The 55,727-nt window shown below is 71.2% G+C and carries 50 protein-coding genes (2 of these 50 cut by a window edge); 22 read left to right on the top strand and 28 right to left on the bottom strand.

The genetic code is table 11. The features are described 5' to 3' along the window. Nucleotides 1-1,217, bottom strand: partial view of a hypothetical protein gene (locus tag ACIQI8_RS36580; RefSeq protein ID WP_402360553.1) — the 5' portion only. 145 nt of this gene lie to the left of the window's left edge; the window shows 1,217 of its 1,362 coding nt (coding positions 1-1,217); it begins with the start codon at nt 1,215-1,217; its stop codon lies beyond the left edge, outside the window. Nucleotides 1,218-1,330: 113 nt separating this feature from the next. On the opposite strand from ACIQI8_RS36580, the gene ACIQI8_RS36575 reads away from it, so the two are divergent. Further along, on the top strand, nt 1,331-1,756 hold the full coding sequence (locus ACIQI8_RS36575; protein WP_402360550.1) for a hypothetical protein: 426 nt from the start codon (nt 1,331-1,333) through the stop codon (nt 1,754-1,756). Next, a complete protein-coding gene (locus ACIQI8_RS36570) occupies nt 1,753-1,944 on the top strand; it encodes a hypothetical protein (RefSeq protein ID WP_402360547.1) in 192 nt (63 codons plus the stop codon). Before ACIQI8_RS36575 ends, ACIQI8_RS36570 begins: the two co-directional genes overlap by 4 nt. Nucleotides 1,945-2,134: 190 nt before the next feature. Here ACIQI8_RS36570 and ACIQI8_RS36565 read toward each other — a convergent pair whose 3' ends face one another. After that, nucleotides 2,135-2,290, bottom strand: a complete 156-nt coding sequence (locus ACIQI8_RS36565) for a hypothetical protein (RefSeq protein WP_402360544.1) — start codon at nt 2,288-2,290, stop codon at nt 2,135-2,137. A gap of 434 nt (nt 2,291-2,724) precedes the next feature. Between ACIQI8_RS36565 and ACIQI8_RS36560 the strand changes: the two genes are divergently transcribed. Then, complete coding sequence (locus ACIQI8_RS36560; protein WP_402360541.1) at nt 2,725-2,925, top strand: DUF397 domain-containing protein; 201 nt, start codon at nt 2,725-2,727, stop codon at nt 2,923-2,925. 267 nt (nt 2,926-3,192) lie between these two features. Here the strand turns inward: ACIQI8_RS36560 and ACIQI8_RS36555 are convergent, their stop codons facing one another. Beyond that, nucleotides 3,193-3,675, bottom strand: a complete 483-nt coding sequence (locus ACIQI8_RS36555) for a hypothetical protein (RefSeq protein ID WP_402360538.1) — start codon at nt 3,673-3,675, stop codon at nt 3,193-3,195. A 35-nt stretch (nt 3,676-3,710) separates the two neighbouring features. Next, nucleotides 3,711-4,571: a helix-turn-helix domain-containing protein gene (locus ACIQI8_RS36550; protein WP_402360534.1), complete on the bottom strand. Its 861-nt coding sequence runs from the start codon at nt 4,569-4,571 to the stop codon at nt 3,711-3,713. Between the two features lie 1,237 nt (nt 4,572-5,808). On the opposite strand from ACIQI8_RS36550, the gene ACIQI8_RS36545 reads away from it, so the two are divergent. From ACIQI8_RS36545 to ACIQI8_RS36535, 3 genes are all read left to right on the top strand, one after another. Continuing rightward, nucleotides 5,809-5,931, top strand: coding sequence for a hypothetical protein (locus ACIQI8_RS36545; RefSeq protein ID WP_402360531.1), 123 nt, complete (start codon nt 5,809-5,811; stop codon nt 5,929-5,931). 730 nt (nt 5,932-6,661) lie between these two features. Then, complete coding sequence (locus ACIQI8_RS36540; RefSeq protein ID WP_402360528.1) at nt 6,662-6,934, top strand: hypothetical protein; 273 nt, start codon at nt 6,662-6,664, stop codon at nt 6,932-6,934. Further along, a complete protein-coding gene (locus tag ACIQI8_RS36535) occupies nt 6,924-7,838 on the top strand; it encodes a YihY/virulence factor BrkB family protein (RefSeq protein ID WP_402360525.1) in 915 nt (304 codons plus the stop codon). Before ACIQI8_RS36540 ends, ACIQI8_RS36535 begins: the two co-directional genes overlap by 11 nt. Before the next feature lie 101 nt (nt 7,839-7,939). Here ACIQI8_RS36535 and adh read toward each other — a convergent pair whose 3' ends face one another. From adh to xylB, 6 genes are all read right to left on the bottom strand, one after another. Next, the gene (gene adh / locus ACIQI8_RS36530; RefSeq protein ID WP_402360522.1) at nt 7,940-9,463 is read right to left on the bottom strand and encodes an aldehyde dehydrogenase; all 1,524 of its coding nucleotides are present in this window, start codon (nt 9,461-9,463) and stop codon (nt 7,940-7,942) included. Between the two features lie 175 nt (nt 9,464-9,638). Further along, a complete protein-coding gene (locus tag ACIQI8_RS36525) occupies nt 9,639-10,970 on the bottom strand; it encodes a GAF domain-containing protein (protein ID WP_402360519.1) in 1,332 nt (443 codons plus the stop codon). A gap of 71 nt (nt 10,971-11,041) precedes the next feature. Further along, nucleotides 11,042-11,641, bottom strand: coding sequence for an N-acetylmuramoyl-L-alanine amidase (locus ACIQI8_RS36520; RefSeq protein ID WP_402360515.1), 600 nt, complete (start codon nt 11,639-11,641; stop codon nt 11,042-11,044). A gap of 40 nt (nt 11,642-11,681) precedes the next feature. Continuing rightward, nucleotides 11,682-12,695 carry an acetamidase/formamidase family protein gene (locus ACIQI8_RS36515; RefSeq protein ID WP_402360512.1) on the bottom strand — a complete coding sequence of 338 codons (1,014 nt, stop codon included), beginning with the start codon at nt 12,693-12,695 and terminating at the stop codon, nt 11,682-11,684. 237 nt (nt 12,696-12,932) lie between these two features. Next, nucleotides 12,933-14,177 (bottom strand): ROK family protein, encoded by a 1,245-nt coding sequence (locus tag ACIQI8_RS36510; protein WP_402360509.1) that lies wholly within the window; start codon nt 14,175-14,177, stop codon nt 12,933-12,935. A 37-nt stretch (nt 14,178-14,214) separates the two neighbouring features. Then, nucleotides 14,215-15,654, bottom strand: coding sequence for a xylulokinase (gene xylB / locus ACIQI8_RS36505; RefSeq protein ID WP_402360506.1), 1,440 nt, complete (start codon nt 15,652-15,654; stop codon nt 14,215-14,217). Nucleotides 15,655-15,869: 215 nt separating this feature from the next. Between xylB and xylA the strand changes: the two genes are divergently transcribed. Further along, the gene (gene xylA / locus ACIQI8_RS36500; protein WP_402360503.1) at nt 15,870-17,036 is read left to right on the top strand and encodes a xylose isomerase; all 1,167 of its coding nucleotides are present in this window, start codon (nt 15,870-15,872) and stop codon (nt 17,034-17,036) included. Between the two features lie 188 nt (nt 17,037-17,224). After that, nucleotides 17,225-17,698, top strand: coding sequence for a hypothetical protein (locus tag ACIQI8_RS36495; protein ID WP_402360500.1), 474 nt, complete (start codon nt 17,225-17,227; stop codon nt 17,696-17,698). A gap of 7 nt (nt 17,699-17,705) precedes the next feature. On the opposite strand, the gene ACIQI8_RS36490 is transcribed toward ACIQI8_RS36495, so the two are convergent. The 3 genes from ACIQI8_RS36490 to ACIQI8_RS36480 all read right to left on the bottom strand — a co-directional run bounded on the left by ACIQI8_RS36490 (nt 17,706) and on the right by ACIQI8_RS36480 (nt 23,476). Beyond that, nucleotides 17,706-19,046, bottom strand: a complete 1,341-nt coding sequence (locus tag ACIQI8_RS36490; RefSeq protein WP_402360497.1) for an esterase-like activity of phytase family protein — start codon at nt 19,044-19,046, stop codon at nt 17,706-17,708. 192 nt (nt 19,047-19,238) lie between these two features. After that, on the bottom strand, nt 19,239-20,525 hold the full coding sequence (locus ACIQI8_RS36485) for an SWF or SNF family helicase (protein ID WP_402360494.1): 1,287 nt from the start codon (nt 20,523-20,525) through the stop codon (nt 19,239-19,241). Continuing rightward, nucleotides 20,522-23,476 carry an SNF2-related protein gene (locus tag ACIQI8_RS36480; protein ID WP_402360491.1) on the bottom strand — a complete coding sequence of 985 codons (2,955 nt, stop codon included), beginning with the start codon at nt 23,474-23,476 and terminating at the stop codon, nt 20,522-20,524. Before ACIQI8_RS36480 ends, ACIQI8_RS36485 begins: the two co-directional genes overlap by 4 nt. Before the next feature lie 182 nt (nt 23,477-23,658). Between ACIQI8_RS36480 and ACIQI8_RS36475 the strand changes: the two genes are divergently transcribed. Both ACIQI8_RS36475 and ACIQI8_RS36470 read left to right on the top strand, forming a co-directional pair. After that, nucleotides 23,659-23,841 carry a hypothetical protein gene (locus tag ACIQI8_RS36475; RefSeq protein WP_124000748.1) on the top strand — a complete coding sequence of 61 codons (183 nt, stop codon included), beginning with the start codon at nt 23,659-23,661 and terminating at the stop codon, nt 23,839-23,841. A gap of 245 nt (nt 23,842-24,086) precedes the next feature. After that, entirely contained in the window at nt 24,087-27,497 is a 3,411-nt protein-coding gene (locus ACIQI8_RS36470) for a hypothetical protein (protein ID WP_402360488.1), read from the top strand. A 122-nt stretch (nt 27,498-27,619) separates the two neighbouring features. Here ACIQI8_RS36470 and ACIQI8_RS36465 read toward each other — a convergent pair whose 3' ends face one another. The 3 genes from ACIQI8_RS36465 to ACIQI8_RS36455 all read right to left on the bottom strand — a co-directional run bounded on the left by ACIQI8_RS36465 (nt 27,620) and on the right by ACIQI8_RS36455 (nt 29,618). After that, nucleotides 27,620-28,474 carry a hypothetical protein gene (locus ACIQI8_RS36465; RefSeq protein ID WP_402360486.1) on the bottom strand — a complete coding sequence of 285 codons (855 nt, stop codon included), beginning with the start codon at nt 28,472-28,474 and terminating at the stop codon, nt 27,620-27,622. 135 nt (nt 28,475-28,609) lie between these two features. Then, nucleotides 28,610-28,906: a hypothetical protein gene (locus tag ACIQI8_RS36460; protein WP_402360483.1), complete on the bottom strand. Its 297-nt coding sequence runs from the start codon at nt 28,904-28,906 to the stop codon at nt 28,610-28,612. A gap of 112 nt (nt 28,907-29,018) precedes the next feature. Then, on the bottom strand, nt 29,019-29,618 hold the full coding sequence (locus tag ACIQI8_RS36455) for a class I SAM-dependent methyltransferase (RefSeq protein ID WP_402360480.1): 600 nt from the start codon (nt 29,616-29,618) through the stop codon (nt 29,019-29,021). 151 nt (nt 29,619-29,769) lie between these two features. On the opposite strand from ACIQI8_RS36455, the gene ACIQI8_RS36450 reads away from it, so the two are divergent. From ACIQI8_RS36450 to ACIQI8_RS36430, 5 genes are all read left to right on the top strand, one after another. Continuing rightward, entirely contained in the window at nt 29,770-30,543 is a 774-nt protein-coding gene (locus ACIQI8_RS36450; RefSeq protein WP_402360476.1) for an MHYT domain-containing protein, read from the top strand. Between the two features lie 109 nt (nt 30,544-30,652). After that, a complete protein-coding gene (locus ACIQI8_RS36445) occupies nt 30,653-33,184 on the top strand; it encodes a nitrate- and nitrite sensing domain-containing protein (RefSeq protein WP_402360473.1) in 2,532 nt (843 codons plus the stop codon). After that, on the top strand, nt 33,181-33,615 hold the full coding sequence (locus tag ACIQI8_RS36440; protein ID WP_402360470.1) for a roadblock/LC7 domain-containing protein: 435 nt from the start codon (nt 33,181-33,183) through the stop codon (nt 33,613-33,615). The genes ACIQI8_RS36445 and ACIQI8_RS36440 overlap by 4 nt, the downstream gene beginning before the upstream one ends. A gap of 20 nt (nt 33,616-33,635) precedes the next feature. Next, a complete protein-coding gene (locus tag ACIQI8_RS36435; RefSeq protein ID WP_402360467.1) occupies nt 33,636-34,049 on the top strand; it encodes a DUF742 domain-containing protein in 414 nt (137 codons plus the stop codon). 81 nt (nt 34,050-34,130) lie between these two features. Then, on the top strand, nt 34,131-34,736 hold the full coding sequence (locus tag ACIQI8_RS36430; RefSeq protein ID WP_280878897.1) for an ATP/GTP-binding protein: 606 nt from the start codon (nt 34,131-34,133) through the stop codon (nt 34,734-34,736). Nucleotides 34,737-34,760: 24 nt separating this feature from the next. On the opposite strand, the gene ACIQI8_RS36425 is transcribed toward ACIQI8_RS36430, so the two are convergent. Then, nucleotides 34,761-35,189, bottom strand: coding sequence for a PPOX class F420-dependent oxidoreductase (locus ACIQI8_RS36425; protein WP_402360463.1), 429 nt, complete (start codon nt 35,187-35,189; stop codon nt 34,761-34,763). Between the two features lie 92 nt (nt 35,190-35,281). Between ACIQI8_RS36425 and ACIQI8_RS36420 the strand changes: the two genes are divergently transcribed. Together ACIQI8_RS36420 and ACIQI8_RS36415 are read left to right on the top strand one after the other, a co-directional pair. Further along, entirely contained in the window at nt 35,282-35,695 is a 414-nt protein-coding gene (locus ACIQI8_RS36420) for a roadblock/LC7 domain-containing protein (protein ID WP_402360460.1), read from the top strand. Nucleotides 35,696-35,819: 124 nt separating this feature from the next. After that, a complete protein-coding gene (locus tag ACIQI8_RS36415; protein WP_402360457.1) occupies nt 35,820-36,707 on the top strand; it encodes a DUF6397 family protein in 888 nt (295 codons plus the stop codon). A gap of 1 nt (nt 36,708) precedes the next feature. Here the strand turns inward: ACIQI8_RS36415 and ACIQI8_RS36410 are convergent, their stop codons facing one another. Next, nucleotides 36,709-37,575 (bottom strand): acyl-CoA thioesterase II, encoded by an 867-nt coding sequence (locus tag ACIQI8_RS36410; RefSeq protein ID WP_124000761.1) that lies wholly within the window; start codon nt 37,573-37,575, stop codon nt 36,709-36,711. Nucleotides 37,576-37,612: 37 nt separating this feature from the next. Then, entirely contained in the window at nt 37,613-40,126 is a 2,514-nt protein-coding gene (locus ACIQI8_RS36405) for a DEAD/DEAH box helicase (protein WP_402360453.1), read from the bottom strand. 145 nt (nt 40,127-40,271) lie between these two features. Between ACIQI8_RS36405 and ACIQI8_RS36400 the strand changes: the two genes are divergently transcribed. Further along, nucleotides 40,272-41,066: a metal-dependent hydrolase gene (locus ACIQI8_RS36400; RefSeq protein WP_402360450.1), complete on the top strand. Its 795-nt coding sequence runs from the start codon at nt 40,272-40,274 to the stop codon at nt 41,064-41,066. A gap of 62 nt (nt 41,067-41,128) precedes the next feature. Here the strand turns inward: ACIQI8_RS36400 and ACIQI8_RS36395 are convergent, their stop codons facing one another. From ACIQI8_RS36395 to ACIQI8_RS36375, 5 genes are all read right to left on the bottom strand, one after another. Next, nucleotides 41,129-41,626: a carboxymuconolactone decarboxylase family protein gene (locus tag ACIQI8_RS36395; RefSeq protein ID WP_402360447.1), complete on the bottom strand. Its 498-nt coding sequence runs from the start codon at nt 41,624-41,626 to the stop codon at nt 41,129-41,131. Nucleotides 41,627-41,815: 189 nt separating this feature from the next. Further along, entirely contained in the window at nt 41,816-42,082 is a 267-nt protein-coding gene (locus ACIQI8_RS36390) for a type B 50S ribosomal protein L31 (protein ID WP_280878890.1), read from the bottom strand. A 33-nt stretch (nt 42,083-42,115) separates the two neighbouring features. After that, nucleotides 42,116-42,586: a DUF5709 domain-containing protein gene (locus ACIQI8_RS36385; protein WP_402360444.1), complete on the bottom strand. Its 471-nt coding sequence runs from the start codon at nt 42,584-42,586 to the stop codon at nt 42,116-42,118. A 204-nt stretch (nt 42,587-42,790) separates the two neighbouring features. Continuing rightward, nucleotides 42,791-44,572 carry an ABC transporter ATP-binding protein gene (locus tag ACIQI8_RS36380; protein WP_402360441.1) on the bottom strand — a complete coding sequence of 594 codons (1,782 nt, stop codon included), beginning with the start codon at nt 44,570-44,572 and terminating at the stop codon, nt 42,791-42,793. Beyond that, a complete protein-coding gene (locus ACIQI8_RS36375; RefSeq protein WP_402360438.1) occupies nt 44,569-46,392 on the bottom strand; it encodes an ABC transporter ATP-binding protein in 1,824 nt (607 codons plus the stop codon). The genes ACIQI8_RS36380 and ACIQI8_RS36375 overlap by 4 nt, the downstream gene beginning before the upstream one ends. A gap of 211 nt (nt 46,393-46,603) precedes the next feature. Here ACIQI8_RS36375 and ACIQI8_RS36370 point away from each other — a divergent pair, with 211 nt between their 5' ends. Together ACIQI8_RS36370 and ACIQI8_RS36365 are read left to right on the top strand one after the other, a co-directional pair. Further along, nucleotides 46,604-48,238, top strand: a complete 1,635-nt coding sequence (locus ACIQI8_RS36370; protein ID WP_402360434.1) for a peptide-N4-asparagine amidase — start codon at nt 46,604-46,606, stop codon at nt 48,236-48,238. Nucleotides 48,239-48,407: 169 nt separating this feature from the next. Further along, a complete protein-coding gene (locus ACIQI8_RS36365) occupies nt 48,408-49,784 on the top strand; it encodes a cation:dicarboxylate symporter family transporter (RefSeq protein ID WP_402360431.1) in 1,377 nt (458 codons plus the stop codon). Nucleotides 49,785-49,863: 79 nt separating this feature from the next. Here ACIQI8_RS36365 and ACIQI8_RS36360 read toward each other — a convergent pair whose 3' ends face one another. Continuing rightward, on the bottom strand, nt 49,864-50,313 hold the full coding sequence (locus ACIQI8_RS36360) for a MarR family winged helix-turn-helix transcriptional regulator (protein ID WP_402360428.1): 450 nt from the start codon (nt 50,311-50,313) through the stop codon (nt 49,864-49,866). A 93-nt stretch (nt 50,314-50,406) separates the two neighbouring features. Here ACIQI8_RS36360 and ACIQI8_RS36355 point away from each other — a divergent pair, with 93 nt between their 5' ends. Continuing rightward, nucleotides 50,407-52,209 carry an ABC transporter ATP-binding protein gene (locus tag ACIQI8_RS36355; protein ID WP_402360425.1) on the top strand — a complete coding sequence of 601 codons (1,803 nt, stop codon included), beginning with the start codon at nt 50,407-50,409 and terminating at the stop codon, nt 52,207-52,209. A 43-nt stretch (nt 52,210-52,252) separates the two neighbouring features. After that, nucleotides 52,253-53,110, top strand: coding sequence for an endolytic transglycosylase MltG (gene mltG, locus ACIQI8_RS36350; protein WP_402360421.1), 858 nt, complete (start codon nt 52,253-52,255; stop codon nt 53,108-53,110). A 12-nt stretch (nt 53,111-53,122) separates the two neighbouring features. On the opposite strand, the gene ACIQI8_RS36345 is transcribed toward mltG, so the two are convergent. The 3 genes from ACIQI8_RS36345 to ACIQI8_RS36335 all read right to left on the bottom strand — a co-directional run. After that, nucleotides 53,123-54,253: an NAD(P)-binding domain-containing protein gene (locus ACIQI8_RS36345; RefSeq protein ID WP_402360418.1), complete on the bottom strand. Its 1,131-nt coding sequence runs from the start codon at nt 54,251-54,253 to the stop codon at nt 53,123-53,125. A gap of 92 nt (nt 54,254-54,345) precedes the next feature. Continuing rightward, nucleotides 54,346-55,494: an LLM class flavin-dependent oxidoreductase gene (locus ACIQI8_RS36340; protein ID WP_402360415.1), complete on the bottom strand. Its 1,149-nt coding sequence runs from the start codon at nt 55,492-55,494 to the stop codon at nt 54,346-54,348. Between the two features lies 1 nt (nt 55,495). After that, on the bottom strand, nt 55,496-55,727 hold the final stretch of the coding sequence (locus ACIQI8_RS36335; RefSeq protein WP_402360412.1) for an ABC transporter substrate-binding protein. The gene runs 794 nt beyond the window's last position; only the last 232 of its 1,026 coding nucleotides appear in the window; the start codon falls outside the window, past its right edge; its stop codon occupies nt 55,496-55,498.

Genomic DNA, 55,727 nt, shown 5'->3' with positions numbered 1-55,727 from the left:
GCGTCGCGGACGTCGCGTCCGTGCAGCCGCACCCAGAGGCGCCGCATGTACGCGGTCCACGGAGTGCGCAGGTCCTGGGCGAGGGCGTTCAGCACACCGCCGTCCGGGTCGGGGCGGGGGGAGACGGTCATCCTGCGAGCCCGGAGGACCGAAGCCTCCCGCCGCCAGCGGTTGTTGACGATGCGGTGTGCCGCCGTCGACCCCGCCACGGAGGTCCCGGTGCCCAACGGATCGAGGCCCACCGCGAGTCGGCCACCGAGCACGACGGTGACGCGCAGGCTCTCGTCGTACAGGCCGAGCGGGGCGCAGCTGCGGCCGGTTTCTCGCCGGACGAGCTCGGGCACGGTCGGCAGTTGCTCCCGGTGGGCCGATGCCTGGAGCACGGTGAAGAGCCGTTCGAAGAGCGTGCGGTCGAACGGCGCGGGGAGCGTGGCGGTCGAGGCGCTCCGGCCGATCTCGGGGCGCGGGGGGACACGGTGTGCGGTCAGTCCGAGGTGCGGAGGTACGTCGGCGCGGTCCCAGACATCGGCCGGGTGCGCCGCCCACAGGGCTCGCCCGACCAGGCTGCCGTGCTCGGCGCGGACCATGGCGGCGAAGGCCGGTACATCAGCCCCCGCCGCACCGCAGGTCTCGAGAACCTCGGCCGCCAGGCCCGTATCGACGGCGCCCGGTACCGCTTCGCGTCCGTCCCACGCCGCTGCCAGATCGGCGTCGAGCCGGGCGCGCCGGGCGGTGTCCGCCAGATGCTCCCTCAGCGCCTCCACGGACCGTCCGCCGGAAGCGTCCACGACGTCTTCGAGTACCGCCCTCGCCACCGCGTCCGCGCCGGGCCCCGGCGCCCCGTGCTCGGTCGCCAGCTCGAAGCACCGCTGGAAATACAGGTCCTGGGGGTTGCCCGCCACGATCCCGAGTGCCCGGCGGGTCTTCTTCAGGAGCGTGAACCACCGTGCCGTCGCCTCCAGAACCGCAGCGGACTCCCGTATCAGCGCATCGAGTTGCTCCGCCTCCCGCGCGTCGAGGAAGTCGGTGGCGAGCTCCGGGCGCAGCGCGGGCCGGACGATCAGCGGCAGCACGATCAGCTTGACCGTCCGGGTCAGTGGCCCGCCACCGGGCCCGCTCAGCGCCTGCGGACCCGGCCCGAGGCCGCGCCAAGCACGGTCGATGACCATGGCGCGCGGACGGCGCTCGCCGGTCGACGGCTGGCTCGGGGACGGCATGGCCCGAGCGTACGTCCTGGGGGAACTGGTGGTCGAACCTGGGATCGGTAGGCGCTGCCCGCCTCCTAACGTCCATTCCACCAGGCAGAACAGACCGGAAGGGCAGGCACAGCATGGGAATCTTCGGCAAGGGCAGGAGCCGCGAGGAGAAGGCCGCCAAGATCGTGGAGCAGATGGCCGAGGGCAAGGGTTTCTATGGCCGGATCACGCGCGCGACGCTCGGCGGCGAGGACTATGCCAAGCTCCAGCAGTCGATCGGCGCGTACAACTCCGGTGCAACCGTGCGGCAGTTGCTCGCCATGGGTGTACCGACGACCCCCGCCGTCGTCGTGGCGATCAGCGACACCGGCAAGTTGGTCAACCACGATCCCGTCGTCGACCTGGTCCTCCAGCTGACCGCGGTCACCGCCGACCCGATCACGCTCCAGACCATCGTCTCGAAACTGCGCATCCCCCGCGCCGGTGATCAGGTACTTCTGATCGCGGACCCCGCCAACCCCGGCGGTTACCTCTACGCGGGAGACGGAGTGACACCGTGACGACACCGCCGTACGAAGCGCCGGCGAGCGACACTGTCCTGCCCACCTTCGACGGCCGGGTGCTGGAGTTGTCCGGCTTCGGCGACGCGCACCGCCGCTCCTTCCTCCACGACGCGGAGCGCCTCGACGCTCTGCGCGCCTTCGCGGAGCAGTTGGCGCGCGGTGTGGCCGAGAGACGGCGGCTCTGACGTGACGGACGGGGGAATGGTCCCGCGCCGACACAGGTGTCGAAGGCCGGTCCCTGGGCGGCCGCCAGGATGTACCTCCTTCTCGTGACGCTTGGGCCGCGAGCGGCTGCCCAGCCGGAAGGCCGCCACGGTTCCAACTGTCCCTGGACACCTGCGAACACCTCATCGATCACGGGCGTGGCGCCATGTTTCAGTCCGCGCCGCCGGAGAGCAGTTCCAGGAGCGCGTTGGCTTTTCCCATAACCTCCAGGGCCGCGTCCCGGCGGGACAAGTGGTGCTCCAGCCATGCGAGCCTCTTGTGCAGCCCCTCCAGCTCGGCCTGCTCCGCCGCCTTCTTCGGCTGCACTACGGAGGTCCTCCGGTCGACCCGGCACCATGGGGCGGGCCCTCGAAGGATGCCTCCCGTTCCGTCGCGGGGTGGGGCGCACTACAGCGCGAGGACGAGCACCGGCTGCACCGGCACCCGCCGCCCTCACCATCCCGGCCCGTCGCGCTTCTGGGCAGCGGGCAGCTTCACGGCAGTGTCAACTCTCCTGAGGGGGCGTGCTGTTGTGCGTACGCAATGCGGACGCACAGCGGTGTGGCACATCGGCCTGTTCCCGTATGGCGGTGGCGTTCAGACGACCGTAACCTTGCCTTTGGTAGCTGTGGGTAGCCTTATGCGCGCTGTTCGTCGTGGTCGGAGGGAGTAATCCGGCCGTTGCTCTGCGGCAGTGCACAACCGTCCACTAGAGTTGCTGCGCACCATCCGGGTAGATCGGGGGATCGGGAGGAGCTGAGGTGGTGCATGGGGGGAAACCCTTGTGGCGCAGGAGCAGCAAGTGCGGCAACGAGAGCGAGTGCGTGGAGGTCGCGGTGGAGCGTGACTGGGTCCTTGCCCGCGATTCGAAAGCTCTTGCCTGGCCTGCTGTGACGTTTACCGCTGGTGTCTGGTCTGTGTTTCTGGACGCCGTGAGGGCAGGGGAGTTAGAGAACCGGTGACGTTCTTAACCAGCCAGCGGCAAGGGGGAGGGGAGCGGATGGACGCCGGGGCGTCGGCCGTTCAGCGTCTGGGCCGCAAGGCCTGCAGCCGGTCTGCGGTGGTGGGCGGAGCGATCAGCTTCACGCTTGTAGTCGGTCTTTTCGCCACGTTGGCAGCGGCAACTGCGTCGATGCTGGTTGACAGCGTTGTCATCAAACGGGTGGTCTGGGTTTCCGTGGCCATGATCGTGGCGGTTAGTGTCGGCCTGTGGCGCGCGGGTGTGGCTCCTACGGTGCCCCCACCGGATTCTGATCGCCTTCCGTACGGCTCTCAGGCGGGTTCGCCGCACTAGTCCGTGCCGCACGCCTGCGTATGACCGCCCGTCTGACCCACCAGGCCACCGCACTCGACAGACCAGCACCGACGACGGTCAAGGCGCTGGTGCCGACCGGCGGCCAGGGCAGCTTGAGACGGGCGGCCTTGTCTATGACGAACAGCGCGGCCACCACCAGCACGGCCAGGGCGACCAGGCCTGCCGCTATGAGGCGGGTCACCAACTTCAGCTTCATCTCGCCGCGGGCGGTCTCCAGCCGGCGTGTGTTTTCGGCGCGGGCTCGCTCTATCTCGATCAGGTTCTTCACCTGGGCGGGATCCTGAATGGCCTGTGCTTTGAGGACCTCGTCGGTCATGTCGCCCGTCTGACCCGTGTCAGCGGGCATGTTCGTCTGCATCCACTCCAGCAGGCGCTGAAATACCGGCCTGGAGACCACGCTTCGGCCCTCCCCTGCCCTCGTCGCCTCGGCTGTTAACCGACGCCGAGATCCTGCTGGACGCGGCTGATCAGGTCGGCCGATTGTGACTCGTCGAGCGCCTTGTCGGTGATCGTGCGGAAACACTCCTGGTAACGGGCCAGCAGACGCAGGTCCTCGCCGCCGGTCATGCTGCCGGCCGCGTGCTCCAGATAGAGAAGATCGTCATCATCGGGGAAGCCGAGGAGGACGAAGCTGCCCAGGGTGCTGTAGTGGGCTCCCGCCTCGAAGGGCAGCACCCGGATGGAGACCTGGGGGCGGCGTGCCAGCTCCAGGAGGTGGCCCAGCTGCTGCCCGAGCACCTCCTTGCCTCCGATCTGGCGTCGTACGGCTGCCTCGTCCAGCACGAACTCGCAGGCAGGCCTGCCCGAGTCGTCGAACATCCGCTGCTTGCGTTCCATCCTCAGGTCCACCACCCGGCGGCACCTGTCCTCCTCCAGGTCGCGGGGAGCCAGAAGGGCTTCCGCGTAGGCGCGGGTCTGTAGGTGCCCCGGCACCACGATGGGGTGATACGTGTGCAGAGAATCCGCCGCGCCCTCATACCCCAGGTACTGGGCGAACTGCGGGGTGACCACCTCGTGGAAGCCGGACCACCAGCTTGGCCCCTTGCTGCCCCGCGCGGCCTGCTCCAGTTCCTCGACCTGCCCGGGGTCGGTCACGTCGTACAGCGCCAGCAACGCCCGGAGATCACTCACCGACACGCCGACCGTGCCGTTCTCGACCCGGATCAACTTCGACTGGGACCACTCGACCCGCTCGGCCGCCTCCCGCTGGCTCAGACCCGCCTGCTCACGCGCCCGGCGCAGCGTGAGGCGCAGCTTGCGTCGGTTCAGGCTGGGGTCAATCTGATGTGTCATCGCCGCTCCTCCTCCGCGCACGTACCCCGAACCTCATCGGCCATGCACAGAAAGTTCCTAGCTCATTGCCATGCTCATTATGCTCCGAGCATTCTGCATAGAGCCAAAACGGTGGATGAGTGGAGCGTCACACTCAGAGAGGGGGCACCCGCCTGACCTGCACGACAGGACCGTCTGTCTCACTCAACGTCACAGCGTGCGCCTTTGCTCCCGAAGGGCCCCTCTTTTTCGCACCGTTGACGCGCACGGGAGCGCGAAAGGGCGCGGGGACCAGTGGTACGCGGCAAGACGCCTCGCTTCCTGCGAGGATCTGCAGGTGCATGGCCTGCCCGGCGCTCAGGGAGCGTCATTGAACTGTTTGTCGTCCGGTCAAAACTCCCATCTCAGCTCTCGCTCATCGATGACGACTCCTTCGTAGCAGTCCAGGAGACCGCCGGTCTCGATCGCCGTAGCCGTCATGTCTAGTAGCTGGGGAAGAGAGGTCCACATCGGGTGGGTTTTGAAGTGCCAGTCAACCTCGTGGTCAGCAGCTCCGATCCGTCCACGCTGGCGGGTCGAACGCTGATCGATCACCAGCTGGTCGCCGGCGCCGAGTGCGGCGAACGGGATCCATTGCCGGTGCCACCATGGCCCGTACTCGCGCTCGGGATCGCCCGTCCATTCGGCGTCCGGCGGTTCCGGGCCATTTGATGTCGGTCCGACTCGTCCAGGCGTCGACGATGTGCTGTGTGCTCAGCCTCATCCAAACCGGTGGTGGAAGGACGCCGCCCGCTGTGCCGTCATGGCGAAGGAGTGACACTGCTGGCGAGTGGGGGAAGATCACGTCGATCGCCTCTTCTGCCATCGTGATCGCCACGCACTCGGCGAGGGCGCCAGCTCGGCGAACGTGCGCGGCGCGTTGTTCGCGAGCCACGTCTCGATGCGGATCCAGGACTCAGGTAATGAGTAAGTCACGCGGCGGATCCCGCCAGTTGGTACTGACATGCTCGGCTCTCGCCGTGTCCTCGTGCTGGCTGCGCAGGTTCTTCGCCCAGTTGGGACCAGGCCTCTTCCGGGCCAGTCGCCTGCCCATAAGGGTGATGATGTCCAGTTCAGATGGGCTTCGCTGCGCTGGGGAAGGTTCCGTAGACCCGGGCGTTGCGACGGGCATTCATGATCGAACCGGTGTGTGTTCGACACCCCATCGACGTGGGGGGACAACGAATCACTTGGCGGGGCGGCAGACGGACTTTAGGTGATGTGGAGGAAGTTCGTCCTTCCGCTGGCCTGTGACCGCCGGGCTGTCCTGCTCGACTCCACCGCCCGCGCCATCTACACGGCGTGGGTCGGGGCCTACACCGACAACCTCGCCACCGTCTAGGTCACCGCCGAGGACGTGGGTTGCGTGCAAGTGGGGGGCGGGGCGTTTAGGAAATGAGTTTCGCCTCCGTGTGGCTCCCGGAACGGCACCAGAGCAGGTCGGTCAGGTCTTTCCGAACCCGGCTCTGCTGAGTGCCGCCCTCGCCATGGTGGGTCATCTCGGCCGCCTCGTCGAGTGCACGAAAACCGCAGACGGAACCCCAGTTCGCTTCCCGTTACGGCACACAGGTGAAGGTCGGGACCGGGCGTCTCGCGAGACTGATGCCGGTTGTCATACGGTCATGACGCTCAATTCCTGACCCACCATCAGCCCATGCCCTCCCCCTCATGGCGCCGGGACGGGTACCGGGGTTCGTCCGTTGCCGGCCCCGCCCACTCCGTTTGCCGCGCCGCCTCGTCCACCCAACCATCAGACCGGCCGGTCTGCCGGTTGGGCCCGGCCCGGATCCGGTCTCGGTCGGCCGCGTGCGCAGGTTCCGGTTCGCGACCGCGGTGGGGGTGTGGACCGCCGTCGGGCATCTGATCACGACCGCTCCGGTGCCTCACCTGCAGTTCAGGGCAGTACGCCTGCCATGGCCCCGACGTTTCCCGGTCGCCGTGTCACAGGCGCGGCCGGGACGGGTCCAACCAAGTGAACGGGGCTGCGGAGCGCGTAACCGCACGTCGACGGGGCAGCCGTCGGGAGTGGATCCGGAGGATCCGGTGAGAGGCGGATGAGGGCAGGGATGGGGATGAGCACACGGTTCGTGGGGGCGATCCCGGACACGGCGTCGGCGTTCGCGGGGTTCTCCGGCGACGACGGGGTCCGGGAGGTGCGGGTCGGCGGCACACGGCCGGCCACCGAGGCCCGCCCCGGCGAGTCCAGGGCTCGTACGGCGAAAGCCTCCGCGTCCGTCCGCGAGGGAAGGTCGGAGATGTTCCGCGGACGAACACAGTCCGTCATGGCTCGCGGTATCCCCGAGACCCCTGACACTCAACGGAACGGCACACCTCATGTCGGCTGAGCCGTATGCCGCGGTCGCCCGCCGGCTCCTGCGTCCCCGGCTCCCGGCGAACTGGTGGCCGGCCCTACGGCGTACTCCGGTGGCTCTGTGGAACGACGACATGTCCGACTACGCGGCGGCCCTGACGTACTACGCGATCCTCGCCGTGCTGCCCGCGATGCTGGCCGCCGTCCTGGCGTTCGGGATGATCAGCCCGGACACCGCCCAGGAATTCGTCACCCATGTCACGGCCTACGCGCCGGCCGAGGCCGGGGCCGATCTTCACGCGGTGCTGACCCACGCGCTGCGCACGGACGGCACGACCTGGCCCCTGCTCGCGGTCGGCGTGGCCAGCGCCCTGTGGTCGGCGTCCAGTTACCTGGCCGTCTTCCGCCGTGCCCTGCATCGCATGCACCGCGTCGAGGACCGGCGCTCCCCCTGGCGCAAGGCACCCCGCATCATCCTCACCGCGCTCGGCCTGCTCGGGCTGCTCCTGTTCGGCTCGCTGACTCTCCTGCTGACCGGCCCGCTCGCCGAGACCCTGGGCCGCGCCTTCGGCCTGGACCACACGGCGGCCTGGGCATGGAGCCTGCTGCGCTGGCCGGTGCTGCTGTGCTTGGTCGCCCTGCTCGTGGTGGTCGTCTTCCACACCGGACCGCCCTCCGCCCGCCGGGGTCGGCACAGCCTGCCCGGCGGAGCGCTGGCCGCCGGGCTGTGGCTGACGGTCTCCGCGGGGTTCTCCTCGTACGCCGCCACCATCGGTGCCTACAGCAGGCTCTACGGCTCACTCGCCGGCGTCGTCGTCTTCCTGATCTGGCTGTGGCTGTCCAACCTCGCCCTGCTGACCGGCGCGCAGTTCGCCGCGGAACTCGCGGGCCGGCGGAAGGGAAGTGCCGGAGAGGAACAGGTCTCCTCGCGGCCCTAGTGGTCAACTCTCGGCCTTAGTGGTCGACGCGCGACCTTAGTGGTCGAGGCGAAGGGTGCCTGACGGGAGTTTTCCCAGTTCAGGCACCCTTTCGTTTGACCCTAGAAGAAGCCCAGCTTCTTCGGCGAGTACGACACCAGCAGGTTCTTCGTCTGCTGGTAGTGCTCCAGCATCATCTTGTGGTTCTCGCGTCCGATGCCGGACTGCTTGTAGCCGCCGAACGCCGCGTGCGCGGGGTAGGCGTGGTAGCAGTTCGTCCAGACGCGGCCCGCCTGGATCGAACGGCCCGCGCGGTAGGCCGTGTTGATGTCCCGCGTCCACACACCGGCGCCGAGGCCGTACAGCGTGTCGTTGGCGAGCTTGATGGCGTCGTCGAAGTCGTCGAACGACGTCACGGAGACGACCGGGCCGAAGATCTCCTCCTGGAAGATCCGCATCCGGTTGTCGCCCTCGAAGATGGTCGGCTGGACGTAGTAGCCGCCCTTCAACTCGCCGTCGTGGTCGAGGCGTTCGCCACCGGTGAGGACGCGCGCGCCCTCCTGCTTGCCGATGTCCAGGTAGGAGAGGATCTTCTCCAGCTGGTCGTTGGAGGCCTGGGCGCCGATCATCGTGTCGGTGTCCAGCGGGTGGCCCGGCTTGATCAGCTCGGTGCGGGCGACGGCCGCCTCCATGAACTCGGCGTAGTGGCCGCGCTGGACGAGCGCCCGGGAGGGGCACGTGCAGACCTCGCCCTGGTTGAGCGCGAACATCGTGAAGCCCTCGAGCGCCTTGTCGCGGAAGTCGTCGTTGTGCGCCCACACGTCGTCGAAGAAGATGTTCGGCGACTTGCCCCCGAGCTCCAGCGTGACCGGCTTGATGTTCTCCGAGGCGTACTGCATGATCAGCCGCCCCGTCGTGGTCTCACCCGTGAACGCCACCTTCGCCACCCGCGCGCTCGACGCGAGCGGCTTGCCCGCCTCGACACCGAAGCCGTTCACGATGTTCACCACACCCGGCGGCAGCAGGTCGGCGACCAGGCTCATCCAGTAGTGGATGGACGCCGGGGTCTGCTCGGCGGGCTTGATGACGACCGCGTTGCCCGCGGCGAGGGCCGGCGCCAGCTTCCACGTGGCCATCAGGATCGGGAAGTTCCACGGGATGATCTGCGCGACCACACCCAGCGGCTCGTGGAAGTGGTACGCCACCGTGTCGTCGTCGAGCTCGCCGACCGAGCCCTCCTGCGCGCGGATCGCGCCCGCGAAGTACCGGAAGTGGTCGATGGCCAGCGGGATGTCGGCCGCCAGCGTCTCGCGCACCGGCTTGCCGTTCTCCCAGCTCTCGGCGACCGCCAGCGCTTCGAGATTGGCCTCCATCCGGTCGGCGATCTTCAGCAGGATGTCCGCGCGCGCCGTCACCGACGTACGGCCCCAGCCCGGCGCGGCCGCGTGCGCCGCGTCCAGGGCCCGCTCCACGTCCTCGGCCGTGCCGCGCGCGATCTCGGTGAAGGACTCCCCGTTCACCGGTGACGGGTTCTCGAAGTACTGCCCCCGCGCGGGCGGCACGTACTCGCCGCCGATGAAGTGGTCGTAACGCGCCTGGTAGGAGACGATCGCGCCCTCGGTTCCGGGCGCCGCGTAACGGGTCATGCTGGTCGGCCTCCTTCAGCACCGCCGCCCGCCGTTGGGCAGCGTTCCCCGGAACGCTAGGAGCGAGGACGTTGCAACTACGTTGCCTGCCATGCCGCACGCCGACGAGCTCCTGTGGCACCACGCCTGGCACCACGCCCGATCGGCACTCCCTCCGTACGGTGCCGCGCATGTCCTACGGTGCCCAGCGGACCCGGCGCGGCGCGGGTGACGTCCAGGCGGCCGGCGCCGCCAACTCGGACTCCAGCGCCGCGAGCCGGGCCCGGACCGCCGCCGTCGGCCGGACCACGGAGAGCGCCCGCCACACGTCGAGGTCGTCCTCGCCCCACGGCGAGTGCGCCCAGTCGGCCAGCAGGTCGGGATCACGGCGGGCGATCAACGCCGTACGCAGTCCGTCGGCGAGGCGGTGCCTGAGCCGCACCACCGCCGGGGCCTGGGACCCGGGCAACAAGGGCCCGGCGTACGCCGTCGCGGCGGCGGTGACCGCCCCCGTCTCCAGCCGCCGCTCGACGACGGCGACATCACTCTCCACGGGCACGGTGAGCCGGTACGGCCGCGAATCGAGCAGCCCCGGGCCCAGGATCCGGCGCAACCGGGCCAGTTCGGCGCGCAGTGTCACCGGCTCCACCGACTCGTCCTCGTACAGCGCGCACAGCAACTCGTCGCCGGTCAGCCCCTCCGGATGCCGGGCGAGCAGCACGAGGATCTCGCTGTGCCGGCGGCTGAGCCTGATCGCGTGCCCGCCCGTGACCAGGTGCGCCTCGTCACGGCCCAGCGCCGTCAGCTCCAGCGTGTCCGCCGCCGGCCACTCCGGGGCGAGCAGCGCCAACTGGCTCTCCGCGGCCCGCGCGACCGCCTGCACGAAGCCCAGACTGTGCGGATGCGCGAGCCCGTCCCCGCCGGTGATGTCCACGGCACCGAGCACCCGCCCGGTGCGCGGATCGTGCACCGGAGCAGCCGCGCACGTCCAGGGCTGCACCCGCCGGGCGAAGTGCTCGGCGGCGAAGACCTGCACCGGCCGGTCGACCGCCACCGCCGTCCCCGGTGCGTTCGTCCCCATCGCCGTCTCCGCCCAACGGGCACCCGGCACGAAGTTCATCAGCCCGGCCTCGCGCCGGGTCGACGCGTGCCCCTCGACCCACAACAGCCTGCCCTGCGCGTCGCACACGGCGAGCAGATGCTCGCCGTCGGCCGCGAACGTTCCCATGAGCTCGCGGAACAGCGGCATCACCCGCGCCAGCGGATGCTCGGCCCGGTAGGCGCCGAGGTCACCGTCCGTGAGATCCACACTCGCCGTGCCGTCGGGCCCCACCCCGGCCCGCCTGGAACGCCGCCACGACTCGGCCACCACCGAACGCACCGGCCGGGGCACCGTGCCCCTCTCGGTGAACGTCTCGTGCGCGCGACGCAGCATCCGCGCGTGCTCGGCCGGGTCGGCCCCCGGTTCGAGGGCCACCCACGGATCGGTCAACTGGGCCTCCTCGAAGGGCGATGCGGATGGGGACATCGTCACTCCGGGTACGCGCGCGGACAACCTTTTCGACCGGGCTCACCGCAACGATGCGCGTCGGCCCGCCGTCAGGCGAAGTTGACCAGCCTCATGTACCGCGTCCAGTCCCAGTTGGGCCCGGGATCGGTGTGGTCCGTCCCCGGCACTTCGTAGTGCCCGAGGATGTGCGCCCGGTCCTTGGCGATGCCGTACTTCGCGCAGATCGCCGCCGTGAGCTTTGCGGACTGCTCGTACAGCGCGTCGGTGAACCAGGCCGGTTGATCAACCCACCCTTCGTGTTCGATGCCGATGCTGCGCGTGTTGTAGCTCCAGTTCCCCGCGTGCCAGGCGACGTTGGACTCCCGGACGCACTGCGCCACATGACCGTCGGCGGAGCGCACCAGGTAGTGCGCGGACACCTTCTTCTGCGGGTTCTTGAAGATGGCGAGCGTGTCCGTGTACGTCTCCTGCGTGACGTGGATGATCACGCGGTCGACCGAATAGGTCGTCGGGCGGTTCGACGCCGTGTAGTTGGAGGTGCTCGCCGCCTGCCATTCGGCGCCCGGGTAGTCGACGGCCATGGCCTGCGCTCCGGCCCGCGTGTCGGGGAGCAACGCGTACGGGACGGCGGCGAGTGCGGTGCCCTTGAGGAACCGTCGCCTGGTGGTGCTCGGTCTCGCTTGCTCCATCGAGCCGTGCCTTTCGGTCGTGGGGGGGGTGATGGGCCGCTCAGCCCAGCAGCGCGGCCGCGGTCTCCCGCAACTGCGCGTGCACTCCGCGGTGAGTCTCGCGCGCCGGCAGCCACTGCTTGCGGAGCTTGGCCACGCACGTGTAGTTCGTGTCGCACACGTTGGCCAACGGCGACTCCACGGCCTGGGTCGCGAACTGGTACGCGTCCAGCTCGCTGAACCCGTAGTCGCGCACCAGCCACTGCACCAGGTCGAGCTGCGATATCCGGAACGCGTCCTCCAACGGACGGGCCGAGCCCGTCGAGATGATGTGCGTGTCCGACTCGATGCGCGGCCACGGCGTGGCGATCCCCTTGAGCAGCTCGACGATGGCGACGGTGTTCATCGCACACTCGACGGCGACGCCGCAGGTCTCGCCCTCGCCCTGGCGGGCATGCCCGTCACCCAGGCTGAGCAGGGCGCCCTCCACGTTCACCCCGAGGTAGCAGGTCACACCCGCCCGCATCTCCGGTGTGTCCATGTTCCCGCCGTGCGCGTCGGGCACCAGGGCCGAGCGCACCTCCAGATTCGCGGGAGCCACGCCGACCGTGCCGTGCATGGGGTCCATCGGCAGCTCGGCCTCGAAGTCGCTGTCGTGCGCCCGGAACAGCGCCGTGCGCCGCGTCCGGTCCAACTGCCAGATCCAGACGGTCTCCGGCAACGGAGGCTGGAGCGTGGCCGTGGTGTGCGTGGAGGTCAGCGCGCCGAACAGCGGGACCGTGGTCGACGCCGCCCAGTCCCGGGCCGGCTCGATCGACACGAAGTGCACGGCGACCGTGTCGCCCGGCTCCGCGCCCTCGATGTGGAAAGGTCCGGTCTGCGGGTTGAGGAACGGGAACTCGCACACCTCGGACACCAGGTCCTTCTCGGACCGCACCCGCCCCGCGAAGCAGTCCTCGGTGTACAGGTCGAGAACCGTGCCGGGCGCGATCCGGGCGACGGGCGGCGCGCCGCCGAACGTCCAGGCGTACTCGCCCGGTTCGGGCCGTACGGTCAGGATCCGGGGGTCGTTCATCGCTGTGCTGCTCCGTTCTGCGGAAGGCCGCTCGGGGCGGGGCGTCGAGGTGGACACGGGCGGTCTCGGACATGTGCTCGGGAGCGGGACGGGTGGGCCCCACGTGAATCACGGTACGGCGCCCGTCGGTTGGGCAGAAGGGCACAGCGTGCTTCGGTGGACGACACCCCGGCTGTGGACAACTCGCTCACCCGCAGGAGTGAACAGCGTTGAATTTAGCGGGGATTGGGGCCGTGATCAGCCCCGTCCCGCCACCGCCGCCGGATCGTCGAGGACCGCCCGAACCACCGAGTGCGCGGCGCCCAGCAGCGGCCCCTGGGACCCCAGCCGCGACACCGACACCGGACAGGCGGGCCCCGCGGTGCGCCGGTCCAACTCGGCCTCCAGCGACGGCAGCAGCCAGGGCGCGAGCCCCGCAAGCGCGCCGCCGAGGACCACGCTTTGGGGGTCCAGCAGATTGACCGCCCCGGTCAGCGCGATGCCGAGCGCGGTGCCCGCGTCGCGCAGCGCCCGCCTTACGTCCTCGTCACCCTCGGCAGCCCGGTGCGCGAGCAGTCCGACCCGGTCCTCGCCCGGTTCCAGGCCCGCCGCGCGCAGCACCGCCTCCTCACCGGCGTACTGCTCCAGACAACCTCGCCCGCCGCACGCGCACCCCGGTCCGTCCGGCCACACCGGCACATGGCCCAACTCGCCCGCGAAGCCGCGCGTTCCGCGCAGCAGCCCGCCGGCCACGACGACCGCCGCGCCGATGCCGATCTCCGCCGACACGTGCAGGAAGTCCAGCGGAGTGTCCCGGCCGAGCCAGAGTTCGGCGAGCGCGCCGAAGTTGGCCTCGTTGTCGACGGTCAGCGGGAAGTCCGTGGGCAGCAGCGTGCCCAGGTCGGTGTCGTGCCAGTCGAGGTTCGGGGCTCGCACGACCGTGCGGGCGTCGCGCGCCACCAGGCCGGGGACGGCCACCGCGAGGCCCGCGGGCCACAGTCCCTCGCGTTCCGCCTCGGTGACGACCCGGCGTACCAGTTCGGTGAGTTCCTCGATCACGGGGCCGGGGGAGCGGCCGCGGTTGGCGCCGTGCCGCACGGCCCTCGCGCGCACCTGCCCGCGCAGATCGACCGCGCACACCGCGAGGTGGTCGACCCCGACCTCGGCGCCGATCCCGGCAGGACCGTGCCCGCTGACGGCGAGCGCGGAGCCGGGTCTGCCCACCCGTCCGGGCCGCTCGGGGCCCAGCTCCTCGAGCAGGCCCGAACGGATGAGCTCGTCGACGAGGGTCGACACGGCCGCCCGGGTCAGACCGATGCGCGAGGCCACGGCGGCCCGCGAGAGCGGTCCCTCGGCGCTGACGGCGTGCATGACCCGGGCGAGATTGCGGCGGCGCATGCCCTGCTGTGTGTCGGCCAGGGCCCGCGCGGTGCCGACCGGACGGGCCTCGTGCGACGGCCGCCCCGGGCCGTCGGGGTGGGCCTCGTGCAGCGGTGCGGTCATACCTGGGTCAGTCCTCGGTCGCCGTCCGTCGGGGAGTTCAGTCGGTCCCACGTTCGAGCAGCGGGGCCGCGTCGGAGAGTACCCCGGCGATCCTGGCCAGTGTCGCCTCGTCCCGCTCCACGGCGTCGAGCACCGGGCCCGCGGCGGTGTTCCAGCGCCGGGCGACCGCGGCCGGGTCCTCGCCGGTCAGGACGCCCGCCGCCTGCGCGGCGGCGCCGAGCGCCACCAACTCCTTTGCCTCGGGCACTTGGACGGCACGGCCCGAAAGCCGACGCACGGTCTGCTGCCAGGCAGCACCGCGGGCACCGCCGCCGATCAGCAGCAGCGGGGCCGAGCGGTCGGCGTCCTCGTCGAGGACCAGGTCCAGCGCTCCGAGCAGGGAGTGCACCGCGCCGTCGTAGGCGGCCTGCAGCACCTGGCCCCCGGTCGTGTCGTGACGCAGCCCGTGCAACAGGCCCGAGGCGTTCGGCAGGTTGGGGGTGCGTTCGCCGTCCAGGTAGGGCAGGAGCGTGACCCCGGTGACCGGCTCGACGGCCTCGCGGTCCAGGCCCAGCAGGGCGGCCACGCGGTCGACGGCGAGCGTGCAGTTCAGCGTGCAGGCCAGCGGCAGCCAGTCCCCGTGGGCGTCGGCGAAACCCGCCACCGTGCCCGTCGGGTCGGCGGGCCGCCGCCTGGAGACGGCGTACACCGTGCCCGACGTGCCCAGGCTCAGCACCGGCGTGCCGGGACGCAGCCCGAGGCCGAGCGCGGCGGCGGCGTTGTCACCGGTGCCCGGTGCCACCAACGTGCCCTTCGAGAACGGCAGTTCATGGCTGTCCCGCACGGTCCCCGCCACCTCGCCGGGCCGCACCACGCGCGGCAGCAGCGCGGGATCGAGGCCCACGTGCGCGAGGGTCTCCTGGTCGTACGACTCCGTCCCGGCCGCCCACCAGCCCGTACCGGAGGCGTCACCGCGGTCGGTCGCGCCCTGCCCCGTGAGGCGCTCGGTGAGGTAGTCGTGGGGCAGGCGCACCGCCTTCGTGGCACGGACCGCCGCCGGCTCGTGCTCGGCCAGCCAGGCCCACTTCGTGACCGTGAAGGACGCGCCCGGCACACTCCCGGTCCGCTCCGCCCACGCCTTCGGGCCGCCCAGCTCCTCGATCAGCCGGCGGGCCTGCGGCGCAGAACGCACGTCGTTCCACAGCAGGGCCGGGCGCACCGGCTCACCCCGCTCGTCCAGCGTCACCAGACCGTGCTGCTGACCGCCGATCGACACCGCCGCCGCCTCGTGCGCCGCGTCACCGCACTGGCGCAGCGCCTCGCACAGCGCGTCCCACCACTGACGGGGGTCGCTCTCGCGGCCCGCCCCGGAGGAGACGGTGTGCGGCGCCTGGCCGCTCGCGACGATCCGGCCGGTGGCCGCGTCGACGACGAGCGCCTTGGTGGACTGGGTGGACGTGTCCACGCCGACGACGAGCGGACCCTCGGCTGCTGACATCGGGCTCTCCCTTTTTCCGCGGCTCTGCGGGCTCTGACCTGCTGTTTCGAGGGTGCCAGGGCCTGGGCGACCCGGACCGCACCCCTTCGGGGACATCTTGTCCCTTCCCAGGGATGCGTCCGCATACTAATTTGTAAACCGCCATGACGAAATAGTCGCAAGCAAGCAGTCACCGGCAATCACTGAGCAGTCGCAAGCAATCAAGGAGCCGCGGCATGAGCTACCAGCCCACCCCCGACGACAGGTTCACCTTCGGGCTGTGGACCGTCGGCTGGCAGGGAAGGGACCCGTTCGGCGACGCCACCCGGCGGGCCCTCGACCCCGTCGAATCGGTGCAGCGCCTGGCCGAGCTGGGCGCCCACGGCGTCACCTTCCACGACGACGACCTCATTCCCTTCGGGTCCTCGGACAGCGAGCGCGAGTCGCACATCAAGCGCTTCCGCCAGGCCCTCGACGCCACCGGCATGAAGGTGCCGATGGCCACCACCAACCTCTTCACCCACCCGGTCTTCAAGGACGGCGCGTTCACCGCCAACGACCGCGACGTGCGCCGTTACGCGCTGCGCAAGACCATCCGCAACGTCGACCTGGCGGTCGAGCTCGGCGCGCAGACGTACGTCGCCTGGGGCGGCCGCGAGGGCGCCGAGTCCGGCGCCGCCAAGGACGTACGCGTGGCCCTCGACCGCATGAAGGAGGCCTTCGACCTCCTCGGCGAGTACGTGGTCTCCCAGGGTTACGACCTGAAGTTCGCGATCGAGCCCAAGCCGAACGAGCCGCGCGGTGACATCCTGCTGCCGACGGTCGGCCACGCCCTGGCCTTCATCGAGCGCCTGGAGCGCCCGGAGATGTACGGGGTCAACCCCGAGGTCGGCCACGAGCAGATGGCCGGGCTGAACTTCCCGCACGGCATCGCGCAGGCCCTGTGGGCGGGCAAGCTCTTCCACATCGACCTCAACGGCCAGTCCGGCATCAAGTACGACCAGGACCTGCGCTTCGGCGCCGGCGACCTGCGCGCCGCCTTCTGGCTGGTCGACCTCCTGGAGACCGCCGGTTACGCCGGTCCCCGCCACTTCGACTTCAAGCCGCCGCGGACCGAGGACCTCGACGGCGTGTGGGCCTCGGCGGCGGGCTGCATGCGCAACTACCTCATCCTCAAGGACCGCGCCGCCGCTTTCCGCGCCGACCCGGAAGTCCAGGAGGCTCTGAAGGCCTCGCGTCTGGACGAGCTGGCACAGCCGACCGCCGCGGACGGGCTGCAGGCGCTGCTCGCGGACCGTGGCGCCTTCGAGGAGTTCGACGTCGAGGCGACCGCCGCGCGCGGGATGGCGTTCGAGCACCTCGACCAGCTGGCCATGGACCACCTGCTGGGGGCTCGCGGCTGACGCCGTCGGCACGCGCACGCGTGTGTGGCTGACCCCGCTCGTACACGCACGCACGCGTGTGGGCTTGAGGCGACGCACACACGCGTGCGTGCGCGTTTGCCGCGGAATCGTGCGGTCCACGGCATGGGCCCGTATCAACTTCCGCGTGGGGGTCGCCTCATGTCCGTTCCGAGGCGACTCTGGTCGGTATGGCCATGCCGCCCGTACCGCCTCAGCCGCCCGGACCGCCGGGTGGACCGCCGCCTTCGGGCGGTGGCTTCGGACCGCCCTCGGACGACTTCGGCCCCGGCTACGGGGCTTATGGGAACGGAGGAGGTTACGAGCCGCCGACCCAGGTGAGTTGGCAGCCGCCGCAGGAGCCGCCCAGAAGGCGACGGAACCCGCTCGTCCTCCTCCTGGTCGGGATCGTCGCGGTCGGGGCCGTCGTCGCCGTCGTCCTGTGGATGGCCTCCGGCAGCGACGACTCGTCCGACAAGAAGTCACCCGCCGAGAGCAGCGCGAGCTCCAGCAGCTCGCCCTCGCCGTCCTTCAGCATCCCGACAGCCCTGCCGAGCGAGTTGCCCAGCGGGCTGCCTTCGGAGCTGCCCAGTGGCTTTCCGAGCGACCTTCCGAGCGGGATCGAATCGCTGATCCCGTCCCTGGGGGACATCGACCTGCCGTGACGACGGCTCAGATCCCGTGCGGCAACTGCACGTAGGTGACCCTCGTCTCGATCCCGCTGTCGACCAGCCGACCCTGTGAGTCGAAGGCCTCCGCGCCGTCCGTCATACCGAAGTCGTTGTCATTGATGAGGGCGATCGTGTCGCAGTCCACGCGCGCGACGCCCTCGATCTTCTGGGGCACGCCCGCGACCGTGCCCAGGTCGACGACCAGCTTCTTGGCGAGCACCGGGACTCCGGCGGCGGCCGGGTCGTCGAGCTCTTCCAAAGAAGGCGACGTCGAGTCGTCGTCGTAGGCGCCGCCCAGGATGTTCGCGCTCCGCCCGAGCTTGACCACCTGCAGTCGCGCGGCCTTGTCGGTGCGCTCCTCGACCAGCAGACGGTCGCCGTCCAGGGCGACGACGGAGGAGATCTTGAGCTCGGAGGTGTCGTCCTCGCTCGGGTCCACGACGTTCACCGGGTCGAAGCGGTACGCGTATTCGGCGGTGACCGCCTTCTTCTTGGGCGAGAAGCGCAGCAGGCGGGTGTTGAGCGACCCCTTCGCGGTGTCGTCGTCCGGCACCGACAGCGGGCTCTGCAGGGCGATCACCAGGTCGCCGCCGGGCAGTTGGGCGAGTCCTTCGAAGCCGCGGTTGATCTGCCGGTGCAGGTAGACGGCCGGCAGGGCCTCCACCACCGGGTAGTCGGCGCCGGTGAGGTGCAGCCCCTTGGGGACGTAACGCGTGAGCACCTTCCCGCGCGCGGAGACGTGGACGATCGAGGGTCCGTACTCGTCGACGAGCCAGAAGGTCCCGTCCGCGGCACGGACGATGCCCTCGGTGTCGAGTCCGTTCGGGTTGTACGACAGCGGGGTCTGGGCGTCGTAGGAGTACGGCGCCTCGTCGCGCCCCTCCTGGTTCGACAGCCCGGTGACGGCCCTGCCGGAGGACGTGGTGATCGGCAGCGCGTCGAGCACCTTCACGGAGCTGCCGGACACGCGGATCCTCACGATCGCCGGATCGAAGCCGGGCACCGGGAACGTACGGCGCTTCTTGCCGGACACCTTGATCTGCCCGTTCGGCCCGCGGTCCGTGACCGTCCAGAACTCGCTCTTGCGGCCCGCCGGGTAGATGTCGCTGCCGATGCCTCCGAGGTCGATGCCCCTGTCGTTGGCCACCGTGCCGGGCAGCAGGGAGTTGCTGAACGGTCCGAGCGGGATGTCGCCGAGCGTGGCCGTGTCGATGACGTGCGCGGTCCGCGCCGGGGTGCCGGCGGCCGGACCCGCAGCCACGAGGGCCGCGATCACGGCGAGCGGAACACCTGCCGCGACGGAACGTCTGAGGCGGTGCGGGCCGGTGGCGTGCGGGGACATCGGGCCTCCTGAGTGACAACTTCGTGGACAGCGGCCAGATTTCGGCCCTGTGGCGAACGCGCCGCTACCAAGAGGTGAACTGGGGGCGTCGGCTGCCCAAGCACACGGGCTGCCTGTATCGCCGCGGAGGGTGCCGACGGGCACGCCTCCGTGGTGAGGGTGGCGCCGCCGACGCGATCTGCGGCGCCCGTCTCAGGAGCCGGCCGCCTCCCCGGGCGTCGGCTCCAACGCGGCCAGAGCGGTCGCCGGATCCCTGGACGTGCCCGAGACGGGCACCCAGCGCCCCTGTTGCCTGCGATACGGCCACCAGCGGCCGTCCCGCCCCAGACGAAGTTGATTCGGCGAGCCGACGACCGTCCATCGGTTGCCCCGCATCCGAAGCGCCGGACGTTCGTCCTCGTCCCAGGCCGACTCAAGAGCCGCACGCGCGCGTGTGAGCGTTTCGCCGGAGACGGACCACTCCTCCTCCAGTACGGTCAGCGACGCGACACCACCCAGGCGCCAGGCCTCTGCGGCCATCACCAATTCCCCCTGTCCGCGCCCCGATCCGACGGCGAGCCGGTCCACAACCGCCTCGTCCCGGGCGTCCACGGCCAACCGGGCGGCATCCTGAGCAACCGTCAACTCCGGCTCGACGCCTCGCTGTTCCGATCCGGTGCGGAGAGCCTCGGCGAGCAGCCGACGTGCCTCCACCGCCGTCCGGGCGATCAGGTGGCGCAGCGCGGCCGGATCGATGCCCGGCCCGGGCGGCACCTCGGTGTCCAGCGAGGGCGGCACGCCGGGCGACGCGGGCAGCTCGGGAGGGGCGGGCAGGGGCGGCAGGATGTCGCCGGCTGCGTAGGCCTCGACGGCGTCCACTCCCGCCGCCCCGGCAGGAGCCTCGGCAGGGCCGGCGCTGCGGGCCTGGAGGTCTTCCAGCAGGGCGCGTTCGGCCCGTCCGCGTATCAGCAGCAGGACGAAGGGGTCCTCGTCCAACAGCCGCGCCAACTGGTAGCAGAGGGCTGCCGTGTGCCCGCAGTGGTCCCAGGCGCCGCAGTCGCACTCCGGTTCCAACTCGCCCATGCCCGGCAGCAGTTCGACGCCGGCGGCCGAGGCGTCCTCGACCAGGTGCGGCGGCATCTCCCGGTCGAGGAGCGCCGCCACGTGCCCGGCCCGCTCGACGGTCATCTCCAGCAGGCGGTCCCACTGTTCCCCGGAGAGCTCCGCCAACAGGACGTCGGCCCGGTGAGCCGTGCCGTCCCGGCCCTGTACCACGGCCGTGATCCGCCCCGGACGCACGGACACGGCACCCACCGCTCCCGCGCGCGCGAGCCTGCGGCCCGTCCTGAGTTGCTGCGAGTCCAGCGCGGTGTCCTCCAGCGCCTTCAGCCACGCCTGGCCCCACCAGGTCCGTGCGAAGCCGCGCCCCTGCGCGGGCGGCAGCGCGGCGAACGTCCGCTCCGTGTCACCGTCGTGGGCATCACCGTCGTACGTGCTCATCGCCCGCTCCCTCGCAGTTCGACCAGAGCGGCCAGCTCCGTGTCCGTCAGTTCGGTGAGCGCCGCCTCGCCGGAGCCCAGCACGGCGTCGGCCAGTTCTCTCTTGCGGTCCAGCATCTCGGCGATGCGGTCCTCGATGGTTCCCTCCGCGGTCAGGCGGTGCACCTGCACGGGTCTGGTCTGGCCGATGCGGTACGCGCGATCCGTCGCCTGCGCCTCGACGGCGGGGTTCCACCAGCGGTCGTAGTGCACGACGTGCTCGGCCCGGGTGAGGTTCAGCCCGGTGCCCGCGGCCTTCAACGACAGCAGGAAGACCGGCACTTCACCGTCCTGGAAGCGCCGTACCATCGACTCTCGCTCGGTGACGGGCGTCCCGCCGTGCAGGAACTGGGTGCCGACGCCACGGCCCGCCAGATGCCGCTCCAGGAGACGTGCCATGCGCACGTACTGGGTGAACACGAGAACCGACGCCCCCTCGGAGAGGATGGTGTCGAGCAACTCGTCGAGCAGCTCCAGCTTTCCGGAGCGCCCGACGATCTTCGGCCGCTCCTCCTTGAGGAATTGCGCCGGGTGGTTGCAGATCTGCTTCAGCCCGGTCAGCAGCTTCACCACCAGGCCGCGCCGGACCATGCTGTCGGCGGCCGCGATCTCCGCGAGCGTCTCGCGCACCACCGCCTCGTACAGACCGGCCTGTTCCGTGGTCAGCGACACGGCACGGTCGGTCTCGGTCTTCGGCGGCAGTTCGGGGGCGATCCCGGGATCCGACTTGCGGCGCCGCAGCAGGAACGGCTGGACGAGGCGCGCGAGCCGCTCGCCGGCCGCCGGATCGTGGCCGCCCTCGACCGCCTGCGCGTACCGGGCGCGGAAGGTCCCGAGTCGGCCCAGCAGCCCCGGTGTCGTCCAGTCGAGGATCGCCCACAGCTCCGACAGGTTGTTCTCGACGGGGGTGCCGGTGAGCGCCACGCGTGCGTGTGCGCCGATGGAACGCAGCTGCCGTGCGGTCGACGAGTACGGGTTCTTCACGTGCTGTGCCTCGTCCGCCACGACCATGCCCCACGGCACCTCGGCGAGCCGGGCCGTGTCCAGACGCATCGTCCCGTACGTGGTGAGCACGAACTCCCCGTCGGCCAGCGCCTCCAGGCTGCGCCGGGCCCCGTGGAAGCGACGCACGGGTGTGCCCGGCGCGAATCTCTCGATCTCGCGCTGCCAGTTGCCCAGCAGGGACGTCGGGCACACCACGAGCGTGGGGCCGGCCGACGGCTCTTCCGTCTGCCGGTGCAGATGGAGCGCGATCAGGGTGATCGTCTTGCCGAGCCCCATGTCGTCCGCCAGACAGCAGCCGAGCCCCAGGGACGTCATGCGGGCCAGCCAGCTCAGCCCCCGCCGCTGGTAGTCGCGCAGCGTGGCCGCGAGCGCGGCGGGCTGCGCCACGGGCTCCTGCGCCTCGGGATCCGCGAGCCGCTCCCGCAGGGCTGCCAGCCACCCCGTGGGCTGTACGTCGACCAACTCGCCGTCCGCCTCCGCGGAGCCCGTCAGCGCGGCGCCCAGCGCCTCCACGGGCGTGATCTTGCGCTCCTGCCGACTGTGGGCGCGACGGACCTCACGCGGGTCCACGAGCACCCACTGATCGCGCAGCCGCACGACGGGACGGTTGGCCTCGGCGAGTCGGTCCAGCTCCTCACGCGTGAGGAGCTGATCGCCCAGCGCGAACGACCAGTCGAAGGCGAGCAGCGCGTCGGCGGACAGGAACGACGGCGTGTCCGAGGCCGGCCGCCCGGTCCTCGGCGCGTCGTCCGGCGGACCGATCACGGCACGGGTGGTCAGCTCGCGGGCCAACTCTCTCGGCCAGTGCACGTCGACACCGGCCGCGGCGAGGGCTTGAGCGCCCGCTCCGAGGAGCTCGGTGACCTCCTCGTCGGCGAGCTCGACCGCGTCCGGCACACTCGCCGACAGCAGCGGTGCGAGCGGCGGCCAGGCCCGCGCCGCACGACGGAGCGCGAGCAGGGCGTCCATACGCGCGCGTGGACCGAAGACACCGGACCCGCCCCACACCTCGGTGGCGTCGGCCACGAGACCCGGGTCGGTCACGCCGTGCACCTGGGGAACGGCCCGGAAGGACAGCGTCCCCTCGTCCAGGGCAGGGTCCGCGAGGCCGTGCACCTCGATCCGCAGCGAGATCCGTACGCCGGCGTCATGGCCGGCGGAGACATCGGCGGCCCAGGCGCGCTGTTCGGGCATGTGCCGCGGCTCGCGCGCCGCGTAGGCGGGCCCGCCCGTCACGAGCGGGGCGGCGGGGGAGCGGGGCAGCGTGTCGGCCACCGCGTCGAGGAAGGCACGCAGCAGCGCTTCCGGTTCGGGCAGCCGTGGCGGCACCGTGCCGTCGACCGGAACGGCGTGGGCCTGGACCGGTGGGGCTTGGGCCGCAACCGGAACGGCGTGGGCTTCAGGCGGCATCGTGGCGGCCAGCCGACGGACGCGGTCGACGTCCTCCGTCGACAGCGGGCCCACCCGCCACGCGTCGTGGTCCCTGGGGGAGAGGCCGGGCAGCAGCAACCCCCGTGCCACGAACTGCAGGGCCAGCACGGAGGCCGCGCCCCAGAACACGCTTCCTCGGTGTCCGTTCGCGTCGGCACGCGCACGCGTGAGCACCGGCAGCGCGGCCCGCACGGGCAGGACGACGGCGGGCACGCTCACCGGCCCGACACCGTCGTCGCCCGGCACCACGACCGTCAGTTCCTCGGCGGACCCGGCCGTGACGAGGGGCGGAGCGCTGCCGTCGGGCCGCCAGAAGGCGACGCTGCCGGTACGGGCCGGATCACCCGGGACGAAGACGGCGCAGCAGCGGGCCAGTTCGGAGATCTCGGACGGTGTTGCCGCAGGGACGCTCTGCACAGCGATACCGCACTCCTCAAATTTGACTACCAGGCGCTGAGGTCGCCGAGGGTACAGCATGGGAACGATCCACCGGAGCGGCCGACCCGTGACCTGGCCGAGTCCGGGATTGGGTAGGAGGCTCTCAGGGACGAGTAGGGGTCGCGACTCAGGGATGTCTCAGGGTCGCCGTTCGGAACTGTGCGCGGCGCGGACCCGTTTTCAGGAAGAGAGCGGCCCCGGCCGCGAAGGAGGCGACGTACATGTCGAAGAAGGCGAAGATCGCCGCAGGGGGTGTGGCGGTCGGGCTCATCCTGTTGATCTGGCTGCCGTGGTGGGCGGCGCTCCTGATCGTCCTGGGAGTCCCGACCGCCGCATACCTCACGTTGGACCCTTCCCAGCGGCGCAGGCTGCGCCGCGTCAGCCGCAAGGAGCTCGGTCGCTGACCGCACCGACACGGAGACACACCGACACGCCGGGGTGCTTGGGACGGCGAGCCCGGTATGGGCGCAGGAAGAGCCCGGCCTGGGCACAGGAGCTGGGCACTTTGCCGTCCGCGGACCGTGCGACGTACGGCCCGCGGACGGCGAGGACCTCGTTCCCAAAACCGTTTGCGTGCCCCACGGTCGGCACCCCACCATGACCGCATGAAGCATGGAAAGGAGGCCCAGCGACTCCTCGGTGAGCGCTGATGGCCCGATACGAGGCGTCCCGGACGCCGTCCGAGCAGCCCCAGAACCACACACCGCCGGCGCCCCTGACGCCGGCTTGGCTCAGGGCCCACTTCGACCCCCTGCCGTTCCCGGCACGTATGAGCGCTCTGGCGCGCTATGCCCGCACGCTCACTCCACACGCGTACGACACCCTGCATCACGCCCTCGACACCGGAGACGGGGACGAGCGGCACACCGCCCTCTTCCTGGCCGTCGTCCGCCGCGATCTGCAGCGGGTGAGCGAGGCCCTCGCAGACCCGCTGCTGGGCCGCCGCGCGCGTGCGGCGGCCGTCCGGCTCCCTATACCCGAACAGGCCTTGGCACGACTGGCGTCGAGCGACATCAGGGCCACCCGCCTGGACACCTACCGGCTGCTCAGGCGCAGCCGTCGCCACGCCCTGGCCGCCGGCCTGCTGCCCGGGGTCTTCGACCGCAACGGCCCTCGGGAAGCGGCCGAGTTGCTGCCCGCATGTCCTCCGCAGACCGTGGCGGCTTGGCTGCCCCGGGTCGAACCGTCCATCGGCACGCTCAACTCCCTGGCGCGCACGGCACCTCAGGCCCTCGCCGCGTATCTGGCGGCGCAGAGCGACCAGCAGACACGCGGGGAGTCGTTCGCGTTCCACCGGAGCCATCGCGAGGCCGCGACGGTCGCTGCACGCCGTGACCCGGACGCGGCACTCCTGCTCCTGGAGCGGGCTCCCGACCTGCTCACCGAACGTGGAGTCCTCGCCGCGTTGTACCGGCCCGCGCAGGCGGCGGCCGTCCTGCGAGCGGCTCCACCCTGCGAGGACCGCGGTCATCACGAACGGCCCGTGCCCGGCGGACCGTTGCCGCCATCCCTGCGACGGATCCTCGCCGAGTCGCCCCCGGCGGACCTCCTTGTGCTCGCCGAGCACTGTCCCGCCTCCGGCAGCCGGTACGCGGGGCCCGGCCGCCAAGAGGTCGCTCCCGACGCGCTGTTGCTGCTCCTCCCGTCCGTCGAACGGCGACGGATCGCGGAGCGCCGCACCGCGCGCATCCGATTGAGTGCCGCCTTGGCCCCGGCACTCGCCGCGCTCGACCCCGCCGACCGCTCAGCGTTGATCAAGCCCCGGCTGAAGCAGTCGCGCAGGCCCCGGTACTCGGCCCGTTGGGCGATGACCCTGCCCCTGGCCGACGGCGAACCGCTGCTGCGTGAACTCGCCGAGAACCACCGAGTCCACCATCGCACCCAGGCCTGGCCCGCCCTGCTGGCCTGCGCGGAACTCCAGGGCGACCCCGCGGAGTTCGCCCGAGTCGCCGCCGGCTGCGAACGTGCCTGGCACGACCGGGACGAGGTGCGCCGCCCGGCCCTGCAGCAACTCGCCGGCTCCGCACCCCACCTGCTCGCCGCCCTGCCCGAACAGGTGCTGTGCGATGCCGTCCGCACCACGGTCCAGTCACGCGACTCGACGGCCGGCACCCTCGACGCGGCCCGAACCCTGCTGCATCGCGTCGTCGAACGCGCCGCGGCGGTCGGTGACATCGAACGCGCGGCCCTCGCCGTCGCCCTCCTGGGCGAGGTCGTCTCCGCGCCCCGGCACACCGGCCCGCTGACCCCGGTGCGCGTCGACGAGGCGGCCGCCCGCGCCATCTGGGCGACCACGGCTCGCAGCACACCGCAGCGGTCCGAGACGGGCACGGCCTTCGCCGAACTCCTCAGGACGCACCTGACCGAGCTGCCCGACCTCGACGCGCAGGTGCGGCACATCGCTGTCGAGTGCGACGACCCGGCACTCGCGGCCCGCGCCGCGGCCGCCTGGGTGTGGCCGCCACGGCTGCGGGAACAGCGCTGCGCCGAACTGATCGCCCTGGACGCCACCTTCGCCACCGTGCCCCTCGTCCTGCGAACCGTCGCGGCACGCCGGACGACCCTCCTGGATCCCGTCCTGGCAGCCGCCGGCGGGGAGTTCAAGGGCCGTCTGCGCGCCCGTGCCACGCCTTGGACACCACGGTTGCGCCCCGGGGTGACCGGGCGGTGGCTGTCACGGCAGCGGGAGGCGTGGAGCGAGCATCACGCGCGCGTGGCCGCCGACGAGTCGGCTCCCCTGCACGTCCGCACGGACGCGACCCGACTCCTCGGAGATCCGGCGAGGTTGACCGCGCTCGCCGAGCGGGCGCCGCAGCCCGTGGCAGCCGCGGCGCTCACCGCATTGGGCGAACTCGCCGGACGGGCGCCCGCGGACGCACCCGAGGCGTCCACTCTCCGCGACCTCCTGCTGCGGCACGCGGCGACCGGCGGTGTGCGGGGGCGTGCCGCCATGGCCGCGATGCGGCGACTCCTCGCGCACCTGCCCGACGAGGAGACGGTGCGCCTGCTCGCCCCGGTGGCCCGCGCGGCCGACGCCCCGGTGGGCACCCGCAAGGAGGCCGCCCGAGCGCTGGGTTCCCTGCCGGGCGACGACTCCTTCGAGGCGCTCGTGGAAGCCTGGGACCAGCCTGGCGGGCACCCCGATGTCCGCGCGGTGCTGGCCCGCGCGCTGCTGCCCGCCGTCGACCGGCCCGGTGTGGCCGACCGTCTCCTCGGCGCGGTCCACGAACCCGCCGTACGCGAAGCCGTCGTGCACGCACGCGTACGTGCGGTCCCCACCTCGAAGAGGCTGCCGTACACGGCCTTCCTGGTGCGGATCGTCGAGGAGGGTGACGACGAATCGGCGGCGGCCACGTGCGAGGCTCTGCCGTCCTGGCTCGGGGCGGACACGCCGGACGGGATCCGCGTGCTCGCGGACACCGTGGCGGACCCGGAGCGATCCAGCCGGCTGTGGCACGCCGCTGCCCGTCACCTGCTGCGCCTGCCACCCGTACCGGACTCGGAAGTCGCCGTCCGCCGCGCTTTCGACCAGTTGGAGGAGCGGGCCCGCGCGCGGGACCCCCTGGTGCGTACCGACGCCCTGCGCAGGCTGCACGCCATTGCGGGCGACGTTCGGCCGGGTGTCGGCGGCCCGCGGGCGCTGCGCCTTCTGGACGCGCTGATCGACACCCTGGAGGCGGTCGGCCTGTCGACCGACGCGGCGCACCTGAACTGGGACGCGGCCATGCACGACATGAGCCGCGGCAGAGATGGGACCGACCGCTGGGCCCGGCTGGCGCGGCTGTGCGAGGCCGCACCGACCCGTCTGCCGGTGCCCGCGTACCTGCCGGTGGACTTCGGGCGGGCACGCGTGCGTGAGGCCGCCCTCGCCGCGGCACGCGTACTGGGCGCCCACGGCACGGCTCTCTCGGGTCAGTTGGCGCTCGCGTTCGTCCGTGGAGGCGGGGGTGCCGCGCAGTGGGAGGAACCCTGGAAGGGTGAACTCGAAACGCTGCGGGCCCACCAGGATCCGGACACGGCGATGGGCGCGCTCCTCGTCGATCCGGACGCGGGACGTTGAGCCGCGGCAGGCCGCACGCGCGCGTGAGCGTGGCGCCAACGCGTCGCACGACGGCATGCGCCAGGCAGTGGACCTCTCACGTGCGTGAGGGTGGGAGTTGCCCGGGCGCATGACGCCGGCGTTCAACTGGGGCGTACGGCCATCTTGTCGAGCGCCTCCAGGAGACCCGGCAGCTCCGGGCCGCGGCCCACCGGCAGGACCTCGCCCGGTTCGTCGTCGAGCAGTACGAACGCGATGTCGTCGGTCCTGGCCACGAGCGACCAGCCGGGACCGTCGGCACGCAGTGTCCGCGCCTCGCCCGGGGCGAAGGACGACCGCACGCGGCCGAGCGGCGGCGGGGAGTCCACGTATCCCCGTGCCTCCGAGAGGACGCGCCGGATGCCGGCGTGGCCGGGCTTCTGCTCGGTGCCCTCCTCGGCGCTCCGATCGGCTTTCTCGGCCCCGTCCGCGTCCGTGGTGGTCTCCGGGACCCGGAAGTCGGCGTCGTCGATCTGCTCGCGCCACACGGCCCACTGGAGGGCGATCTCGTCGGCGCCCAGCCGCCGTTGGGCCGGCCCCCACGTCGTCGTGTCCGGAGGCGACAGCGTGGGACCGTCCACGACGTCGGGGCCCGGGTCGTGCGGCTCCGGCACGCCGGGCGCCGCGACGGCGACCGCCAGGGGCCAGCCGGGCAGGGCGGCGACGACCGTGCGCTCGGTGGGCGAGAGGTCGTACTCCATGCCGCAGTCCCAGGACGCGATGGCCACGGCGACCAGGGAGACGTCGTCGACGACGACGGTCCACCGGGCGCCGTCGCCGTCCTGGCCCAGCACCAGGCCGTATCCGTCGGCGAGCGGCGCGAGGCCGAGCGCCGCGCAGGCCTCCGGATAGTCGTCGCCCAGCACGCTCGGGAACTTCGCCGGCGTCAGCAGTACCGCCGTGAGCACATAGAGCGCGTCGTCCTCGGCGGCGACGGCGTCCTCGTCCGTCCCGGCCATCCCAGCCTCCCCATCGGTTCGTCCAACGGCGCGCACCCTAATGCGACCGGAAGCAGCTTGTCACGACTGCCCAGCGACGCGGACCTGCAGTTTTCCGGGTGCACGGGGCGAATCGACCGCGCAATGCCCCGCGCGTCAGTCCGCGGGGAGCCCGAGGAGCGCGCGGGCCACGTTCTGCGGGGACTCGTCGCGCTCCCGCGCGAGCGCGACGACGGCCCTGCACGCGAGCTCGCTGACACCGAAGGACAGCGCCTCCGGCGACACCCAGCCGGCCGCCTCGTCGAGCCGGTCCTGGTCGTCCACCGCGCGGGCCGAGACATATGTCGCCGCCGCCTCGAAAAGATTGTGCGGATGTTTGTCCCGGCCAGGATCCACCTCCACGCGCAACGCGTCGCGGACTCTGGAACCGGACCTGCGCACCCTGCCCCACATGCGAACCACCTTCCCCCTACGTGGTCGACGTTCGCGGAACGTTCATCTCCTGCTACTCACCGTAGAGTTGGAGTACCCGCAGAAGAAGGGTCCATGGCGATCCGTCGTGACGTCAGCCTTCCCGCGAGGCCAGTGCCAGGAACCGGGCTTCCTCGTCGACGTACGAGGTCATGCGCCAGCCCGAACCGGCCAGCAGGGAGCGAAGGTTGGGTTCGGCGCGCAGGTCCTCCGGAGTGATCTGCCGGCCCTGACGCGCCGCCAGCGCCGCCCGCCCGATCGGATGGAACAGCGCGAGCGTGCCGCCGGAGCGCACGACGCGTGCCAACTCCCGCAGATTCTCGGTCGGATGCGGCAGGTGAGCGATGAGCCCGGCCGCGAACACCGCGTCGAGCGACCCCGACCGCACCGGCAGCGCGGACACGTCGGCGAGCAGCAACCGCCCCTGAAGGTCCCGGCCGGCGGCCACGGCGGCCTGGAGCATGGCAGGCGTCAGATCGGCGCCCACGACCACTCCGGAGGGCCCCACGGCCGTGCGCAGCGGCGGCAGAGCCCGCCCCGTGCCGCAGCCCGCGTCCAGCACGCGGTCGCCCGCGCGCAGCCCCAGCTCGGCGACCGCCGCCGCGTAGGCGGGACCGTCGCCGGGGAACCGGCGGTCCCAGCCCGCGGCGCGCGCGGTGAAGAACTCCCGGACATGCGTGTGGTCGTCGCTCATGTTCCGCATGATCCCTCACCGACACGGATGACGCCTCAGCGCGCACGTTCGAGCGGGACGCGATCGTTCAGGGTTACCGCTGTGTCATATTTCAATACCTTTCGAAATGCGCCCTCGTTGCGCGCCCCTGTCCTCCTAGCGTCCCGGGGTCATGGGACACCTGGACCACGCAACCTTCGGTTGGCTGACCCCCGCGCTGTCGTACGTGATGGCCTGCATCGGCTCCGCCCTCGGGCTGCGCTGCACCGTCCGCGCGCTCGGCGCCACCGGCCGGTCGCGACGCAACTGGCTCATCACCGCGGCCTCCGCGATCGGCACCGGCATCTGGACCATGCACTTCGTGGCCATGCTCGGATTCGGCGTCAGCGGCACCGACATCCGCTACGACGTACCGCTCACCATCGCCAGCCTGCTCGTCGCCATGATCGTCGTCTGCGCCGGCGTCTTCGCCGTCGGCTACGGCAAGGACCGCACCCGCGCGCTCCTCCTCGGCGGCCTCACCACCGGCCTCGGGGTCGCGAGCATGCACTACCTGGGAATGGCGGCGGTACGGCTGCACGGCGCCGTGCACTACGACCCGGCGCTCGTCGGCCTGTCCGTCCTGATCGCCGTCGTCGCCGCGACGGCGGCCCTGTGGGCGGGTCTCAACATCAAGTCGCCCGTCGCCGTCTTCGGCGCCTCGCTCATCATGGGGGCCGCGGTCGCCAGCATGCACTACACCGGCATGTTCGCGGTGAGCGTCGACGTCACCCCTTCCGGCACGGCCCTGCCCGGGGCCACGGCGATGCAGTTCATCTTCCCCCTCGCCGTAGGCCTCGGGTCCTACCTGTTCCTGACCTCGGCCTTCGTCGCCCTGTCGCCGACCAGCGGGGAGCGCGAGGCATCCGCCTCCGCCCAGCGGCCGGTCGAGAGCGCCTTCGGCTAGCCACCACCGGATTGACGGCACGCCCCGAGGCACCGTCGCGAGCGCGTCGCCGACCCCGGCGGCCGCGGCCCGACGGCCCGCCCCCGACCCACTTCCGAGCGAGGAGGCCATGCGTACACCCCGTAGGACGCCCGCACTTGGCGCCGAGACGCCGAACACATCTCCCGCGCGCGGTCGTCGCGCGCACGCAGGACCACCGGCCGACGAACGCCCGGCGGACCCCGCGGGCGCGCTGCCGGACGAGGCACCCGAGCGTGGCGGCGGCTGGCGAATAAGGCCACGGACCGTCCGGGCCAAGATCGTCTGTCTGCTGATGGTCCCGGTCGTCTCGCTGCTGGCCCTGTGGGCCTTCGCCACCGTCAGCACCGCTCAGGACATCGCCAGGCTGCGGCAGTTGCAGCGCGTGGACTCCGAGATCCGCACCCCCGTCGCGACCGCCGTCACCGCCCTCCAGGCCGAGCGCACGGCCGCCGTGCGGTACGCCACCCACCCGACGGCCGCAGCGAGCGGCGACTACAAGAGGCTCGCGGACCGCACCGACCGGGCCGTGGCCGAACTCCGGCTCGGCGACGACAACACCGTCGCCGACAGCGAGGAGCTGCCCCAAGGAGTGGCCCGGCGTCTCGACACGTTCGTCACCGGCGCCGAACGACTGCGCACGCTGCGCACCGCGGTGCTCGACCGGCGCACGGGCTGGGACCAGACCTACGGCCAGTACACCGGCACCATCGCCACCGCCTTCGCGGTGGGCGGCGCGCTCACCAGCATCCAGGACGCCGACCTCGGCTCCGACGCACGCGTACTGCTCGAATTCTCCCGCGCGGGAGAGGCGTTGGCCCAGGAGGACGCACTGGTGACCAGCGCGCGCCTCGCCGGCGGCCTGCACGGCGAGCGACTGCGGCTGTTCACCGGCGCCGTCGACACGCGCCGCGCGCTCACCGACTCCGCCGTCGCCGATCTGCGCGGCCCGGAACGCAGCGCCTGGCGTCACCTGGCCGCAGGCAGCGCCTACGCGGCCCTGGGCACCGCGGAGGACAAGGCCGTCGCCGGCACCCCCGGCCCGCTCACCGCGGCACCCTCCAACAGCTGGGACACGCCCCACGCACGCGTGCAGAGCGGCATGCGGACGATCGAGGACCGGGCGGGGCAGGACGTCGCGGACCGGGCCGACCCCTTCACCCGCGGTCTGCTCACCCCGGCCGGTGCCGCGGTCCTGTTCGGCCTCGCCGCCGTCGCCGCGTCGCTCGTCATCTCCGTACGCATCGGACGCGGCCTCGTCGTCGAACTGGTCGGGCTGCGCAACAGCGCCCTGGACATCGCCCGGCGCAAGCTCCCCGAGGCGATGCGGCGGCTGCGCGCGGGCGAGGAGATCGACGTCCATGTCGAGGCCCCGCCGGGACCGCCCGCCGAGGACGAGGCGGGCCAGGTCGCCGAGGCCCTCGGCACCGTGCACCGCGCCGCCCTGCGGGCCGCCGTCGAACGCGCCGAACTCGCCAGCGGCATCTCCGGGGTGTTCGTCAACCTCGCCCGCCGCAGTCAGGTCCTCGTGCACCGCCAACTGAGCCTGCTGGACAGCATGGAACGCCGCTCCGACGACCCGAACGAACTGAGCGACCTGTTCCGGCTCGACCACCTCACCACCCGTATGCGGCGCCACGCCGAGAGCCTCATCATCCTCTCCGGGGCCGCGCCCGGCCGCGCCTGGCGCGTGCCGGTCTCGCTGACCAATGTGGTGCGCGCGGCCGTCTCCGAGGTCGAGGACTACGCACGCGTGGAGGTACGACAGCTCCCCGAGGCGTCGGTCCTCGGCACGGCCGTCGCCGACCTCACCCACCTCCTCGCCGAGATCGTCGAGAACGCCGCCCAGTTCTCGCCGCCCCACACACGCGTGCGTGTCAGCGGTGAACCCGTCGGCAACGGCTACGCGATCGAGGTCGAGGACCGCGGCCTCGGCATGGGCAGCGAGACGCTCGCCGAGGCCAACCGCCGCATCGAGCAGTCCGAGGCACTGGACCTCTTCGACAGCGACCGGCTCGGCCTCTTCGTCGTCAGCAGGCTCGCCGCCCGGCACGACATCAAGGTGCATCTGCGCACCTCGCCCTATGGCGGCACCACCGCGGTCGTCCTGCTGCCCACCCCGCTGCTGCACGGTGGCGCGGCGGAACGCTCGGCGGCGGAACGTTCACCCGAGAAGGCCGCCGACCGGGAACGGTTCGCGGAACGCGAGTACGCGCGCGTGCCGGGCGCCGCCTCCCACCAGGAGTCCGTCCCGGCGCCGGCCGAACGGCCCGCGCTGGTGCACACCGCGCCGCCCGCGGTGGAGGAGACGGTGCCCGAAAACCCACCACCCGGAGTCACCACCTTGCGCCTGCACCGTCCCCCGGACGACGTCGAGGAGTCCGACGACCTGCCCCGCCGCGTACGCCAGGCGAACCTCGCCCCGCAACTGCGCAGGCAGCGCCCCGAAGAGCCCGACCGGGCCGCCGCGCCCCACCACGACGACGGGCGCACCCCCGAAGTCGTACGGGAACGCATGGCGGCGTACCGCGACGGCTGGGCCCGCGGCGGCGGCAGGCAGCCCGGGCGCGGCGCCACTCCCGATTCCACAGCGCGCAGGGACAGTGAAGGAGATCCCGCATGATCAAGGACCCGAGCATGAGGGCCCCGCAGTCGGGCGAACTCGACTGGCTGCTGGACGACATGGTGATGCGCGTGAGCGAGGTACGGCACGCCGTGGTGCTGTCCAACGACGGCCTCGCCGTGGGCGCCTCGACCGATCTGCACCGCGAGGACGCCGAACACCTCGCCGCGGTGGCCTCCGGCTTCCACAGCCTGGCCAAGGGAGCGGGCCGGCACTTCGGCGCCGGAGGCGTGCGCCAGACGATGGTGGAGATGGACGACGGCTTCCTGTTCGTGGCCGCCGCCGGCGACGGCTCCTGCCTCGCCCTCATCACCGACGTGACCGCCGACATCGGCCTGGTGGCCTATGAGATGGCACGGCTGGTCAAGCGCGTCGGCGAGCACCTATACACGGCACCGCGCGTCGCCGCGCGGCCCCCGGCCGCCGGATAGGCCGAGGACGGTTCGCGCACATGAACCTGGACAGGACAGGCGCCCCGCACGAGCCGGGCAGCCAGTGGTACGACGGTGAGGCCGGGCCGCTGGTCCGTCCGTACGCCATGACGGGCGGGCGCACCAGGTCAGGACCCGCGGGGGTCCGCTTCGACCTGATCGCGCTCGTCACCCTGGACGCGAGTGCCCGCGGCGTCGACGACGACCCCGCGCTCGGGCCGGAACACCGGGCCCTGATCGACCTGTGCCGCACGGAGACGCAGTCGGTCGCGGAACTCGGCGCGGGCGCCGATCTGCCCGTCGGCGTGGTCAGGGTGCTCCTGGGCGACCTGCTGGAGCGCGGCTGCGTCACCGTCAGCCGCCCGGTGCCTCCGGCGCAGCTTCCTGACGAACGGATTCTGCGCGAGGTGATCGAAGGGCTGCGGGCGCTGTAGCCGAAGTTCACGACCATCCGACGGTGAGCTCGCCGCCATCCGACCTTGCCGGTACTCCCGTACTCCCGAGAGAAGTGATCAATGGACTCCGAGCACTCCGATGCCGCGGGCGGCGAGACGACCGCCCTGGCGCTGAAGATTCTGGTCGCCGGCGGATTCGGCGTGGGCAAGACCACCCTGGTGGGCGCCGTCAGCGAGATCAAGCCGCTGCGCACCGAGGAACTGCTCAGCGAGGCGGGCCAGTTGGTGGACGACACCGACGGCGTCGACCAGAAGGTCACGACCACCGTCGCCATGGACTTCGGCCGCATCACCATCCGGTCCGGCCTGTCCCTCTACCTCTTCGGCACCCCCGGCCAGGACCGCTTCTGGTTCCTGTGGGACGAACTGTCACAGGGAGCCCTCGGCGCGGTCGTCCTGGCGGACACCAGGCGGCTTGAGGACTGCTTCCCCGCAGTGGACTACTTCGAGCACCGGCACATCCCGTTCGTGGTCGCCGTCAACTGCTTCATGGGCTCCCGCAGGTACGGCCCCCAGGACGTCTCGCGCGCCCTCGACCTCGACCGGGGAACTCCGGTGGTGCTCTGCGACGCCCGTGACCGCGACTCCGGGAAGGAGGTGCTGATCCGGCTGGTCGAGTACGCCGGGCGGATGCACACCGCCCGGCTGCTCGACTCGGTCGGCTGACGCGGCCGCCGGGCGGCCGTGAAGTCAGCTCGCGACGGCCTTTTCCGCCAGGATCTTGTCGACCGCGATCCGGACGAGGAGTTCTCCGGGCACGCCGTTGCGCTCCCCGAACTCCGCGGCGCGCTCCTCACCCATGTACCGCGCGCCGATACGGCCGGCCCAGTGCCGCAACTCGTCGAGATCCTCCGAGATCCGGGCGCGGCCCTGCAGCACGACGTAGTCGAACGGCGGACGATCGTCGTCCACACACAGCGCGGCCCGTCCGTCACGGGCCAGGTTCCGGCCCTTCACACTGGTCTTCGCGGTGTTGAACACGATGTCGTCCCCGTCGAGCAGGAACCAGATCGGCGTCACGTGCGGGCTGCCGTCGGCCCGGACGGTGGAGAGTTTCGCGGTGCGGGTGCCCTGCGAGACGAAGGCCCGCCATTCCTCATCGGTCATCTTCTGTGCCATGCGCCCATCCTCCTTGCTCGGACGCCGGTGGTGGGGAAGGCTGGCGAGGGATCCTCCCACGAGGGGGAGTCGGCACACGGGGAGTCGTAGACATGGGGCACAACGAGGGACTCGGCTGGCTGCTGGACGAGCTCACCGAGCGGGTCGAGCACGTACGCCACGCGTTGGTCCTGTCCAACGACGGACTGGTGACGGGCGCGAGCACGGGACTGCGCCGCGAGGACGCGGAGCATCTCGCCGCCGTGTCGTCCGGACTGCACAGCCTCGCCAAGGGCTCGGGCCGCCACTTCAGCGCGGGCGGGGTACGCCAGACCATGGTCGAGTTCGACGACGCGGTGCTCTTCGTCACCGCGGCCGGCTCCGGCAGCTGCCTGTGCGTGCTCAGCGGGGCCGACGCCGACATCGGCCAGATCGCGTACGAGATGACCCTGCTCGTCAATCGAGTGGGCGAGCATCTCGGCGTGGAGGTCAGGCAACCCGAGCGATCACGGGTGACAGAGGCCTGACCTGGGCATTCGTCCTTTCCGGCGGAGTTATCCACAGGCTTGCCACGCGATTCGCCGAATTGGCTACGGTTTTTCCGAGGCCACGCGGACGGCGCGGGCCCCGCACTCCACGGGGGAGACGAGCATGTCAGGCAACACCGTCACGAAACCGCAGTCCCTGTCCTTCGCGCCGAGTCGCGCGGCCAGGGAACTGGAGCTCAAGCGAGGAGAGTTCGACCTCGCGGTACACCTCGGCTGCGTCAGGACCGTGCCCGACGAAGGGGGCGGAGGCCGGCGGGTATCCCGCACCGAGATCGAGCGGCTGCGCAGCGAGGAGGGCTATCCCGAGGCGCTGCGGAAGCGCGTCGAAACGGTGGGCACGAAGCAGGGGGCGGACCTGCTGGAGGTGACACCCGCCAGGTTCACCCGACTGGCCAGGCTGGGCGTGGTCGTGCCGGTGACCTTCTATCTCAACCGCTACCGGGCCGTGGTCTGGCTGTATCTGGCCGAGGAACTGCGGCAGTTCGCCGACGACGCGGCTAGCACGGGTCTGCTCACCGGGACGACGCCGTCCGGGCTGCGCGAGCAGTTGGAGGCGGGGCTGGATCTGCGGGCCCGGAACTGGCGGGGACGGCACCTCGGCTTCCTGCTCCGGCAGGCCGACGGCCACCCGTGGGCCCGCGCGGCGGCCGTGGCGTCCCTGCTCGATCCCGTCCAGGTCGCGGAGATCGTCCAGGATCCCTACGAGCGCTCCCATCTGGGCCGCTTCCGGCCCCGGCCGGTGGCGCACGGCGCACCCGGCTCGCCCTCGGCACAGCTCGCGGAGAGGATCATGACGGCGGACCATCCGGACGAGATCGGCTGGCTGCGCGCCGATCTCGCACAGGCGGTGAGCGAGGCCCGCCTGGACCACCCGGCACCGCGACCGGCATCGAGTCCGACGGGAGTGCGGGCGGCGCCGAATAACCCCGCTGACCAGGAGCCGGAGCGATCCCGTGGCCTGCTGAACCGCTTGCTGCGCAGAAACCCGTGAACTACAGCGCCCTGAACAGCCCTTCCTGGACCACGGACACCAACAGCCGCCCCTCGGTGTCGTAGATCCGCCCACGGGCCAGACCCCGTCCACCCGTGGCGATCGGCGACTCCTGGTCGTACAGGAACCACTCGTCCGCGCGGAACGGCCGGTGGAACCACATGGCGTGGTCCAGCGACGCCATGTCGAAGCTCCGTGGCCCCCACAGGGGTTCGACCGGGATGCGGACGGCGTCCAGGAGGGTCATGTCACTGGCGTAGGTGAGCGCGCAGGTGTGCACGAGCGGGTCGTCGCCCAGCGGCCCGACCGCGCGCATCCACACGGCGCTGCGCGCTTCTGCGCCCTTCAGGTCCTCGGCGCTCCAGCGCAGTCGGTCCACATAGCGGATGTCGAAGGGCTGGCGGCGCGCCATCCGCTCCAACTGCTCGGGCAGCGCGCCCAGATGGGCCCGTACCTCCTCCGCGACGGTCGGCAGGGACTCCGGGTCCGGGACCTTGCGGGCGGGCGGCAGCTGGTGCTCGAAGGGTCCTTCCTCAGGCTTGTGAAAGGAGGCGGTGAGATTGAAGATCGTGCGGCCCTGCTGCACGGCGGTGACCCGGCGGGTCGTGAACGACCTGCCGTCCCGCACCCGTTCGACCTCGTACACGATCGGCACGCCCGGCCGGCCCGGGCGCAGGAAGTACGCGTGCAGTGAGTGCACCGGACGGTCTCCGTCCGTGGTGCGGCCGGCGGCGACCATCGCCTGGCCCGCCACCTGGCCGCCGAAGACCCGCTGCAGGGACTCCTGTGGGCTGCGGCCACGGAAGATGTTGACCTCGATCTGCTCCAGGTCGAGCAGGTCGACCAGTCTCTCGGCCGGGTTCGTCATGCGGGGAGTTCTCCTTGGCTCACGGCTGTCCGACGGCTCACAGCTGACCGACGTCGGTGACACGGACGACCGCTTGGCCCTCCGCGTCGGAGGCCGCGAGGTCGATCTCCGCGCTGATGCCCCAGTCGTGGTCGTCGTTCGGGTCGTCGAAGATCTGGCGGACGCGCCAGAGGCCGTTCTGCGGCTCCTCCTTGATCACGAGGAGCTTGGGGCCGCGTGCGTCGGGACCGGTGCCGAGGTCGTCGTACTCGTCCCAGTACTTGTCCATCGCCTCGCCCCAGGCGTCCGCGTCCCAGCCGTGGTCGCCGTCCAACTCGCCCAGTTCGTCGACGTGGTCGAGGGCGGCGAGCTCAACGCGGCGGAACATGGCGTTGCGGACCAGGACGCGGAAGGCGCGCGCGTTGGCCGTGACGGGCTTGACCTCGTCGGCCTTCTCCTGGGCCTCCTCCGCGGTCATCACTTCCGGATTGGCGAGCTGCTCCCACTCGTCGAGCAGGCTGGAGTCGACCTGGCGGACCATCTCGCCGAGCCACTCGATCAGGTCCTGCAGATCCTCGGACTTGAGGTCGTCCGGGATGTTGTGGTCCAGCGCCTTGTACGCGCTCGCGAGGTAGCGCAGCACGATGCCCTCGGTGCGGGCCAGCTCGTAGTGGGACACCAACTCCGTGAAGGACATGGCCCGTTCGTACATGTCACGGATGACGGACTTCGGCGACAGCGGATGATCGCCCACCCACGGGTGACTCTTGCGGTAGGTGTCGTAGGCGTGGAAGAGCAGCTCCTCCAGAGGCTTCGGGTACGAGATGTCCTGGAGCCGCTCCATGCGCTCCTCGTACTCGACGCCGTCCGCCTTCATCAAGGCGACGGCCTCGCCCTTCGCCTTGTTCTGCTGGGCGGCGAGGATCTGCCGCGGGTCGTCCAGGGTGGACTCGACGACGGACACCATGTCCAGGGCGTAGGACGGCGATTCCGGGTCCAGGAGCTCGAACGCGGCGAGCGCGAACGTGGACAGCGGCTGGTTGAGGGCGAAGTCCTGCTGGAGGTCCACGGTGAGGCGGACGATGCGGCCGGAGGCGTCCGGCTTGTCGAGCTTCTCGACGATGCCGCCGTCCAGCAGCGAACGGTAGATGGCGATCGCGCGCCGGATGTGCCGCAGTTGCTGCTTGCGCGGCTCGTGGTTGTCCTCCAGCAGATGGCGCATCGCGTCGAAGGCGTTGCCCGGACGGGCGATCACCGACAGCAGCATCGTGTGCGTCACCCGGAAGCGGGAGGTCAGCGGCTCCGGCTCGGAGGTGATGAGCTTCTCGAAGGTGCTCTCCGTCCACCCGACGAAGCCCTCGGGCGCCTTCTTGCGGACCACCTTGCGGCGCTTCTTCGGGTCGTCGCCCGCCTTGGCGAGCGCCTTCTCGTTCTCGATGACGTGCTCGGGAGCCTGTGCGACGACGAAGCCCGCCGTGTCGAAGCCGGCCCGACCGGCACGACCCGCGATCTGGTGGAACTCACGGGCGCGCAGGGTGCGGACGCGATTGCCGTCGTACTTGGCCAGGGCGGTGAACAGCACTGTGCGGATGGGGACGTTCACGCCCACGCCGAGTGTGTCCGTACCGCAGATGACCTTGAGGAGACCCGCCTGCGCGAGCTTCTCCACCAGGCGCCGGTACTTGGGCAGCATGCCGGCGTGGTGGACGCCGATGCCGTGCCGGACGTAGCGGGAGAGGTTGCGGCCGAACTTGGTGGTGAAGCGGAAGTTGCCGATCAGCTCGGCGATCTGGTCCTTCTCCTCGCGCGTGCACATGTTGATGCTCATCAGCGCCTGCGCCCGCTCCACGGCCTGCGCCTGGGTGAAGTGGACGATGTAGACCGGGGCCTGCCTGGTCTCCAGGAGTTCGGTGAGGGTGTCGGTGAGCGGGGTGAGGCGGTACTCGTAGGACAGCGGCACGGGCCGGGTCGCCGAGCGGACCACCGAGGTCGGGCGGCCGGTGCGCCGGGTGAGGTCCTCCTCGAACATCGAGACGTCGCCGAGCGTGGCGGACATCAGGATGAACTGCGCCTGGGGCAGCTCCAGGATCGGGATCTGCCAGGCCCAGCCGCGGTCCCCCTCCGCGTAGAAGTGGAACTCGTCCATGACGACCTGGCCGACGTCCGCGCCCTTGCCGTCGCGCAGCGCGATCGAGGCGAGCACCTCGGCGGTGCAGCAGATGACGGGCGCGTCGGCGTTGACGGAGGCGTCGCCGGTCAGCATGCCGACGTTCTCGGTGCCGAACATCTTGCACAGCTCGAAGAACTTCTCCGAGACGAGCGCCTTGATCGGAGCCGTGTAGAAGGTGACCTCGTCCCGGGCCAGCGCGGCGAAGTGCGCGCCCGCCGCGATCATGCTCTTGCCGGAGCCGGTCGGCGTCGACACGATCACGTTCGCACCGGAGACCACCTCGATCAGCGCCTCCTCCTGATGGGAGTAGAGCGTGATACCGCGTTCCTGGGCCCACGACTCGAAGGCTTCGTAGAGGGCGTCGGGGTCGGCGGTCGCAGGGAGCTGATCGATGAGGGTCACGGACCCATCTTGCCTGGCCTCCTCCCTCAGGGGGGAATCGGATGTCCGCCCGAAGATCACGACCTATACGCTGTGTCGCCGACGGAGCGTCAGCGAACTCGGTCAACTGGACAGCGGTACACGAGGAATGGGGCGGGCAGCGGCCATGATGGGACCAGCACACTCACTGTCGGGCGCCGCGGCCTGGCTCGGCGTCGGAGCCGCGGCCGCCGCGGCCGGACACACGATGCCCTGGCCGGTCCTCCTGGTCGGCGCCCTGATCTGCGCCGGCGCCGCGCTCGCCCCCGACCTGGACCACAAGGCCGCGACCATCTCCCGAGCTTTCGGTCCCATCTCGCGCGGGCTGTGCGGGATCGTGGACAAGCTCTCCTACGCCGTCTACAAGGCGACCAGGAAACAGGGCGACCCGCGCCGCTCCGGCGGCCACCGCACCCTCACGCACACCTGGCTGTGGGCGGTTGCCATCGGGGCGGGAGCGTCGGGCCTGGCCATCGTGGGTGGCCGCTGGGCCGTCCTCGCCCTCCTCTTCGTCCACATGGTGCTGGCCATCGAAGGTCTGCTGTGGCGGGCGGCCCGGGGCTCCAGCAGCGACGTCCTGGTCTGGCTGCTCGCGGCGACCAGTGCGTGGATCCTGGCCGGTGTCCTGGACAAGCCGGGCAACGGCGCGGACTGGCTCTTCACGGCTCCCGGCCAGGAGTACCTGTGGCTCGGGCTGCCGATCGTGCTGGGCGCGCTCGTGCACGACATCGGCGACGCGCTGACGGTCTCCGGTTGCCCGGTCCTGTGGCCGATCCCGATCGGTCGCAAGCGCTGGTACCCGATCGGCCCGCCGAAGATCATGCGCTTCCGGGCCGGCAGCTGGGTCGAGCTGAAGGTGCTCATGCCGGTGTTCATGCTGCTCGGCGGAGTGGGCTGCGCGGCGGCGCTGAACTTCATCTGAGGGGCGGGCCCCTCCGGGCGGGGCACGGCGGTCGTGCCCTCACCCCTGAAGGTCCCCGGCCGTCAGTCCCGCCACTGCTCGCTGGGCGCCACCCCGGGCAGCGGCCGGCCGATAGTGGCGAGGGGGAGGAAGAACAGCCCCTGGCCGATCGCGAACGTCAACGTGGTCAGGGCCTTCTCGTCGTAGTGCTCGGACACCCGCGCGTAGAGGTCCGCGGAGACACGCTCACCGTGCGGGTTCGGAGTGAGGACGGCCTCGATCAGCGCGAGCGCGGCACGCTCGGCGTCCGTGAAATACGGCGCGTCGTGCCAGGACGACACGGCCGTGATCCGCTCCTCGGACTCGCCGGCCCTGCGCAGGGCGCCGGTGTGCATGACGGTCAGGTAGGTGTTGCCGACCAGCTGGCCCAGGCGCAGATGGATCAGGCTGACCGTGGTCTGCGGCACCGAGCCGTTGCCGACGGCCTTGAACAGGGCTTCGGCGACCGGTGCCAGCTCCGGGACGGTCTTGAGCGGGTTGGGCAGGCGCGACTCGGTGGTCAGGGTGTTCTGTGTGGTCATGGCGTTCGGTTCTCCGGATCCTCGACATCTTCGGTACGGGCGGAAGCAGCTTCGGTGGGTGCGAAGTGCTTCTGTCGTACTGACGGATGCCGAGGCCCGGGTGTGACCGCCGAACGCCATGGATCTCCGGTCGGCCGTGCGGCGGCGCCGCGGGCCGGTGCAGGCGGTGGAACCTCAGCCGCTCGAACCTCAGCCGGTGGAACCCTGGCCGGTTCCGCCGCCGTAGCGCCGCTCGAACTGGGCGATGCGGCCCTCGGTGTCCACGGTCCGCGCCTTGCCCGTGTAGAACGGGTGGCTCTCGGAGGAGATTTCCACGTCCACGACCGGGTAGGTCTCGCCGTCGTCCCACTCGATGGTCTGCTCGCTGGTCGCGGTGGAGCGGGTGAGGAAGGCGTAGCCGGCGGCGCGGTCGCGGAAGACGACCGGGTGGTAGTCGGGCTGCTTGTCGTTCTGCATGCGTGCTCCTCGGCAGGTCGGCCAGGCGACAGTTCAGCCGGACAGGGTGTCCTCGTCGACGATGTGCATGGCGGCTTCCTCGGCGGAGGCCGCGGCGCCGTCGATCCCCACGTCCGTGGCGATCAGCGCGCTCTCCTCGTCCTCGTGCGCGCCTTCGTCGGGCGCCACGAGGCGGCCGGAGCGGAAGTCGCCGACCTCGTTGTCCAGGAGTTCCCCGTCCGAGTCGTCGGAGTCGCCGAGGCCGTCGCCGTCGTAGGCGCCGAGGTCGGGGATCTCCTCGGCGAGCCGCTGGTCCAGCGTCTCCCCGCGCTGTCCCTCGGCCGCCGTCACACCCTCGTGCTCCACCGCCCACGGCCGCTCCGGCGGGGACCAGCCGCGGTCGAGCGGGTCGTCGACACCGTCGCTGTCCAGGGTGTCCTCCGGGTCGAGCAGGCCCGAGTCCTCCTGGATCTCGGATCCGAGGGGCTGGTAGACGTCGTCTCCCCATCCGTCGGCGCTGGTCACGGGTACCTCCAGGTGATGGGGACAGGCCCGCGGTGGGCTGCGGGTCGCCGGTACGCGGCGCGAACCGGTACCGGTGCCCAGCCTTCCACCCCCTTTCGGGAGCGCGCAACGGCACAGGGCGACGAGGCCGCCGGACTGCGGGCCCGACCGGGGTCCGGGATCGGGTCCCGGCTCACGAGTTCACCCCCGCCTCAGCCCGTCACCTCACCCGTGCCAGGACCGCCACAGCGCCGCGTACGCACCATCCGCGGCGACCAGCTCGTCATGGCTGCCGAGCTCGCTGATCCGGCCGTCCTCCACCACAGCGATGACGTCCGCGTCGTGGGCGGTGTGCAGCCGGTGGGCGATGGCGACGACGGTGCGACCGTCCAGGACGCGGGCCAGAGACCGCTCCAGGTGGCGGGCCGCACGCGGGTCGAGCAGGGACGTCGCCTCGTCCAGGACCAGCGTGTGCGGATCGGCGAGCACCAGTCGGGCCAGCGCGATCTGCTGCGCCTGGGCCGGCGTGAGCGTGAGCCCGCCCGAGCCGACCTCCGTGTCCAGTCCCTCGTCCAGCGCCCCTGCCCAGGCGTCCGCGTCGACGGCGCCGAGCGCCGCCCACAGCTCGGCGTCCTCGGCGCCGGTCCGGGCGAGCAGCAGGTTGTCGCGCAGGGAGCCCACGAAGACGTGGTGCTCCTGGTTGACGAGGGCCACGTGCGAGCGGACCCGCTCGGCCGGCATCCGGGAGAGCTCGGCGCCGCCGAGGGTGACGTGACCTTCCCGGGGCGCGTAGATGCCGGCGAGCAGCCTGCCCAGCGTGGACTTGCCCGCGCCCGACGGCCCGACCAGCGCGAGGCGGGTGCCGGGCGCGACCTCCAGGGACACCTTGCGCAGGACGTCCACGCCCTCGCGGTAGCCGAAGTGCACCCGGTCCGCGTGCACGTCACGCCCGTCCGGCGCCGGCGAATCCTCACCGGCGTCCGGCTCGACCTCTCGCACGCCGACGAGGCGGGCCAGCGACACCTGAGCCACCTGGAGCTCGTCGTACCAGCGCAGGATCAGGTTCACCGGGTCCACGAGCATCTGCGCGATGAGCGCCCCCGTGGTCAACTGGCCGACGTCGATCCAGCCGTGCAGGACGAACACGCCGCCGATCATCAGGACCGAGGCGAGCACCGTCACATGGGTGAGGTTGATGACAGGGAAGAGCACCGACCGCAGCCACAGCGTGTAGCGCTCCCACGCCGTCCACTCCTGGACCCGGCGCTCGGACAGTTCGACGCGACGGGCGCCGAGGCGCTGGGCCTCGACGGTGCGTCCTGCGTCGACCGTCTCGGCGAGGGCGGCGGCCACGGCCGCGTACCCCGCGGCCTCCGAGCGGTAGCCGGACGGCGCCCGCTTGAAGTACCAGCGGCAGCCGATCACCAGCAGCGGTACGGCGATCAGCACGGCGGGCGCGAGCGGCGGCACCGTGACGACGAGCCCGCCGATCAGCAGCACCACCCACACCACACCGATCGACAGCTGCGGCACGGCCTCGCGCATCGCGTTGGCCAGCCGGTCCACGTCCGTCGTGATCCGGGACAGCAGGTCGCCCGTTCCCGCTCGCTCCAGGACACCCGGCGGCAGCCCGACCGACCGCACCAGGAAGTCCTCGCGCAGGTCGGCCAGCATCCGCTCGCCGAGCATCGCCCCGCGCAGCCGCACCTCGCGCACGAACACGGCCTGGACGACCAGCGCGAGCACGAACAGCGTGACGGTGAACGGCATATGGAGCTCCCGCGCACCGTCCGACACGCGCTGTACGAGATCGCCGAGCAGCCAGGGGCCGACCAACGAGGCGATCACGGACACCGTGTTGACCGTGATCAGGATCAGGAAGGCACGGCGGTGCCGTCGGAACAGTTCGGCCACGTAGGCGCGTACGGTCGCGGGGGCGCCGACCGGCAGGGTGTTCGCCGTGGTCGGGGCCGCCGGGTCGTAGGCCGGTGGCGCCACGCCGATCATGCTGTCTCCTCGATTTCTTCCAGTTCCTTCAGCACCCCGGTCAGGGCGGCCGCTCCCTCTTCATCGAGCACGCCGGTCAGGGCGGCCTCTTCCTCGGTCTCCCGGGTCACCACCGCCCGGTACCGCGGCTCGGTGTGCACCAGGTCGCGGTGGACGCCGACCGCGGCGACCTCGCCCTCGTGCACCAGCACGACCCGGTCCGCGTGGTCCAGGAGCAGCGGCGACGAGGTGAACACCACCGTCGTCCGCCCCGCCCGCAGTCCACGCAGCCCCTCGGCGATCCGCGCCTCGGTGTGCGAGTCGACGGCCGAGGTCGGCTCGTCCAGGACGAGCACTTCTGGGTCGGTGATCAGCGACCGGGCCAGGGCGAGCCGCTGCCGTTGCCCGCCGGACAGCGACCGCCCGCGTTCGGTGATCCGCGTGTCCATCGGATCCTGCGCGTCCAGCGACCCCTGGGCGAGGGCCTCAAGCACGTCCCCGCACTGGGCGGCGGTCAGCGCGTCGGCCGCGGTGACAGCACCGGACGCCGGCACGTCGAGCAGCTCGCGCAGCGAACCGGACAGCAGCACCGGGTCCTTGTCCTGGACGAGCACGGCGGTCCGGGCGGTGGTCAGAGGCAGCTCGTCGAGGGGGACACCGCCCAGCAGGACGGACGTGCCCTCCTCGGCGGGGTGTCCGCCCAGCCGCTCGGCGAGCAGGCCGGCCGCGTCCGGGTCGCCGCACACCACGGCGGTGAGCCGGCCGGTGGGGGCCAGCAGACCGGTGGCCGGGTCGTACAGATCGCCGGCCGGCGGGTCCGCCTCGCGTACGCCGTCGGCGTCCGTGGTCCGTTCCAGCGACAGCACGCGCGCGGCCCGCTTGGCGGAGGGACGCGAGAAGGAGTACGCCATGGCGATCTCGTGAAAGTGCTGGAGCGGGTAGCTCAGGACCATCACCGAGCTGTAGACGGTGACCAGTTCGCCGATGGTGATCCGGCCCTGGCGGGCCAGATGGACGCCGTACCAGACGACCGCGATCATCAGCGCGCCCGGCAGCAGCACCTGGATCGCGGCGATCAGGGACCACATACGGGCACTGCGCACGGCGGCCCGGCGGACCTCCTGGGAGGCGCGGCGGTAGCGGTCGAGAAACAGGTTCTCGCCGCCGATGCCGCGCAGCACGCGCAGTCCGGCGACGGTGTCGGAGGCGAGTTCGGTGGCCCGGCCCGCCTTCTCGCGCTGGAAGTCGGCCCGGCGGGTGGCCCGTGGCAGCAGCGGCAGGACCGCCAGTGCCACCACCGGCAGACCGGCGGCGACGAGCACTCCCAGCGCCGGCTGGTAGACGACCAGGGCGACACAGACCAGGACGGCGGTGAGGGCCGCCGCGGTGAACCGGGAGACGGCCTCCACGAACCAGCCGATCTTCTCGACGTCACCGGTCGACACGGCCACCACCTCGCCGGCCGCGACCCGCCGGGTCAGTGCCGAGCCCAGCTGGGAGGCCTTGCGGGCGAGGAGCTGCTGGACGCGGGCGGCAGCGGTGATCCAGTTGGTGACGGCGGTCCGGTGCAGGAAGGTGTCGCCGAGCGCGACGCCGATCCCGCACAGCGCCAACAACCCGCCCGCCAGCGCCAGGTGGGTGCCGGAGCGGTCCACCACGGCCTGAATGGAGAGGCCCACGCAGAACGGCAGCGCGGAGACGCACATGAAGTGCAACAGCCCCCAGGCAAGGGCCTTGAACTGTCCGCCCAGCTGATTCCGGCCCAGCCACCACAGGAATCGGGGGCCCGAGCGCGCGTCCGGCGTGCCCGGGTCGGCATAGGGAAGGTCTTGGATCTGCATGACGGATGAGGTCCCAGTGGCTCGTGTCAGGGAGGGGAGAGGGGGCCGCGAGCGGCGACAGCAAACCGTGAAAGGTTCGCGTCACTGCGTGGTCGTAGGCAACCGGTTTTCCACGTAGCCCACACAGAACCGGCGCCTTCCGGCCTGCCCTGTATCTCCTCGCCGGAGGCGTCATTGCCAGATAGTGCCGACTCCCCGTAGAACACCGGCCATGAAGAGACGGATCATCATGTCCATGCTCGCCGGAGCGACCCTCGTGGCGAGCGCCCTGCTCGGGGCGGCGCCCGCTCAATCGGCCCAGACCCAGGGCCGGTCCACCGAAGCGCGCTCCCAACCCGTGGACGTTCCCGCGGAGTTCGGCTCCGACTGGCACGACCCGGTCACCGCGGTCCCGCCCATCGAGAAGCCTTCCGGCACGTCCTGCCAAGTCACCCTCGCCGAGGCGCAGTTCCGCGACTTCACCCCCTACCGGGGCACCTACACACCGCCCGCCGGCTGCGGCGACCGCTGGAGCAAGGTGGTGCTGCGCCTGGACGGCAAGGTCGCCGGACGGCAGTACGACCGGCTCGGCTATGTGCACGTCGGCGGGGTCGAGGTGCTCCGTACGTCGACCCCCGAGCCCTCGCCCGACGGCATCACGTGGTCCGTGGAGAAGGACGTCACGCGCTACAGCGACACCTTCCGTCGCGCCCAGGACGTCGAGATGCTCATCGGGAACGTCGTCGACGACACGTACACCGGCGTCCTCGACGTCAAGGTCACCCTCACCTTCTACGCGGGCCGCCCCGCCACGACCCCCGACAAGGTCCTCACCCTCGGCGAGGGCAACACCCTCACCACCCCGCGCAACAGCGAGCGCATCCTCGCCGAGGTGTACGCCACCGGATCGGGCGGCGGCTGCGAGGAGTTCTGGTACCTCAGCGTGCCCGGCTCCGCCCCCTACTCCTGCCAGGCCGACGGCGGTCCATACCGCGAGGTGCAGATCAAGGTGGACGGCCAACTCGCCGGAATCGCCGCCCCGTTCCCGACCGTGTGGACCGGCGGCTGGTCGAATCCCTTCCTCTGGTACGTCGTTCCGGGCCCGCGCGCCTTCGACGTCAAGCCGATCGAATACGACCTGACGCCCTACGCCGGTCTCCTCAACGACGGCCGCCCGCACCGCGTCGAGGTCTCCGTCGTCGGCGTACCGGAAGGGCAGAGTGGCTGGAGCACGCCCGTCAACGTCCTCGTCTGGCAGGACGCCAAGCGCGCGCACGTCACCGGCAAGGTCACCACGCACCAAGTCGGTGACCTCGCCAACTCCTCGACGTACACGCCCGGTTCACCGCAGCGCGTGGACACCGACGGCGGCCACCGGCTGACCGTCGCCGGCTACGTCGACACCTCGCACGGCCGCGTCACGACCACCGTCCGACGCACCCTCGCCAACACCTCCGCGCATCACTGGACCGACGGCGAGAACGTCGACGGCCTCGACGCGACCTGGTCCGACGACGAGTCGGTCACCGTCGACGGGCGCGGGCCGGCCCGCACGACGCACACGCGACGGACGTACACGATGAACGGCACGACCAGCGTCGGAGACGACGCCCGGCTGCGGACCGTGCTCACCATGGGTGACCGCGCCTCGGTGGTCGAGTCGCGGGGTGGCCGGCGTACCGCGTGGTCGCGGTTCGACGACACCTACACCGGCGACGCCACCTATCTCACGGGCGTGCCCCGTGACCAGCGGCACGCGGTCGGCACGACGAGCGAGCGCTACCGGCTGTACGGATCCGACGGCTGCTACGACCGCTCGCTGACCACCGTGCAGGGGGTGCTCACGGAGGAACGCGACCGCTGCTGAGGGCAGTTGTGTGCGACGCGTCACACGGGACGTGATTTACGTGTCTGCAACACGGAGGTTTCCGGCGGGATCTACGAAACCCTGAAGGTGATCGTCACGGAAGCCGCTTTCCGTATCGCAGAAGTCGCCCCGGACTTCTGCGGGCAGACGTCCCCCACAAGGAGTGCCCGTGCCGCCGTCCGTCCCGTCCCTGCCGCGACGCGTCGCACGCATATTGCGTACCTCTCTTTTCGCGCAGGTCGCCTGCGCGCTCGTACTCGGCATCACCGTCGGGAAGTTGTGGCCCGACGTGGCCACGGATCTCCAGCCGCTCGGCGACGGCTTCACTCGGCTGATCAAGACGATCATCTCGCCGCTGGTGTTCTGCGTGGTCGTCGTCGGCATCGCCAAGGCCGGTGACCTGAAGGCGTTCGGGCGGATCGGGCTCAAGGCCCTGATCTGGTTCGAGGTCGCGAGCACGCTCGCCCTGATCATCGGGCTGGTCGCCGCCAACGTCGTCCAGCCCGGCTCGGGGATGCACGTCGACCCCTCGACGCTGGACGCCTCGGCGGTCGACGCGAAGACGGGCGGGGGCTCGCTGCCCTCCACGACCGAGTTCGTGCTGAACGCCCTGCCCACCAGTTTCATCGGCGCCTTCGCCGAGAACTCCCTCCTCCAAGTCCTCGTCCTGGCCTGCCTCGTGGGCGCCGCGCTGCTCCACCTCGGCCGTACCAAGGTGCCGCAGGTGCTGCCCGCCATCGAGCAGGCCCAGGAGATCATCTTCGCGATCGTCGGCTTCGTGATGCGCCTCGCCCCGATCGCCGTGTTCGGCGCGATGGCCGTCCTGATCGGCCAGTACGGGCTCGGCGTGATCGAGACCTACGCCAAGCTGATCATCCTGTGCTACGTCGCCGCCGCGGTGTTCGTCGTGCTGCTCGCCGTCGCTCTGCGCATGGTCACCGGGCTCAGCCTCTGGAAGTTCCTGCGCTACATCCGCGAGGAGATGCTGCTCGCGCTCGGCACCGCGTCCACCGAGGCAGTCCTGCCGCGCGTGATGCAGAAGCTGCGCAAGGCGGGCGCCCGCGACGACGCCGTGGGCCTGGTGCTGCCCACCGGCTACTCCTTCAATCTCGACGGTGCCTCGCTCTACCTCTCCATCGGCACGCTGTTCATCGCGCAGGCCGTGGGTGTCGATCTCAGCCTGAGCGACCAGATCACCGTCGTCCTCGTCCTGATGCTGACCAGCAAGGGCATGGCGGGCATCCCCGGGTCCGCCTTCCTCGCCCTGTCCGCCACCGCCTCCTCGCTGGGCGCGATCCCGGCCGGTGCGGTCGCCCTGCTGCTCGGCGTGGACCGCATCATGGACTCGATGCGCGTCGTCACGAACCTGCTCGGCAACTGCGTCGCCGTCTTCGCGGTGTCCCGCTGGGAGGGGGCGCTGGACGTGGAGCGGGCGAAGAGGGTGCTGGAGGGCGAGGTCGTGGTCGAAACGGACGAGGCACCCCTCGCTGACGTGGTGACGGTCCCCGCTCAGGCCACCAAGGAGAATGCGCCCGAAGCCAACTGAACACGGATGAAGGCTCAACGGGCCGGTGCCACCACTTCAGCAGGACGCAGTGGTGGCACCGGCCCGTCGCCGTACGTTCTCAGCAGCCGTGCCCCGGAGCCCCGTCCACCAACGTGTCCAGCAGCCCACCGAACACCTCGCGTTGCTCGCTCGTGAGCGGCGCGAGGATCTCCTCGGCCGCCGACCTGCGTGACCTGTGCAGGCCCCGCAGCGCCTCGCGGCCGTCGTCCGTCAGCTCGATGCGGATCACCCGGCGGTTGGTCGGATCGGGGACCCGGCGCACCTTGCCGTTCGCCTCAAGGCCGTCGACCAGCGTCGTCACCGCTCGCGGGACCACCTCCAGGCGCTCGGCGAGATCCGCCATGCGCGGTGGCGAGCCCCAGTGCGACAGTGTGCGCAGCAGCCGGGACTGAGCGGGGGTGACGCCCAGTCCCGCCAGCTCGATGTGCCGCTTCTGGATGCGGTGCACACGGCGGGTGAACCGCAGCAACTGCTCCGCGAGCAGCCCGTCGGAATCTGGCGTGGTCATGCGGGAACAATATCAGGATGAAGTTCATTGTGAGCATAGGTAACAATGAGCTAAGCTCCGTCAGTCCGCACCACCTCACCCTCCGTAGGAGCCATGCCCCGAGACGACATCAACTGGACCCCCGCCCCCGGCACCTCGACCGACGAACCCCGGCAGGTGCGCCGAATCCTCCGACTCTTCAAGCCCTACCGAGCCCGGCTCGCCGTCGTCGGCGTGCTGGTCGGTGCCGCGTCCGTGGTCACCGTGGCCACCCCGTTCCTGCTCAAGGAGACGCTGGACGTGGCCATCCCCCAGGGCCGCACCGGGCTGCTCAGCCTGCTCGCCCTGGGCATGATCCTGAGCGCCGTCCTCACCAGCGTCTTCGGCGTGCTGCAGACCCTCATCTCCACGACGGTCGGCCAGCGCGTCATGCACGACCTGCGCACCGCGGTCTACGGCCGCCTGCAGCGCATGTCGCTCGCCTTCTTCACCCGCACCCGCACCGGCGAGGTGCAGTCCCGCATCGCCAACGACATCGGCGGCATGCAGGCCACCGTGACCTCCACGGCCACGTCCCTGGTCTCCAACCTGACCAGCGTGGTCGCCACGATCATCGCGATGGTCGCCCTGGACTGGCGGCTGACCGCCGTCTCCCTGGTCCTGCTCCCGTTCTTCGTGTGGATCAGCCGCCGCGTCGGCAACGAACGCAAGAAGATCACCACCCAGCGTCAGAAGCAGATGGCCGCGATGGCCGCCACGGTCACCGAGTCACTGTCGGTCAGCGGCATCCTGCTCGGCCGCACGATGGGCCGCTCCGACTCGCTGACCCGCGCCTTCTCGGAGGAGTCCGAGGGTCTGGTCGACCTCGAAGTCCGTTCCAACATGGCCGGCCGCTGGCGCATGGCCGTCATCACGATCGTCATGGCCGCGATGCCGGCGGTCATCTACTGGACGGCCGGTCTCGCCCTGCAGTCGGGCGGTCCGGACATCTCCATCGGCACCATCGTCGCCTTCGTCTCCCTCCAGCAGGGCCTGTTCCGCCCGGCCGTGAGCCTGCTGGCGACCGGCGTCCAGATCCAGACCTCGCTCGCGCTCTTCCAGCGCATCTTCGAGTACCTCGACCTGCCGATCGACATCACCGAGCGCGACAACCCCGTCCACCTCGACCGCGTCAAGGGCGAGGTCGCCTTCGAGAACGTCGAGTTCCGCTACGACGACAAGGGCGCCCCGATCCTTGACGACATCGACGTCACGGTCCCCGCCGGCAGCAGCCTCGCGGTCGTCGGGCCGACCGGCGCCGGAAAATCGACGCTCGGCTATCTCGTCCCGCGGCTGTACGACGTGACGGGCGGCCGGGTCACCCTCGACGGGGTCGACGTCCGCGACCTCGACTTCGACACCCTCGCGCGCGCGGTCGGCGTCGTCTCCCAGGAGACGTACCTCTTCCACGCGACGGTCGCCGACAACCTGCGCTTCGCCAAGCCCGACGCCACCGACGAGGAGCTGTACGCGGCGGCCCGGGCGGCCCAGATCCACGAGCACATCGCGGGTCTGCCCGACGGGTACGACACCGTCGTGGGCGAGCGCGGACACCGTTTCTCCGGCGGCGAGAAGCAGCGCCTGGCCATCGCCCGCACGATCCTGCGCGACCCGCCGGTGCTGATCCTCGACGAGGCGACCAGCGCCCTGGACACCCGCACCGAACATGCCGTGCAGGAGGCCATCGACGCGCTGTCGGCCAACCGCACGACGCTCACCATCGCGCACCGACTGTCCACCGTCCGCGACGCCGACCAGATCGTGGTCCTCGACTCCGGGCACGTGGCCGAGCGGGGCACCCACGAGGAGCTGCTGGAACTGGACGGACGGTACGCGGCCCTCGTACGCCGGGATGCCCAACTGGAACCGACAAGCTGAAAATATGCCGGGTTTGTGACGATATGCGGGTTACCGTGCCCGCATGTACCTGAACACTCCGCCACGGAGAACGATTCGACTGACGCGCAGGGGCCGGCTCGTCCTCATCGCGACCGGTGCCGTCGTGGCCGGCACCGCCGTGGCGGTGCCGTTGCTCAGCCTGGACAGCGAGGGGGATTCGTCCAAGCCCACCGCGCTGGTCATCCCGGAGGGCTGGCGCGCCGGCCAGATCTACGACGCCGTCGACAAGGCCCTCACCCTGCCGCCCGGCAGCGCCAAGAAGTCCCTCGCCAAGGCGAACCTCAAGCTGCCGAACGACGCGGAGGGCAACCCCGAGGGTTACCTCTTCCCGGCGACGTATCCGCTGGCCGAGAAGGCGACCCCGGAGTCCCTGCTGTCGTACATGGTCGACACGGCCAACAAGAAGTTCAACGGGGCGCCCATCGCCGCGGGCGCCCAGCGCAACTCGATGAACGTCTACCAGGCGGTCACCATCGCGAGCATCGTCCAGGCCGAGGCGGCCACGAAGGCGGACATGGGCAAGGTGGCCCGGGTCGTCTTCAACCGGCTGGAGCGGGGGATGCCGCTGCAGATGGACTCCACGCTCAACTACGCACTGAACCGCTCGACGCTGCGTACGACCAACGACGACACACGGATCGACAACCCCTACAACTCGTACATGCGCATGGGCCTGCCGCCCACGCCGATCGACAACCCGGGCGAGGACGCCATGCGCGCGGCCATCAGCCCGACGCCGGGCGACTGGCTGTACTTCGTCACGGTCAAGCCCGGCGACACGCGCTTCACCGCCGACTTCGCGGAGCACCAGCGCAATGTCGCGGAGTTCAACGCCGAGCAGAAGAGCGGGGCGAGCGCGCAGGCCGGGCCTGCGAGGTGACCGGGCGGGGCATCACGCGGCGGCCGACTCGGCAGACGCGACCGACTCGGCGGGTCCGCTCGGCAGGGTCGGTTCGCCCGGCGTTTCGGCCAGCAGCCGCCTGATGTCCCGGACGGCCGCGCGGCCGGCCCGGTTGGCGCCGATGGTGCTGGCCGAGGGGCCGTAGCCGACCAGGTGGATGCGTGCGTCGGCGACCGCGCGGGTGCCCTCGACCCGGATGCCGCCGCCCGCCTCGCGCAGCCGCAGGGGTGCCAGGTGGTCGATGGCGGCGCGGAATCCGGTGGCCCACAGGATCACGTCGGCGGCCAGGCGGTGTCCGTCGTTCCACTCCACGCCCTCGGGCGTGATGCGGTCGAACATGGGCTGCCGGTCCAGGACACCGTCGTCGATGCCCTGCCGGATCGCGTCGTTGAGCGGCAGCCCGGTCACCGACACGACACTCTTCGGCGGCAGCCCCTGCCGCACGCGCTCCTCGACCAGCGCGACGGCCGCCCGGCCCAGGTCCTCGTTGAAGGGGCCCTCGCGGAAGACGGGCGGACGCCGGGTGACCCAGGTGGTGGCGGCCGCGTACGGGGCGAGCTCCAACAGGTGCTGGGTTCCGGAGGCGCCGCCGCCCACCACGATGACCCGCTGCCCGGCGAACTCCTCGGGGCCGCGGTACTGCGCGGTGTGCAACTGCCGCCCGCGGAAGGTCTCCTGGCCCTTGTAGCGCGGCCAGAACGGCCGGTCCCAGGTGCCGGTCGCGTTGATCAGCGCACGCGTCGACCAGGTGCCGTCCGAGGTCTCCACGAGCAGCCGCCCGCCGACCCCCGCACGCACGGCATGGACGTCCACCGGACGTCGTACCCGCAGATCGAAGGCGCGCTCGTAGGCGGCGAAGTACTCCGCGACGACCTCCGCGGAAGGGCGCGCCGGGTCGGCGTCCGTGAGTTCCATGCCCGGCAGGGAGTGCATGCCGTGCACCTTGCCGTACGTCAGTGAGGGCCAGCGGAACTGCCAGGCGCCGCCCGGGGCGGGGGCGTGGTCGAGCACCACGAAGTCGCGCTCCGGCTCGAAGCCGGTGCGGCGCAGGTGATAGGCGCTGGACAGACCCGCCTGCCCGGCGCCTATGACGACGACCTCGACCTCACGCGTGTTGTTCACGTTTCTACCAACCGTGGTGAGGCCACCGATCTTCCCGGTCCCGTGCGGGGCTCCGCGGTTCGCTTCCCGCCGGCGCTACCAGGCCTGTCGGCTCACCGCCCGCCGGCGACCAGGAGGGGCGCGGCGCCGCCGACGACGGTGGCCTCCAGCAGCCCGCGCGCCGACAGCTCGGGGATCACGCCCTCGCCGAACCAGTACGCCTCCTCCAGGTGCGGATACCCGGAGAGGACGAAGTGTTCGACGCCCAGCGCGTGGTACTCCTCGATCAGGTCGGCCACCTCCGCATGGCTGCCGACCAGCGCGGTCCCCGCGCCGCCGCGCACCAGACCCACCCCGGCCCACAGGTTCGGGTGGATCTCCAGCTCGCCGCGCGAGCCGCCGTGCAGGGCGAGCATCCGCTGCTGGCCCACCGACTCACTGCGGCCGAGCGCGGTCTGCGCTGCGGCGATCGTGTCCGCGTCGAGGTCGTCGAGCAGCCGGTTCGCCGTCGCCCACGCCTCGGCGGAGGAGTCGCGCGAGATGGTGTGCAGCCGCACCCCGAAGCGCACGGTCCGGCCCTCCCGCTCGGCCAGCGACCGGATCCAGTCGATCTTCTCCTTGACCTGCGCGGGCGGCTCGCCCCAGGTCAGATACACGTCGGAGTGCCGCGCGGCTACCGGCCCGGCGGCGGGGGAGGACCCGCCGAAGAAGATCTGCGGCAACGGGTCGGGCGGCAGCGCGGTGAGCCCGCCCTCGACCTGGTAGTGCTCGCCTTCGAAGTCATACGGCTGTCCCCGCCACACCCCGCGTACGACGGACAGGAACTCGTCCGTCCGTGCGTACCGCCGGTCGTGGTCGAGCCGGTCGCCGAAGCGCCGCTGCTCGACCGAGTCGCCGCCGGTGACGACGTTCAGCAGCAACCGCCCACGGGTGACCCGTTGATAGGTCGCCGCCATCTGCGCGGCGAGCGTTGGCGAGATCAGCCCCGGCCTGAACGCGACGAGGAACTTGAGCCGCCTGGTGTGCTGGGCGAGCGCCACGGTCGTCAGCCAGGCGTCCTCGCACCAGGTGCCGGTCGGCGTCAGCACCGCTTCGAAGCCCAACTGCTCGGCGGCCTTGGCGATTTGGGCGAGGTACTCGATGTCGGGCGGGCGCACCCCACGGACCGGGGAGCCGGCCTGGTTGGACCCGTAGGCGTGCCGGTCGACGAGCGTACGGCCGTCACCGCCCGTCGGCAGGAACCAGTGCAGATGGACCGACATGTCACGAACCCCCGGAGGTACGGGCCGGAGTGGAGGACGGGGGCAGGTCGCCGTTGTAGCGCGTGTCCACGAAGTCGGCGAAGTCGACCTTCTTCGGGATGAGCTTCAACTCGGTGAAGGTGTCGGCGATTTCCTGCTCCGAGGCCACAACTCCCTTGTCGACAGCGACCGTCACCCGCGTGGAGTTGGTGCGCTTCACCGAGGCGAGCGCGGTCTCGTAGGGCAGCCCGGTG

The sequence above is a fragment of the Streptomyces sp. NPDC092369 genome (assembly GCF_044755245.1).
Taxonomy (GTDB): Bacteria; Actinomycetota; Actinomycetes; order Streptomycetales; family Streptomycetaceae; genus Streptomyces.
This window is presented reverse-complemented; position numbering and strand designations above follow the sequence as displayed.

What these genes read in the sequence shown, in the direction of transcription:
- ACIQI8_RS36420 (WP_402360460.1), top strand. Translation starts at nt 35,282, where the DNA reads ATGGGGCACAACGAGGGACTCGGCTGGCTGCTGGACGAGCTCACCGAG.
- ACIQI8_RS36450 (WP_402360476.1), top strand. Translation starts at nt 29,770, where the DNA reads ATGGGACACCTGGACCACGCAACCTTCGGTTGGCTGACCCCCGCGCTG.
- ACIQI8_RS36425 (WP_402360463.1), bottom strand. Translation starts at nt 35,189, where the DNA reads ATGGCACAGAAGATGACCGATGAGGAATGGCGGGCCTTCGTCTCGCAG.
- ACIQI8_RS36525 (WP_402360519.1), bottom strand. Translation starts at nt 10,970, where the DNA reads ATGTCCCCATCCGCATCGCCCTTCGAGGAGGCCCAGTTGACCGATCCG.
- ACIQI8_RS36380 (WP_402360441.1), bottom strand. Translation starts at nt 44,572, where the DNA reads ATGATCGGCGTGGCGCCACCGGCCTACGACCCGGCGGCCCCGACCACG.
- ACIQI8_RS36370 (WP_402360434.1), top strand. Translation starts at nt 46,604, where the DNA reads ATGAAGAGACGGATCATCATGTCCATGCTCGCCGGAGCGACCCTCGTG.
- ACIQI8_RS36400 (WP_402360450.1), top strand. Translation starts at nt 40,272, where the DNA reads ATGATGGGACCAGCACACTCACTGTCGGGCGCCGCGGCCTGGCTCGGC.
- ACIQI8_RS36490 (WP_402360497.1), bottom strand. Translation starts at nt 19,046, where the DNA reads ATGTCCCCGCACGCCACCGGCCCGCACCGCCTCAGACGTTCCGTCGCG.
- mltG (WP_402360421.1), top strand. Translation starts at nt 52,253, where the DNA reads ATGTACCTGAACACTCCGCCACGGAGAACGATTCGACTGACGCGCAGG.
- ACIQI8_RS36475 (WP_124000748.1), top strand. Translation starts at nt 23,659, where the DNA reads ATGTCGAAGAAGGCGAAGATCGCCGCAGGGGGTGTGGCGGTCGGGCTC.
- ACIQI8_RS36495 (WP_402360500.1), top strand. Translation starts at nt 17,225, where the DNA reads ATGGCCATGCCGCCCGTACCGCCTCAGCCGCCCGGACCGCCGGGTGGA.
- ACIQI8_RS36455 (WP_402360480.1), bottom strand. Translation starts at nt 29,618, where the DNA reads ATGAGCGACGACCACACGCATGTCCGGGAGTTCTTCACCGCGCGCGCC.
- adh (WP_402360522.1), bottom strand. Translation starts at nt 9,463, where the DNA reads ATGACCCGTTACGCGGCGCCCGGAACCGAGGGCGCGATCGTCTCCTAC.
- ACIQI8_RS36430 (WP_280878897.1), top strand. Translation starts at nt 34,131, where the DNA reads ATGGACTCCGAGCACTCCGATGCCGCGGGCGGCGAGACGACCGCCCTG.
- ACIQI8_RS36340 (WP_402360415.1), bottom strand. Translation starts at nt 55,494, where the DNA reads ATGTCGGTCCATCTGCACTGGTTCCTGCCGACGGGCGGTGACGGCCGT.
- ACIQI8_RS36510 (WP_402360509.1), bottom strand. Translation starts at nt 14,177, where the DNA reads ATGACCGCACCGCTGCACGAGGCCCACCCCGACGGCCCGGGGCGGCCG.
- ACIQI8_RS36520 (WP_402360515.1), bottom strand. Translation starts at nt 11,641, where the DNA reads ATGGAGCAAGCGAGACCGAGCACCACCAGGCGACGGTTCCTCAAGGGC.
- ACIQI8_RS36410 (WP_124000761.1), bottom strand. Translation starts at nt 37,575, where the DNA reads ATGACGAACCCGGCCGAGAGACTGGTCGACCTGCTCGACCTGGAGCAG.
- xylA (WP_402360503.1), top strand. Translation starts at nt 15,870, where the DNA reads ATGAGCTACCAGCCCACCCCCGACGACAGGTTCACCTTCGGGCTGTGG.
- ACIQI8_RS36465 (WP_402360486.1), bottom strand. Translation starts at nt 28,474, where the DNA reads ATGGCCGGGACGGACGAGGACGCCGTCGCCGCCGAGGACGACGCGCTC.
- ACIQI8_RS36550 (WP_402360534.1), bottom strand. Translation starts at nt 4,571, where the DNA reads ATGACACATCAGATTGACCCCAGCCTGAACCGACGCAAGCTGCGCCTC.
- ACIQI8_RS36445 (WP_402360473.1), top strand. Translation starts at nt 30,653, where the DNA reads ATGCGTACACCCCGTAGGACGCCCGCACTTGGCGCCGAGACGCCGAAC.
- ACIQI8_RS36395 (WP_402360447.1), bottom strand. Translation starts at nt 41,626, where the DNA reads ATGACCACACAGAACACCCTGACCACCGAGTCGCGCCTGCCCAACCCG.
- ACIQI8_RS36480 (WP_402360491.1), bottom strand. Translation starts at nt 23,476, where the DNA reads ATGCTGTACCCTCGGCGACCTCAGCGCCTGGTAGTCAAATTTGAGGAG.
- ACIQI8_RS36355 (WP_402360425.1), top strand. Translation starts at nt 50,407, where the DNA reads ATGCCCCGAGACGACATCAACTGGACCCCCGCCCCCGGCACCTCGACC.
- ACIQI8_RS36515 (WP_402360512.1), bottom strand. Translation starts at nt 12,695, where the DNA reads ATGAACGACCCCCGGATCCTGACCGTACGGCCCGAACCGGGCGAGTAC.
- ACIQI8_RS36375 (WP_402360438.1), bottom strand. Translation starts at nt 46,392, where the DNA reads ATGCAGATCCAAGACCTTCCCTATGCCGACCCGGGCACGCCGGACGCG.
- ACIQI8_RS36415 (WP_402360457.1), top strand. Translation starts at nt 35,820, where the DNA reads ATGTCAGGCAACACCGTCACGAAACCGCAGTCCCTGTCCTTCGCGCCG.
- ACIQI8_RS36540 (WP_402360528.1), top strand. Translation starts at nt 6,662, where the DNA reads ATGAGCACACGGTTCGTGGGGGCGATCCCGGACACGGCGTCGGCGTTC.
- ACIQI8_RS36460 (WP_402360483.1), bottom strand. Translation starts at nt 28,906, where the DNA reads ATGTGGGGCAGGGTGCGCAGGTCCGGTTCCAGAGTCCGCGACGCGTTG.
- ACIQI8_RS36390 (WP_280878890.1), bottom strand. Translation starts at nt 42,082, where the DNA reads ATGCAGAACGACAAGCAGCCCGACTACCACCCGGTCGTCTTCCGCGAC.
- ACIQI8_RS36360 (WP_402360428.1), bottom strand. Translation starts at nt 50,313, where the DNA reads ATGACCACGCCAGATTCCGACGGGCTGCTCGCGGAGCAGTTGCTGCGG.
- ACIQI8_RS36440 (WP_402360470.1), top strand. Translation starts at nt 33,181, where the DNA reads ATGATCAAGGACCCGAGCATGAGGGCCCCGCAGTCGGGCGAACTCGAC.
- ACIQI8_RS36470 (WP_402360488.1), top strand. Translation starts at nt 24,087, where the DNA reads ATGGCCCGATACGAGGCGTCCCGGACGCCGTCCGAGCAGCCCCAGAAC.
- xylB (WP_402360506.1), bottom strand. Translation starts at nt 15,654, where the DNA reads ATGTCAGCAGCCGAGGGTCCGCTCGTCGTCGGCGTGGACACGTCCACC.
- ACIQI8_RS36575 (WP_402360550.1), top strand. Translation starts at nt 1,331, where the DNA reads ATGGGAATCTTCGGCAAGGGCAGGAGCCGCGAGGAGAAGGCCGCCAAG.
- ACIQI8_RS36545 (WP_402360531.1), top strand. Translation starts at nt 5,809, where the DNA reads ATGTGGAGGAAGTTCGTCCTTCCGCTGGCCTGTGACCGCCGGGCTGTC.
- ACIQI8_RS36535 (WP_402360525.1), top strand. Translation starts at nt 6,924, where the DNA reads ATGTCGGCTGAGCCGTATGCCGCGGTCGCCCGCCGGCTCCTGCGTCCC.
- ACIQI8_RS36435 (WP_402360467.1), top strand. Translation starts at nt 33,636, where the DNA reads ATGAACCTGGACAGGACAGGCGCCCCGCACGAGCCGGGCAGCCAGTGG.
- ACIQI8_RS36485 (WP_402360494.1), bottom strand. Translation starts at nt 20,525, where the DNA reads ATGAGCACGTACGACGGTGATGCCCACGACGGTGACACGGAGCGGACG.